The sequence below is a fragment of the Actinoplanes sp. NPDC026619 genome, assembly GCF_040638295.1.
Classification (GTDB): Bacteria; Actinomycetota; Actinomycetes; order Mycobacteriales; family Micromonosporaceae; genus Actinoplanes.
Genome location: NZ_JBEZYA010000012.1, coordinates 57,340 through 115,010, shown reverse-complemented (window position 1 = coordinate 115,010; position 57,671 = coordinate 57,340). Strand labels below are relative to the sequence as shown.

The 57,671-nt window shown below is 70.5% G+C and carries 50 protein-coding genes (1 of these 50 running past the window's edge); 27 read left to right on the top strand and 23 right to left on the bottom strand.

Going from position 1 to position 57,671, the window contains the following annotated elements:
• The 6 genes from AB0E90_RS25515 to AB0E90_RS25490 all read right to left on the bottom strand — a co-directional run.
• Positions 1-473: the 5' portion of an ABC transporter permease gene (locus tag AB0E90_RS25515; protein WP_360410465.1), read on the bottom strand. It extends 571 nt beyond the left edge of the window; 473 of the gene's 1,044 nt are visible here — the first part of the coding sequence; the start codon lies at positions 471-473; the stop codon falls past the left edge of the window.
• 17 nt (positions 474-490) lie between these two features.
• The gene (locus AB0E90_RS25510) at positions 491-1,483 is read right to left on the bottom strand and encodes a sugar ABC transporter substrate-binding protein (protein WP_360410462.1); all 993 of its coding nucleotides are present in this window, start codon (positions 1,481-1,483) and stop codon (positions 491-493) included.
• 153 nt (positions 1,484-1,636) lie between these two features.
• A complete protein-coding gene (locus AB0E90_RS25505) occupies positions 1,637-2,551 on the bottom strand; it encodes a 2-dehydropantoate 2-reductase (RefSeq protein WP_360410459.1) in 915 nt (304 codons plus the stop codon).
• Positions 2,552-2,556: 5 nt separating this feature from the next.
• Entirely contained in the window at positions 2,557-3,558 is a 1,002-nt protein-coding gene (locus AB0E90_RS25500) for a heme-binding protein (RefSeq protein ID WP_360410456.1), read from the bottom strand.
• A complete protein-coding gene (locus AB0E90_RS25495) occupies positions 3,558-4,343 on the bottom strand; it encodes an SDR family oxidoreductase (protein ID WP_360410454.1) in 786 nt (261 codons plus the stop codon). The genes AB0E90_RS25500 and AB0E90_RS25495 overlap by 1 nt, the downstream gene beginning before the upstream one ends.
• A gap of 10 nt (positions 4,344-4,353) precedes the next feature.
• On the bottom strand, positions 4,354-5,103 hold the full coding sequence (locus tag AB0E90_RS25490) for an SDR family NAD(P)-dependent oxidoreductase (protein ID WP_360410451.1): 750 nt from the start codon (positions 5,101-5,103) through the stop codon (positions 4,354-4,356).
• 130 nt (positions 5,104-5,233) lie between these two features.
• Here AB0E90_RS25490 and AB0E90_RS25485 point away from each other — a divergent pair, with 130 nt between their 5' ends.
• The 4 genes from AB0E90_RS25485 (at position 5,234) to AB0E90_RS25470 (ending at position 9,490) form a co-directional block, all read left to right on the top strand.
• Positions 5,234-6,022, top strand: a complete 789-nt coding sequence (locus AB0E90_RS25485; protein WP_360410448.1) for an IclR family transcriptional regulator — start codon at positions 5,234-5,236, stop codon at positions 6,020-6,022.
• Positions 6,023-6,176: 154 nt separating this feature from the next.
• Positions 6,177-7,754, top strand: coding sequence for an ABC-F family ATP-binding cassette domain-containing protein (locus AB0E90_RS25480; RefSeq protein WP_360410445.1), 1,578 nt, complete (start codon positions 6,177-6,179; stop codon positions 7,752-7,754).
• 357 nt (positions 7,755-8,111) lie between these two features.
• Complete coding sequence (locus AB0E90_RS25475; RefSeq protein WP_360410442.1) at positions 8,112-9,215, top strand: hypothetical protein; 1,104 nt, start codon at positions 8,112-8,114, stop codon at positions 9,213-9,215.
• Positions 9,212-9,490, top strand: coding sequence for a hypothetical protein (locus AB0E90_RS25470; RefSeq protein WP_360410439.1), 279 nt, complete (start codon positions 9,212-9,214; stop codon positions 9,488-9,490). The genes AB0E90_RS25475 and AB0E90_RS25470 overlap by 4 nt, the downstream gene beginning before the upstream one ends.
• Before the next feature lie 8 nt (positions 9,491-9,498).
• On the opposite strand, the gene AB0E90_RS25465 is transcribed toward AB0E90_RS25470, so the two are convergent.
• Together AB0E90_RS25465 and AB0E90_RS25460 are read right to left on the bottom strand one after the other, a co-directional pair.
• Positions 9,499-9,984: an N-acetyltransferase family protein gene (locus AB0E90_RS25465; protein WP_360410436.1), complete on the bottom strand. Its 486-nt coding sequence runs from the start codon at positions 9,982-9,984 to the stop codon at positions 9,499-9,501.
• A gap of 4 nt (positions 9,985-9,988) precedes the next feature.
• Entirely contained in the window at positions 9,989-10,678 is a 690-nt protein-coding gene (locus AB0E90_RS25460; RefSeq protein ID WP_360410433.1) for an SDR family oxidoreductase, read from the bottom strand.
• A 141-nt stretch (positions 10,679-10,819) separates the two neighbouring features.
• Here AB0E90_RS25460 and AB0E90_RS25455 point away from each other — a divergent pair, with 141 nt between their 5' ends.
• Both AB0E90_RS25455 and AB0E90_RS25450 read left to right on the top strand, forming a co-directional pair.
• Entirely contained in the window at positions 10,820-12,295 is a 1,476-nt protein-coding gene (locus tag AB0E90_RS25455) for a GGDEF domain-containing protein (protein WP_360410430.1), read from the top strand.
• Positions 12,296-12,373: 78 nt separating this feature from the next.
• Positions 12,374-13,852 (top strand): GGDEF domain-containing protein, encoded by a 1,479-nt coding sequence (locus AB0E90_RS25450; protein ID WP_360410427.1) that lies wholly within the window; start codon positions 12,374-12,376, stop codon positions 13,850-13,852.
• Between the two features lie 3 nt (positions 13,853-13,855).
• Here the strand turns inward: AB0E90_RS25450 and egtD are convergent, their stop codons facing one another.
• Genes egtD through egtA form a run of 4 tightly spaced genes read right to left on the bottom strand, consistent with a single transcriptional unit; the run spans position 13,856 to position 18,097 of the window.
• A complete protein-coding gene (gene egtD / locus AB0E90_RS25445; protein ID WP_360410424.1) occupies positions 13,856-14,827 on the bottom strand; it encodes an L-histidine N(alpha)-methyltransferase in 972 nt (323 codons plus the stop codon).
• The gene (gene egtC / locus AB0E90_RS25440; RefSeq protein ID WP_360410421.1) at positions 14,824-15,567 is read right to left on the bottom strand and encodes an ergothioneine biosynthesis protein EgtC; all 744 of its coding nucleotides are present in this window, start codon (positions 15,565-15,567) and stop codon (positions 14,824-14,826) included. The genes egtD and egtC overlap by 4 nt, the downstream gene beginning before the upstream one ends.
• A complete protein-coding gene (gene egtB, locus AB0E90_RS25435; RefSeq protein WP_360410418.1) occupies positions 15,567-16,865 on the bottom strand; it encodes an ergothioneine biosynthesis protein EgtB in 1,299 nt (432 codons plus the stop codon). Before egtB ends, egtC begins: the two co-directional genes overlap by 1 nt.
• A complete protein-coding gene (gene egtA / locus AB0E90_RS25430) occupies positions 16,862-18,097 on the bottom strand; it encodes an ergothioneine biosynthesis glutamate--cysteine ligase EgtA (protein ID WP_360410415.1) in 1,236 nt (411 codons plus the stop codon). The genes egtB and egtA overlap by 4 nt, the downstream gene beginning before the upstream one ends.
• A gap of 380 nt (positions 18,098-18,477) precedes the next feature.
• Between egtA and AB0E90_RS25425 the strand changes: the two genes are divergently transcribed.
• From AB0E90_RS25425 to AB0E90_RS25395, 7 genes are all read left to right on the top strand, one after another.
• Complete coding sequence (locus AB0E90_RS25425; protein ID WP_360410412.1) at positions 18,478-20,754, top strand: glycosyltransferase; 2,277 nt, start codon at positions 18,478-18,480, stop codon at positions 20,752-20,754.
• A 5-nt stretch (positions 20,755-20,759) separates the two neighbouring features.
• The gene (locus AB0E90_RS25420) at positions 20,760-21,602 is read left to right on the top strand and encodes a hypothetical protein (RefSeq protein ID WP_360410409.1); all 843 of its coding nucleotides are present in this window, start codon (positions 20,760-20,762) and stop codon (positions 21,600-21,602) included.
• A complete protein-coding gene (locus tag AB0E90_RS25415) occupies positions 21,595-23,166 on the top strand; it encodes a hypothetical protein (RefSeq protein ID WP_360410406.1) in 1,572 nt (523 codons plus the stop codon). Before AB0E90_RS25420 ends, AB0E90_RS25415 begins: the two co-directional genes overlap by 8 nt.
• Positions 23,167-23,276: 110 nt before the next feature.
• Positions 23,277-24,536 carry a histidinol-phosphate transaminase gene (locus tag AB0E90_RS25410; RefSeq protein ID WP_360410403.1) on the top strand — a complete coding sequence of 420 codons (1,260 nt, stop codon included), beginning with the start codon at positions 23,277-23,279 and terminating at the stop codon, positions 24,534-24,536.
• A gap of 127 nt (positions 24,537-24,663) precedes the next feature.
• Positions 24,664-25,260: a VTT domain-containing protein gene (locus AB0E90_RS25405; protein WP_360410400.1), complete on the top strand. Its 597-nt coding sequence runs from the start codon at positions 24,664-24,666 to the stop codon at positions 25,258-25,260.
• Positions 25,261-25,333: 73 nt separating this feature from the next.
• Positions 25,334-26,878: an alkaline phosphatase D family protein gene (locus tag AB0E90_RS25400; protein ID WP_360410397.1), complete on the top strand. Its 1,545-nt coding sequence runs from the start codon at positions 25,334-25,336 to the stop codon at positions 26,876-26,878.
• 12 nt (positions 26,879-26,890) lie between these two features.
• On the top strand, positions 26,891-28,045 hold the full coding sequence (locus AB0E90_RS25395; protein ID WP_360410394.1) for a 4-hydroxybenzoate 3-monooxygenase: 1,155 nt from the start codon (positions 26,891-26,893) through the stop codon (positions 28,043-28,045).
• Between the two features lie 172 nt (positions 28,046-28,217).
• Here the strand turns inward: AB0E90_RS25395 and AB0E90_RS25390 are convergent, their stop codons facing one another.
• Genes AB0E90_RS25390 through AB0E90_RS25380 form a run of 3 tightly spaced genes read right to left on the bottom strand, consistent with a single transcriptional unit; the run spans position 28,218 to position 30,893 of the window.
• Positions 28,218-28,514: a MoaD/ThiS family protein gene (locus AB0E90_RS25390; protein ID WP_360410391.1), complete on the bottom strand. Its 297-nt coding sequence runs from the start codon at positions 28,512-28,514 to the stop codon at positions 28,218-28,220.
• Positions 28,511-29,626, bottom strand: coding sequence for an exo-alpha-sialidase (locus AB0E90_RS25385; RefSeq protein ID WP_360410388.1), 1,116 nt, complete (start codon positions 29,624-29,626; stop codon positions 28,511-28,513). The genes AB0E90_RS25390 and AB0E90_RS25385 overlap by 4 nt, the downstream gene beginning before the upstream one ends.
• 25 nt (positions 29,627-29,651) lie before the next feature.
• Positions 29,652-30,893, bottom strand: a complete 1,242-nt coding sequence (locus AB0E90_RS25380; protein WP_360410385.1) for a GAF domain-containing sensor histidine kinase — start codon at positions 30,891-30,893, stop codon at positions 29,652-29,654.
• Positions 30,894-30,931: 38 nt separating this feature from the next.
• On the opposite strand from AB0E90_RS25380, the gene AB0E90_RS25375 reads away from it, so the two are divergent.
• The 4 genes from AB0E90_RS25375 to AB0E90_RS25360 all read left to right on the top strand — a co-directional run bounded on the left by AB0E90_RS25375 (position 30,932) and on the right by AB0E90_RS25360 (position 35,464).
• The gene (locus AB0E90_RS25375; RefSeq protein ID WP_360410382.1) at positions 30,932-31,582 is read left to right on the top strand and encodes an NAD(P)H-dependent oxidoreductase; all 651 of its coding nucleotides are present in this window, start codon (positions 30,932-30,934) and stop codon (positions 31,580-31,582) included.
• A gap of 71 nt (positions 31,583-31,653) precedes the next feature.
• Positions 31,654-33,330, top strand: coding sequence for a putative Ig domain-containing protein (locus AB0E90_RS25370; protein ID WP_360410379.1), 1,677 nt, complete (start codon positions 31,654-31,656; stop codon positions 33,328-33,330).
• Positions 33,327-33,944: a prepilin-type N-terminal cleavage/methylation domain-containing protein gene (locus AB0E90_RS25365; protein ID WP_360410376.1), complete on the top strand. Its 618-nt coding sequence runs from the start codon at positions 33,327-33,329 to the stop codon at positions 33,942-33,944. Before AB0E90_RS25370 ends, AB0E90_RS25365 begins: the two co-directional genes overlap by 4 nt.
• The gene (locus tag AB0E90_RS25360) at positions 33,941-35,464 is read left to right on the top strand and encodes a ricin-type beta-trefoil lectin domain protein (RefSeq protein WP_360410373.1); all 1,524 of its coding nucleotides are present in this window, start codon (positions 33,941-33,943) and stop codon (positions 35,462-35,464) included. Before AB0E90_RS25365 ends, AB0E90_RS25360 begins: the two co-directional genes overlap by 4 nt.
• Here AB0E90_RS25360 and AB0E90_RS25355 read toward each other — a convergent pair.
• On the bottom strand, positions 35,451-37,340 hold the full coding sequence (locus AB0E90_RS25355) for a GGDEF domain-containing protein (protein WP_360410370.1): 1,890 nt from the start codon (positions 37,338-37,340) through the stop codon (positions 35,451-35,453). The two genes, AB0E90_RS25360 and AB0E90_RS25355, sit on opposite strands and share 14 nt — an antisense overlap.
• On the opposite strand from AB0E90_RS25355, the gene AB0E90_RS25350 reads away from it, so the two are divergent.
• Positions 37,334-37,945 (top strand): class I SAM-dependent methyltransferase, encoded by a 612-nt coding sequence (locus tag AB0E90_RS25350; protein ID WP_360410367.1) that lies wholly within the window; start codon positions 37,334-37,336, stop codon positions 37,943-37,945. The two genes, AB0E90_RS25355 and AB0E90_RS25350, sit on opposite strands and share 7 nt — an antisense overlap.
• On the opposite strand, the gene AB0E90_RS25345 is transcribed toward AB0E90_RS25350, so the two are convergent.
• Positions 37,891-38,856, bottom strand: a complete 966-nt coding sequence (locus AB0E90_RS25345; RefSeq protein WP_360410364.1) for a helix-turn-helix domain-containing protein — start codon at positions 38,854-38,856, stop codon at positions 37,891-37,893. The two genes, AB0E90_RS25350 and AB0E90_RS25345, sit on opposite strands and share 55 nt — an antisense overlap.
• Positions 38,857-39,050: 194 nt before the next feature.
• On the opposite strand from AB0E90_RS25345, the gene AB0E90_RS25340 reads away from it, so the two are divergent.
• From AB0E90_RS25340 to AB0E90_RS25330, 3 genes are all read left to right on the top strand, one after another.
• Positions 39,051-39,953: a sugar ABC transporter substrate-binding protein gene (locus AB0E90_RS25340; protein ID WP_360410361.1), complete on the top strand. Its 903-nt coding sequence runs from the start codon at positions 39,051-39,053 to the stop codon at positions 39,951-39,953.
• 66 nt (positions 39,954-40,019) lie between these two features.
• Complete coding sequence (locus tag AB0E90_RS25335; protein WP_360410358.1) at positions 40,020-42,185, top strand: bifunctional diguanylate cyclase/phosphodiesterase; 2,166 nt, start codon at positions 40,020-40,022, stop codon at positions 42,183-42,185.
• 18 nt (positions 42,186-42,203) lie between these two features.
• Positions 42,204-45,422, top strand: a complete 3,219-nt coding sequence (locus tag AB0E90_RS25330) for a hypothetical protein (protein WP_360410355.1) — start codon at positions 42,204-42,206, stop codon at positions 45,420-45,422.
• Between the two features lie 18 nt (positions 45,423-45,440).
• On the opposite strand, the gene AB0E90_RS25325 is transcribed toward AB0E90_RS25330, so the two are convergent.
• Positions 45,441-46,160, bottom strand: a complete 720-nt coding sequence (locus AB0E90_RS25325) for a helix-turn-helix domain-containing protein (RefSeq protein WP_360410352.1) — start codon at positions 46,158-46,160, stop codon at positions 45,441-45,443.
• A gap of 26 nt (positions 46,161-46,186) precedes the next feature.
• Here AB0E90_RS25325 and AB0E90_RS25320 point away from each other — a divergent pair, with 26 nt between their 5' ends.
• Entirely contained in the window at positions 46,187-47,032 is an 846-nt protein-coding gene (locus AB0E90_RS25320; RefSeq protein WP_360410350.1) for an alpha/beta hydrolase, read from the top strand.
• Between the two features lie 43 nt (positions 47,033-47,075).
• On the opposite strand, the gene AB0E90_RS25315 is transcribed toward AB0E90_RS25320, so the two are convergent.
• Together AB0E90_RS25315 and AB0E90_RS25310 are read right to left on the bottom strand one after the other, a co-directional pair.
• On the bottom strand, positions 47,076-47,888 hold the full coding sequence (locus AB0E90_RS25315) for a rhamnogalacturonan acetylesterase (protein WP_360410347.1): 813 nt from the start codon (positions 47,886-47,888) through the stop codon (positions 47,076-47,078).
• A 78-nt stretch (positions 47,889-47,966) separates the two neighbouring features.
• The gene (locus tag AB0E90_RS25310; protein WP_360410344.1) at positions 47,967-48,377 is read right to left on the bottom strand and encodes an ester cyclase; all 411 of its coding nucleotides are present in this window, start codon (positions 48,375-48,377) and stop codon (positions 47,967-47,969) included.
• Positions 48,378-48,480: 103 nt separating this feature from the next.
• On the opposite strand from AB0E90_RS25310, the gene AB0E90_RS25305 reads away from it, so the two are divergent.
• Entirely contained in the window at positions 48,481-50,760 is a 2,280-nt protein-coding gene (locus AB0E90_RS25305; RefSeq protein WP_360410341.1) for a hypothetical protein, read from the top strand.
• 23 nt (positions 50,761-50,783) lie between these two features.
• Here AB0E90_RS25305 and AB0E90_RS25300 read toward each other — a convergent pair whose 3' ends face one another.
• Together AB0E90_RS25300 and AB0E90_RS25295 are read right to left on the bottom strand one after the other, a co-directional pair.
• Positions 50,784-51,281, bottom strand: a complete 498-nt coding sequence (locus AB0E90_RS25300) for a DUF305 domain-containing protein (RefSeq protein ID WP_360410339.1) — start codon at positions 51,279-51,281, stop codon at positions 50,784-50,786.
• Positions 51,282-51,377: 96 nt separating this feature from the next.
• Positions 51,378-52,193, bottom strand: a complete 816-nt coding sequence (locus AB0E90_RS25295; RefSeq protein WP_360410336.1) for a hypothetical protein — start codon at positions 52,191-52,193, stop codon at positions 51,378-51,380.
• A gap of 411 nt (positions 52,194-52,604) precedes the next feature.
• Here AB0E90_RS25295 and AB0E90_RS25290 point away from each other — a divergent pair, with 411 nt between their 5' ends.
• The 4 genes from AB0E90_RS25290 to AB0E90_RS25275 are packed head-to-tail and all read left to right on the top strand — an operon-like array spanning position 52,605 to position 57,319.
• Positions 52,605-54,359 carry a translation initiation factor III gene (locus AB0E90_RS25290; protein ID WP_360410333.1) on the top strand — a complete coding sequence of 585 codons (1,755 nt, stop codon included), beginning with the start codon at positions 52,605-52,607 and terminating at the stop codon, positions 54,357-54,359.
• On the top strand, positions 54,356-55,834 hold the full coding sequence (locus tag AB0E90_RS25285) for an NADH-ubiquinone oxidoreductase-F iron-sulfur binding region domain-containing protein (RefSeq protein WP_360410330.1): 1,479 nt from the start codon (positions 54,356-54,358) through the stop codon (positions 55,832-55,834). The genes AB0E90_RS25290 and AB0E90_RS25285 overlap by 4 nt, the downstream gene beginning before the upstream one ends.
• A complete protein-coding gene (locus AB0E90_RS25280) occupies positions 55,831-56,397 on the top strand; it encodes a redoxin domain-containing protein (protein WP_360410327.1) in 567 nt (188 codons plus the stop codon). The genes AB0E90_RS25285 and AB0E90_RS25280 overlap by 4 nt, the downstream gene beginning before the upstream one ends.
• Position 56,398: 1 nt before the next feature.
• Positions 56,399-57,319, top strand: a complete 921-nt coding sequence (locus AB0E90_RS25275; protein ID WP_360410324.1) for a cytochrome c biogenesis CcdA family protein — start codon at positions 56,399-56,401, stop codon at positions 57,317-57,319.
• Here the strand turns inward: AB0E90_RS25275 and AB0E90_RS25270 are convergent.
• Positions 57,294-57,539 carry a PspC domain-containing protein gene (locus AB0E90_RS25270; RefSeq protein ID WP_360410321.1) on the bottom strand — a complete coding sequence of 82 codons (246 nt, stop codon included), beginning with the start codon at positions 57,537-57,539 and terminating at the stop codon, positions 57,294-57,296. The genes AB0E90_RS25275 and AB0E90_RS25270 overlap by 26 nt on opposite strands.
• Positions 57,540-57,671 lie beyond the last annotated feature (132 nt).

The window sequence follows — 57,671 nt, the reverse complement described above, 5'->3', positions numbered from 1 at the left end:
CCGCCGGCGATGCCCGCCGCCGCCCCGCTCATCACCGACAGGGTGCCGATGGTGACGATGATCGGGTTGAAACCGCGCAGCGAGATCAGGCCGTTGATCATCCCGACGACGCCGCCGAGGACGAGCGCGACGAAGATCGCCGGCCCGGTCGGCGTGCCGTGGGTGATCAGCCAGCCGCAGACGCAGCCGGCCAGCGCCGCGGTGCCCGGGATCGAGAGGTCCAGGGCGCCGCAGATGATGCCGACGGCGATGCCGGCCGCGAAGATCGCGGTGAGGGCGGCGGCGTTGGCGATCAGCAGCCCGTTGTCGATGCTGGCGAAGTACGGGCTGGCCCAGATGCTGAACGCGATCAGCAGCAGCGCCCAGAGGACGAAGATGCCCCGGTCCCGGACGAAGATCAGCCAGCGGATGAGCGCCGGGTCCTTGTCCTTGTCGGTGCTGACTGCGGTGGCGGCGGCGATGGTCACGGTCATCCTTTCCGCTCCTCTGGCTAGCTGCCGGCCGTGAAGGTCTTCAGCGGAACGACCAGGATCTCGCCGTTCGCCTTCGGGTCGGCCTGCATCTTGACCAGCGTGTCGAACGACTGGGCCATGTCCTGCTGGAGCTGCAGCGCGACGGCCGCGTAGATCTTGCCGTCGGTCACGTCCTTGAGCACCTCGTCGTTGCCGCCGAAGTCGGTGACGCAGTTGAGCTTCTTGCCGGCCGAGCTGAACGCCCCGAGCGCGCCGAGGCCGCCCTCGTCGTTGGCCGCCATGACCGCCGTGATGTCGGGGTGGCCCTGCAGCGCGTTGCCGATGTCGGTCTGCGCCGAGGCCCGGTCCTTCGCGATCAGCGTCTGCACGATGGTGGCGTTCGGAGCGGCGGCCTTGAGCGCCGCGGCGGCCGCGGTGTCGAAGGCCTCCTTGCCGGCCGTGCCCTCCTGGCTGCCCAGGTAGAGGACCTTGCCGGTGCCGCCGGACTTCTCGGTCATGCACTTGCCGAGCTGCTCGCCGAGGGCCTTGCCGCTGGCCTCGTAGTCGATGTAGTCGAACGTGATGCCGGGCTGCGCCCCGCTGAACCCGTACTCGTCGGGCTTGCCGTTGACCAGCAGCGGCACTCCCTTCGACTGGGCCGTCTTGATCAGCTCGGACATCGACTTGGGGGCGATCGAGAGGATCCAGGCTGCGCCCGCGCGGCCGGAGCTGATCACCTCGTTGAGCTGCTGGGTCTGCTTGGTGGCGTCGAAGTTGGGGTCCTGGACGACGACCTCCCAGCCCTTCGAGCTGGCGTAACCCTTCACGCCCTCGGACAGGCTCTTCAGCGCCGGCGGAGCGAGCGAGAGCGGCGAGAAGACCAGCGTCTTGGGCAGCGCCTTGGTGCTTCCCGAATCGGTGCTGGTGGCCGTGGAGTCACTCGCGTGGCTGCAGGCCGCGGCGAGGAGCAGAGGGGTCGTGGCAAGGGCGACGGCCAAGGCGCGAAGAGGGCGCCGGCGGAAAGCAGTCATGGAACGAACTCCTCTTATCAAGAGAAGACACGAATTAGAGAGGGAGTGGGCGCTTTGTCAGCCGCCGCTTTCACATCATGAAAGCCGATTTCTGAATTACTTGAGAACATAGGGGACCGGTGCAGCTGATGTCCATGGCTTGACCGGACCATTTCAAACTTGTGTCGGCCAGGACCTCTGCAGGCCGTTCACCAGGGCGACCATGGTGTCGTGGGCCGGGGTCGGCACGCCCACGCGGCGGCCTTCGGCGGCGATGCCGCCGTTCAGCACGCCGATCTCGGTCGGCCGTCTGACCAGCACGTCCTGCAACATCGAGGGCTTGTGGGAGTACGCCTCCCGAATGGCCTCCTCGACCGAGTCACGCGGATCGCGGGTGAGCGTGATCCCGGCCCGGGCGCAGACCGCGAGCGCCTCGTCGATCAGCCTCCCGACCTCGGTGCGCAGGCCGGGATCGGTGCAGACCTGGCCCACGGTGAGGCCGGTGAGCGCGGAAAGTGGGCTGGTAGCCGCGTTGAACACGACTTTCGTCCACTGAGGGCCGCGTGCGTCGGCGACCGCGTGCGTGGTGAGGCCGCCCTCGTTCAGCAGCCGGGCCAGCAGCTCGATCTCGTCGGAGCGCGCCGGGCTCGGCTCGAACGGGCCGATCCACGAGTCGCCGGGCGCGTCGTAACGAACCACCCCGGGCGCCGGAACCGCGCCCGCGGTGACGATCGTGCCGCGCATGACCCGGGGGACGTGCTCGGCGACGATCTCCTCGTTGCCGACCCCGTTCTGCACGCTGACCACGCCGGCGTCCTTGAGCGCGTGCGCGGCCGCCGCCACGGCCGCGCTGGTGTGCAGCGCTTTCGTGGCCACGATGCCGAGGTCGCAGCGCGGCAGATCGGCCGCGTCGGTGATCGCGTCGACCGGGGCCACGAAATCCGCGAGCCCGGTGACCCGGAGGCCGCCGGCCCGGATCGCCGCCATGTGCTCCGGCCAGGGATCGACGGCCCAGACCTCCACGCCGTCCGCCCGGCTGAGGTGCGCGGCGTAGAGGCTGCCGATGGCGCCGCAGCCCAGCACCGCCACGCGGATCACGGCGTCGGGGCCGGCGTCGGGGCGCCGGCCATCAGGATGTCGCGGGCCAGGGCGGCGCAGCGGGCCGGCTGGGCGCCGCCGATGCCGAGGCCGGCCACGACCTGGCCGTCCACCTCGATCGGCAGGCCGCCCGGCGCGGCCAGCAGCGGCGCCGGGTGCAGGGCGGCCAGCTGATCGGAGGGGTACCACGAGGCCAGGTGCTCGCTGGGCAGCCCGAAACGGGCGGCCGTGCTCGCGGTGGCCAGGGCCACCTCGACGCCGCCGGCCACCGCGCCGTCCATCCGGTCCTGCTGGATCGGGTCGCCGCCGCGGTCCACCACCGCGACACTGATGTTCATGCCCTGGAGGGCGGCCTCGGCCAGCACCCGGTCGACCAGGTCGAGCGCCCAGTCGAGCTCGTGCTGGTCGGCGGCCGGATTCGCCGGCTTCATGCCGAGGCTGTCGGCCGGATCGACGGTCAGATCACCGAACCGCGTCTTCCACCGGGCCGCGTCGTCACCGTGCTGGCCGACATAGGGCGTGCCCATGGCGTACGCAATAAGAAGGTCTTCGGGGTTGGCGGGTTTGCCCTCGGCGCTGACCACCTCGGGCGCCACCCCGGCCGGCAGGAACGGGCTGACCGTGGCGCCGGAGGCCGAGATGCCGCCGATGACTTCTTTTCCCGGACCGAGGATCGGCAGGCCGCCGGCGCCCGGGAAGAGCGCCTCCGGCGACGCCGTCACGAACCCGGCCGAGATCGGGGCGGGCAGCGTGGTCATCCGCTGCAGGTGCTCCGAGCTGGGGATCTGCTGGGTCGCCGAGATCCACGCCTTGGAGCGGGCGCGAGCCATGCCGCCGGGACCGCCGTGATCGAGGCGGGACGCCGTGACCAGCGCGCCGCTCGCGCCGACCACGGCGATCGCACCGCGCAGGCCCAGCTGTTCGGCCTTGTCCACCGCCCGCCGCACCAGCGCACGGGCCTCCGCCAGGCTGACGTCGGCGGGGTGGACCGCGCCCATCAGGCGCCGACCATGTTGTACCCGCCGTCGGCGACCATGTATCCGCCGGTCATGTGGAACGCGTCGTCGCTGGCCAGGAACAGCGCGGTGCCGGCCAGCTCGGTCGGGCCGGGGATGCGGCCCATCGGGGTCATCTTGCGCAGCTGGTCGCCGCGGCCCTCCTGCCAGTCCTTGCGGCCGAGGGTCGCGTCGGTCTCGATGAAGCCGGGGGCGAACACGTTGACCCGGACGGCCGGGGCGAAGGCGTGCGCGTACGACTTGGTGAGGCCGAGCAGGCCGTATTTCGCCGCGGCGTACTGCGGAGCGCGGGCGCTGCCGCGGACGATGACGGTCGAGCCGATGTTGACGATGGCTCCGTGTCCCTGGTCCAGCATGCGCGCGCCGAATTCGTGAACACAGGCCATCGTGCCCTTGATGTCGACGGCCAGGACGTGGTCGACGGACTCCTCGGTGATGTCGCGCCACGACATCTGCTCGCGGGCCACGTCGCCGACGTTGTTGATCAGCACGTCGACCCCGCCGAGCTGGGTGAACGCGTCCTCGGCGAGCCGGGCGACGTCGGACCAGACGGCGATGTCGGCCTGCAACAGCACCGGCTCGGAGCCGGCCTCGCGGACCCGCTCGGCGGTCTCCTCGGCGCCGGCCTTGGACGAGCGGTAGTGCACGCCGACCGTGCGGGCGCCCTCCTGGGCGGCGCGCAGGGCGATCGCGGCGCCGAAACCGGTGCCGGCGCCGGTGACGACGACGGAGCGGCCCTCGAAGCGGCGGGGGATGTAAACGGACATTTGTAACTCCTTAAACGAGGACTCGGCCGCCGTCGACATAGAGGACCTGGCCGGTGATGAAACCGGCCCGGTCGGAGGCAAGGAAGGTCACCGCGTCGGCGACCTCCTCGGGCACCCCGAGGCGCTGGGCCGGGACGAGCGCCTCCAGGGCCTCGCGGTTGCCATCCTTGTCGAGGTGGTCCTTGGTCAGGTCGGTTTCGATGTAGCCGGGCGCGACCGCGTTGACCGTGACACCGTGCTCGGCCCACTCCCGGGCCATCACCCGGATGAGCTGGTTGAGCCCGCCCTTGGTGGCCGCGTACGGCGCGTGCTTGGCGTGCGCCAGCAAACCGGACACCGACGACACGAACACCATCCGGCCGTAGCCGGCGCCCACCATCAACCGCCCGACGTGCTGGCCCAGCCAGTACGCCGTGGAGAGGTTGAGCTCGAGCAACTGCTGCCAGTCGGCGTCGGTGAGATCGAGAACCGGCCGCCGGACGTTGCGCCCGACCGCGTGCAGGAACACCTCGGGCACGCCGATCCGGGCCGCGGCCTCGTCGACGACGTCCCGGCACGCCTGCGGATCACGCAGGTCGCACTTGATCGTCTCGATCCGGCCCTCGGACTGCCGGGCCACGGCCTCGAGGTTCTGCTCGCTGACGTCGGCGACGGCAACCCGCGCGCCCTGGGCCGCGAGGCTGAGCGCGCTGGCGCCGCCCAGGCCACCCGCGCCGATCACGAGGGCCGGCCGACCGGTGAGCGCTAACCAGTCACGCATGGTGCCACCTCTGTCATTCTCGCATTATGAAAGCGACTATCCAGTACCGTAGACGCTGCCCCCAGGGCTGTAAATAGGCTCGTAACACGGGGCCGTAGGCTGACCGTCGACAGGAGACAAGGGGGGTTCGATGGCGCGAACAGCGGCGGAGGCAAAGCCCGAGTACCGGGTGGAAGCGCTGGCCAAAGGACTCCGTCTGCTCAACCTCTTCACCGAGCAGCGGCCCACCTGGCGGGTCACCGACCTGGCCGAGGCGGCCGGCCTGCCGATGCCTACCGCTTACCGGGTGGTGCAGACGCTGACCGCCGAGGGCTACCTCGACCACCTGCCCAACGGCGATTACCGCCCCGGCGTCCGGGTGCTCACCCTCGGCACCGCCGCGCTGCGCAGCCTCGACCTGGTCGAGCTGGCCACCCCGCGACTGCAGCGGCTGGCCGCCGAGACCGGCGAGACGGTCAACCTGGCCGTGCTCACCGGCGACCGGGTGCTCTATCTGATCCGCCTGCGCAACTCCGACCTGGTCACCGCGAACATCCAGGTCGGCTCGACGCTGCCGGCCGTGCACACGTCGATCGGCAAGCTGCTGCTCGCCTACCTCTCCCCGGAGTCGCTGCGCGAGCACGTCACCTCGGCGTCGTTCCCCAGCCAGCACGGGCCCAACGCGAAGGTGTCGCTCGACGAGCTGGCCGAGGAGCTGGGCCGCATCCGCGAGCAGGGCTGGGCGGTGCAGGACGAGGAGCTGGCGTACGGGTTGCGCTCGGTCGCCGGGCCGATCACCGGCCCGGACGGAAGCGTCGTGGCCGGGGTCAACCTGGCCGTGCAGGCCCGCGACTGGTCCGCCCAGCGCATCGTGCGCGAGCTGCGCCCGACCATCCTGTCCGCGTGCGTGGAGATCTCCCAGCTGATCTCCGGGCGGTAATTAAAGCGCTCTTCGCACGGCGAGAGTGCTAGCGTTCATGGCACCTTGGCCTGAGGAGGACCGGTGCTTTCGGGAGACGACGACATCTCCGGGTGATCCCGGCGCTGTCCCATCACGTCCCCGTGCCCGTTCTCCTGCCAGAGGTCTCTCACTCGTGTCCATCGTGTGCACCCATCTGTCCTTTTCCTGGCCCGACGACTCTCCCGTCTTCGCGGACCTCTCCTTCGCCGTGCCGGCCGGCCGCACCGGCCTGGTCGCCGCCAACGGCGCCGGCAAGAGCACCCTGCTCCAACTGATCGCCGGCCTGCTGCGGCCCACCGCGGGAGCGGTCACGGTCGACGGCGCGCTCGGCTACCTCCCGCAGGACCTGCCGCTGGCCGGCGAACCCACGGTCGCCGAGATCCTCGGTGTCGCCGACCGGCTCGCCGCGCTGCACGCCATCGAGTCCGGCGACGCCGCCGAGGAGCATTTCACCGTCATCGGCGCCGATTGGGACGTCGAGGAACGCAGCCGCGCCCTGCTCGACCGGCTCGGCCTCGGCGACGTGGCGCTCGACCGGCGGCTCGGCACCCTCAGCGGCGGCCAGACCGTCTCCCTCGGGCTCGCCGCCCAGCTCGTCGACGAACCGGCCGTGCTGCTGCTCGACGAGCCCACCAACAACCTCGACCGGGCTGCCCGCTCCCGGCTGCACGCGGTCCTCGACGACTTCACCGGCTGCCTGCTGATCGTCAGCCACGACCGGGAACTGCTCGACCGGATGGACCGCATCGCCGGCCTCGACCGCGGGTCGCTGACCCTGTTCGGCGGCAACTACTCGGCGTACGACCAGGCCGCGCGCATCGAGCGGGAGGCCGCCGAGCGCACCGTGCGGTCGGCCGAGGCCGAGGTCAAGCGGGAGAAACGGGAGCTCCAGCAGGCCCGCGAGCGATCTGCCCGGCGCGCCTCCACCGCCAAACGCAACCTCGACAGCGCCGGCCTGCCCAAGCTGTTCGCCGGCAACATGAAGAACAGCGCCGAGGCGTCGGCCGGCCGGGCCGGGCAGATGCACGCCGGCCGGATGGCGGGCGCGCAGTCCCGCCTCGACGAGGCCGAACGGCAGATCCGCGACGACGACCGGATCGTCATCGACCTGCCCGACACCGCGGTCCCGGCCGGCCGCACCCTGTTCGAGGGCGACGGGCTGCGCGTCCGCGACGTCTTCCGCGACCTCGACCTGACCATCCGCGGGCCCGAGCGGATCGCGCTGACCGGCCCGAACGGCTCCGGCAAGACCACCCTGCTGCGCCTGATCGCCGGCTTCGCCGAACCGGACGAAGGGCAGATCCGACGCACCGACGGCCGGATCGCCTACCTCTCCCAGCGCCTCGACCTGCTCGACGAGGACCGGTCGGTCGCCGAGAACCTGGCCACGTTCGCGCCCGGCCTGCCCGACCGCGACCGGATGAACCGGCTGGCCCGCTTCCTGTTCCGCGGCGACCAGGCCCACCTGCCGGTGCGGGTGCTCTCCGGCGGCGAACGGCTGCGGGCCACCCTGGCCTGCGTGCTGTGCGCCGAGCCGGCCCCGCAGCTGCTGCTGCTCGACGAGCCGACCAACAACCTCGACCTGATCAGCGTGGCCCAGCTGGCTAGCGCGCTGAGTGGCTACCAGGGCGCCTTCGTTGTGGTCAGCCACGACGAACGTTTTCTGACGGAAGTCGCCGTCGGTCGGCGCGTGGTGCTGAAAGGGCGGTAGGGGGCTGGCCGAACGACGGCTGGTGTCGGTGCCGTCACCGGAGGTCCAATCCACCTACTCCAAGTGAACGGATACGTGGGAGGGCGTCATCGTCACTCGTCTTCTCATCTCGGCCGCGCTCTGCCCGTTCGCGGTGGCGGTGCTCTGGCACCTGTTGATCCGCGGAAGCGCTCGATGGAACGAACATCAGGACCCGTTCGCCGGCTATGACGAACCTGCCTACCGGCCGACCACAGCCAGCGCGGAACGCCACCTGCCCGTCGGCGACGACTCGCTCTCGGGTTCACACAAGCTATGAACGCCGTCGCTGGAGGCGGCCCGAAATTGATCTATAAAGTGCGGTGACCCCGACGAGTAATGATCGATCTGGCTGAGTACGGTCGCCGGGTGCCTTTGCCGATCTCGAAGAAGAAACTCAACCAATTGGGCGCGCGAATCGCGGCCGGGGATTCCCCGGCGGGGGCGGATCTCGTCCAGCTCAAGGAAGTTTTGCGTGCGTATCAAGCGATCCTGGACACGGTCGAGGAACAGCTGACCCAAATTGATCTTCGCGCGACGACCAGGGTCAAGACGCGGTCGGTGCTCATCGAGAAGCTACGTCGCGAGGGCGGCATGGAATTGGCCCGGGTCCAGGATCTGGCCGGTGCCCGCATTGTCGTCGATGGCGACTGGGCCGAGCAGGACGCGGTCGTCGCGCGCGTGGCGTCTCATTTCGACGGCTGGACGGGCAAGCAGCCCAGGGTTGTCGACCGCCGGTTGCGGCCGAGCCATGGTTACCGCGCGGTTCACGTGATCGTCTTTCCGGACGGTGTTCCCGTCGAGATCCAGGTCCGGACCGAGGTGCAGAACAACTGGGCCCAGATCGTTGAGCGTCTCGCTGACCGGTGGGGTCGCGGTCTGCGATACGGCGAGGATCCGCAGGATGCCGGTCTACCTGCCGAGGGTGTCGCCTTCCGCGATGGCGGTCCAGTTTCCCGGGCCGAGGTCATTAGAGACCTTCGCGAGGTGTCCGATGAAATTTCGCTACTCGAAGTGGCGGAACGCGAGATGGTCGGATATTGGACAATTTCGTCAGTCAGCCTAGAGAAGAGAATCGAACAGTCCCTGCAGCGCGAAGTGGGCGATCTTGATGTGGATGCGACCCTGTTCTACCTGCGTCTCCGAGCTTCATTCAAAAAGCTGATCAACACCGCGATGTCGCCTGGTACCTCGCCGCTGTTGCGATTCCGGAGCAGCGGTGTGCGACGCGTAAAGCGATACGTTGGTCGATTCATCCGCCGGACGGTGCCCAACGTGAAATCCCCGGACGCGGACTTCGTTCGTGTGAAACTTCGCGGCGTGGACACGATCGTTGTTGAAGTGGCGGAGGAACTTCGGTCGCGATTGAAAGTTCGCCAGGCTACCCTCCGGGATACGCTGCAAAGGCTGGCCGAGTACGTGGAGCAGGGAGGAATCCGGTGAAGCACTACCTTGTGGTGTTCAATCGCCGCGCGGGCTCCATCGTCCGGTTCGTCGAATACTCGGTGGCTGATGACGCCCTGACCGCTCGGTTCGACGCGGAGGACGAGTTCGCGGCCGACGCGGACATTGAGGTCGTGGTCCTCGGTGCATCGTCGGAAGAGATGCTGCACAGAACACATGGCCGGTACTTCAAGCGCACCAAGGAGCTTGCGGTGGACGCGCTCAGCGCATTTCGTGAGTTCGAAGCGGCCTCACGCGCCCGCGCCGCGCTCTGAACAAGCTGTTAGCCGACGACCGGGCTGCGCCGCTCGATCAAGGTGACGTCGCGCCAGACGCCGTGATGGCGGCCGACCCGCTGCCGGGTGCCGACCGTGCGGAAGCCGCAGGCGGCGTGTAACGCGAGGCTCGCGGCGTTCTCGGGGAAGACGCCGGACTGGATCGTCCAGACGCCGGCCGCCTCGGTGGCGGCGATCAGCGCCTCCAACAGGGCGCGGCCCACCCCGCGGCCGGCGGCGGACGGGTGCACGTAAACGGAGTGCTCGACCACGCCGGCATAGACCGCCCGGTCGGACACCCGGGCGCAGGCCACCCAGCCCTGCACCTCGCCGGCCTCGCCGATCGCCACGAAACGCAGGCCGGGCAGCCGGGTCTCGGTGAAGCGCGCCCACTCGGGCGGCTCGGTCTCGAAGGTGGCGTTCCCGGTGGCGATGCCGAGCCGGTAGATCGCCAGGACAGCGGCGGCATGCTCGTCGGTCAGTGCGCTGATCACCCGTCTAGGGTGCCAGGGCGTCGGATACCGACTTGGCCCCGCCGTGCGAGGCGGCACCGCCGTCGACCGGGATCTCGGCGCCGGTCACGTAGGAGGCGGCGTCGCTGAGCAGGAAGGCGACCACGGCGGCCACCTCCTCGGGGGTGCCGGCCCGGCCCAGTGGGGTCTCGGCGATGCTGGCGGCCCGGAAGACCGGCGAGGCGGACGCCGTCATCGGGGTGTCGATGAAACCGGGATGCACGATGTTGACCCGGATGCCCTGCGGGCCCAGCGCCAGGCAGGCGGCATGCGTCAAACCCCACAAAGACCACTTGCTTGCCGTGTACGCGACCGGATAGTGCCCCTGCATCGCGGCCAGGGAGCCGACGTTGACGATCGACGAACCCGGTCCCATCAGCGGGGACAGGGCCTGGATGCCGAGCAGCGGGCCCAGCACGTTGACGGCCTGGACGCGTTCGAAGTCGGCCGGGGTGACCTCGCCCAGGCGGGCTCGCCACGTCGCGCCGGCCGAGTTGACCAGGCCGTGCACGGGCGCGCCGGCCAGCGAGGACGCCAGATCCGTCCACGCCTTCTCACCCCGTACGTCAAAATCGGGAAGATCCAGCGCAACCACCTCGTCGCCGGACGCCCGCAGGGCGGCGGCCACCGCGGCGCCGATTCCGGACGCCGCGCCCGTCACCACGACTCGCCGCATGACCCTCACTGTGCCGCCCGAGGTGGGTATCGCGGAAGGCGCGGTCGCTGATGCCGGGCATTCGCCGCGGTTATGACCTCATGCCGGGTGCGGAACGGCCGATCTGAGCCGGGAGCGGACTCACCGCGCGGGAGGGAAATCATGAGGCAGCCACGGGTGGCGCAGCTCTGGCGTATCGCCACCGTGCTGATGTACGCCGGCGCGGCCGTCGCCGTCGGTTCTCTGCTCGCCGACCGTGCGCCGCTGGGGGAGAAGCCGCCGTGGCAGATGCTCGCGGCGTCGCCGGTGTTCGAGCTGATCGGGATCGGCATGGCCGTGCGGGCGTGGCGGCATCCGGGACTCGACCGGCGCAGTCGGCGGGCCTGGGGGATCATCGCGATCGCGTACGCGCTGCTGCTGATCTCCGAGCCGATGCGTGCGCTCTTCCCGGCCGGGGGGCACTTCCCGACGCCGAGCGACTCGGTGCGGCTGCTGTTCGCGCCGGTGCTGCTCGCCGGCCTGCTCATGCTGCCGCTGCGGACCCGCGGCCGGCGGGCCCGGCGCAAGATGTGGCTGGACACCACGGTCGTGATGATCGCCAGCGCCATGCTGCTCTGGTTCGTCGAGGTCGACGCCAAGACGGCGGGCATCGCGCGGGACACACTGATCGCGTCGCTCGCCTACCCGGTGCTCGACCTCGTCATGATCTTCGGCGGCATCGTGCTGCTGTTACGCGGGGCGGCGGCCTCGGTGCGCCGGCCGGCCATCATGATCATCGTCGCCATGGTGATGCTGGCGGTGGGCGACGCCTACCTGGGCTACAAGCAGAGCCACTTCGGTGACGTCCCGCGGGACCGCTGGCAGTTCGCGTGCTGGCTCACCGGTCACTTCCTGCTCGCCATGGCCGCCTTCACCCAGGTGCGGGAGGCCGGCGAGCACCGCCTGCGGATCGAGGACCCGACCGCCCGGGCCGCGGCCCGGCTGCCCTATCTGGCGATGGGTCTGGGCTACGCGCTGTTGCTGGTCGCGGTGCGCGACTACCCGCTGCGCACGGTCGGCCTGGTGCTCGGCGCGGTGGCGATGACCGCGGTGGTCGTCGCCCGGCAGGTCATCGCGCTGCGCGAGAACCACGAGCTGGCGACGACCGACACGCTCACCGGGCTGGTCAACCGGCGGCAACTGTACGAGCGGCTGCGGCTCGCCGTGGCCCGGGCGCGCGGGCGCAGCACGGTCGCCGCGGTGCTGATCGACATGAACGGCTTCAAGCAGGTCAACGACACCATGGGGCACGAGGCCGGCGACCAGTTGCTGAAGGCATTCGGCGAGCTGCTGCGGGCCAACGTGCTCGGCAGCGACGTGGTCGGCCGGCTCGGTGGTGACGAGTTCGCGATCGTGCTGCACGACATCACGTCGGTGGACAACGCGATCGCGGTCGTCGACCGCATCATCGGCGCGATGCAGGAGCCGGTGGATGTCGGCGAGGCGGCGGTGCAGCCGCAGGCCAGCTTCGGCATCGCGCTCGCCCTCCCGGGCGAGGACGACGCGGACGCCCTGCTGCGCCGGGCCGACCTGGCGATGTACCAGGCCAAGGAGAACCGCACGACGGGGTACGCCGTGTACGCCGCCGCAAAGGTCTGACCTGTTCGACGTGACGTATGCCCTCATGCCCCGGGTGAGGTGGCCGATGGGGTAGCGGTAGCGAGAGGGAGGGACCGAATGACTCGGATGTGGCGCTGGGGTGCCGTCCTGCTGTATGCGAGCTTCGCGCTCTGCCTCGGCAGCATGGCCGCCGGCCTCAACGCCCCGCCCCCGGCGGCGCCGTGGCAGATCAGCGTCTTCAACACCCTCTACGGGATCGCCGGCATCGTCATGGCGGTCTGGGCCTGGCGGCACCGGGCGCTCGACCAGCGCAGCCGGCGGGCCTGGGGCATCATCGCCGTCTCATACCTGATCCTGCTGCTCTCCGGCATCGTCCGCGGCGTCCTCCCGGCCGGCGCCTTCCCGACGCCCGGCGACACGCTGCGGCTGCTGTTCGCCCCGGTCCTGCTGGCCGGGCTGCTCACCCTGCCGCTGCGCACCCGTGGCAAGCGGGCCCGGCACAAGATGTGGCTCGACACCACGCTGGTCATGATCGGCTGCGGCATGCTGCTGTGGTACTTCGAGGCCGGCGACAACGTCGACAAGGCCGGGCACATTTCCGGCAACGCTCTCGCGGCCGCGATCGCCTACCCGGCGTTCGACCTGGTCATGATCTTCGGGGCGACCGTGCTGCTGCTGCGCGGGGCCGCGGCCTCGGTGCGCCGGCCGGCCGTCCTGATCACCCTGGCGATGCTGGCCCTGGTCGTCGGCGACGCCTACTTCGGCTACGTGCAGACCCGGCTCGACCAGGTGGCGCCCTCCGACAACTGGCAGTACGCCTGCTGGATCACCGGGCCGTTCCTGCTCGCGATGGCCGCCTACGAGCAGGTTCGCGAGGCCGCCAACCACGACCTGCGCATCGAGGACCCGACCGCGCGGACCGCCGCCCGGCTGCCCTACTTCGCGATGGGCCTCGGCTATGCGCTGCTGGTCTTCGCGGTGCGCAACGAGCCGATGCGCACCGTCGGGCTCGTCCTCGGCGCCGTCGCGATGACCTCCGTCGTGGTCGCCCGGCAGGTCGTGGCGCTGCGCGAGAACCATGAGCTGGCCACCACCGACACGCTGACCGGCCTGGTCAACCGGCGGCAGCTCTATTCCCGGCTGCGGATCGCCCTGGCCCGGGCCCGGGGCCGCGGCACGGTCGCCGCGGTGCTGATCGACATGAACGGCTTCAAGCAGGTCAACGACACCATGGGCCACGAGGCCGGCGACCAGTTGCTGGTCGCTTTCGGTCAGGTGCTGCGGGCCAACGTGTTCGGCACCGACGTGGTCAGCCGGCTCGGCGGTGACGAGTTCGCGATCGTGCTGCACGACATCGCCTCCGTCGACAACGCGATCGCCGTCGTCAACCGCATCATCGGCGCCATGCAGGAGCCGGTCGAGATCGGCGAGGTCGCGGTGCAGCCGCAGGCCAGCTTCGGCATCGCCCTCGCCCTCTCGGGCGAGGACGACGCGGACGCCCTGCTGCACCGGGCCGACCTCGCGATGTACCAGGCCAAGGAGAACCGCACGACGGGGTACGCCGTGTACGCCGCCGCCGAGGTGCCGGCCGCTTGAGGCCTATGCCGTCGGCAGCGCGCGGGCCAGCGAGACCCCGAACAGCGCGTCCCGGTCGGTCCACCAGTGGTCGAGGGCGAAGCCCGCCTCCGCCAGCTCCTGCTCGATGCCCTCCCGGCGGAACTTCGCGGACACCTCGGTGCGGATCTCCTCGCCCGCCTCGAGTTCGATCACCAGGTCGACGCCGGGGATGGTGACCCGCATCGGCCAGCGGGCCCGCAGCCGCATCTCGACCCACTCGTGTTCCGGGTCCCACAGCGCCACGTGGGCGAAACCGTCCAGGTCGAAGTCGGCGCCGAGGCTGGTGTTCAGCACGCGCAGCACGTTGCGGTTGAACTCGGCGGTCACGCCCTCGGCGTCGTCGTAGGCGGGCACCACGATCTGCGGGCTCTTCACCAGGTCGGTGCCGAGCAGCAGGTGCTCGCCGGGTTCCAGCACCGACCGCACGTCGCTCAGGAACGCGGCCCGCTCGGCCGGCACCAGGTTGCCGATGGTCCCGCCGAGGAAGGCGATCAGCCGGTCGCCGCCGCCGGGCAGGTGTTTCAGGTGGCGGGTCAGGTCGCCGACGATGTTGTGCACCCGCAGGCCGGGGTAGTCGGCGCTGATCCGGGCGGCGGCCGCCGCCAGCGCGGTGGGGGAGACGTCCATCGGGACGAAGGTCTGCAGCGTGCCGGCCGTGGTGAGGGCGTCCAGCAGCAGGCGGGTCTTGGTCGAATAGCCGGAGCCGAGCTCCAGAAGCGTCCGGGCCCGGGTGTGCCGGGCGATCTCGGCCGCCCGGTCGGTGAGGATCTGCCGTTCGGTGCGGGTCGGGTAATACTCCGGCAGCTCGGTGATCTGCTCGAAGAGCTCGCTGCCCCGGGCGTCGTAGAACCACTTCGGCGACAGCCACTTCGGGTCGGCGGTGAGGCCGGCCAGGACGTCGGCCTTCAGCGTGCGGGTCAGGTCGTCGGCGTCGAGATGGACTTCGAGGGTCATCGTTCTCCCAGCGGCGTCGTGGTGAGGTCGGTGGCCGTGGCGACGAGCAGGGTGCGGTCGGGGACCGGTCGCCAGGCGGGGTGGGCGTCGAGTGGCTCGGAGGCGACGAGCACCGCGCCGGCGTCCGTGCGGACGGACAGGGAATGGCCGGCGGTGGTGGCCACCAGGGTCACGCCGTCGGTGAGCAGCAGGTTGAGGCGGGAGCCCGGCGCGGTCGCCTCGACCTCGGCGAGGACCGAGGAGACGGCCGAGGCGGGCGGCTGCCCGGCGCGCAGCCGGTCGTGCACGAGCGCCCACAGGAAGGCGGCGTCGGTCGGCGCGGACAGGGTGAGCAGGTCTTCCGGCGGCAGCGCGGCGGCGAGCTTGGCCACCGAGGAGGGCCAGCCGCGGACGACCCCGTTGTGGCTGAACAGCCAGGGTCCGTCGCCGAACGGGGCCGCCGCGGTCTCCACCACCGGCATGCCGGCCGTGGCGCTGCGCACCGCCGCCAGCACCGCCCCGGAGCTGACCGAGGCGGCGAGGCCGGGCAGGGTGGTGTCGCTCCAGATCGGCGTGTGCTTGCGATAGCGGACGACCTGATCGCCCAGGTGGAAGCCGACCCCGAAGCCGTCGGCGTTGATGGTGCCGCCGCCGCGCATGTCACGCGGCGCCCACGACTGGTGGACGAGCGAGTGCGGCGGGTCGGTCAGCCAGCGGGACAGCGGCACGGGTGGTCCGAGGTAGGCCAGATGGCGGCACATCACGCGTCCCGTGCGCAGCGGAAACCGCTGAAGATCTGCCGCCGGATCGGGTAGTCCCAGTTGCGGAACGTGCCGCGGACGGCGGCCTGGTCGGTGCCGAACGAGCCACCCCGCAGCACCTTGTAATCCGGGCCGAAGAAGACTTCCGAATACTCCCGGTAGGGGAACGGGGCGAACCCGGGGTAACCGTGGAAGTCGGTGGACACCCACTCCCAGACGTCGCCGATGAGCTGATGCACGCCGAGCGGCGACGCCCCGGCCGGATAGGCGCCCACCGGCGCCGGCTGCAGATGGCGCTGCCCGAGGTTGGCGTGCTCGGCCGTCGGTGTCTCGTCGCCCCACGGGTAGCGCCGTGACCGCCCGGTCGCCGGGTCCCACCGGGCGGCCTTCTCCCACTCGGCCTCGGTGGGCAGCCGGCGCCCGGCCCACGCGGCATAGGCGGCCGCCTCGTACCAGCAGACGTGCACGACCGGCTCGTCGGGAACTATCGGACTCGTGCGACCGAACCGCGTGTGGGCCCAGCCGGCGCCGTCACGCACCCAGTGCTGCGGCGCGAACAGCCCCGCCGCTTGCCGATGGTCCCACCCGGCCGGCGTCCACCAGCGCGGGTCGTCGTAGCCGCCGGCATCGATGAAGGCCGCGTAGGCGCCGTTCGTCACCGGCGCCCGGTCGATGTAGAACGCCTGCACGTCGACGCGGTGGGCGGGCCGCTCGTTGTCGAGCGCCCACGCCTCGGTGCTGGTGCCCATGTCGAACTGGCCGCCGGGAATCAGCACCTCGCCGCCGACCCGGGCCGCGGCGGCCGGCGGGGGCGGCGCGGCCAGCACCGGCACCCCGGTGCGCAGTTGATGGGTGGCCAGCATGGTCTCGTCGTGCTGCTGCTCGTGCTGCACGATCATGCCGAACGCGAAGGCCCGCTCGACCAGCCGAGCCCCCTCGAGCGGGGCGTGGTCGAGCACGTCGAGCACCTTGTCGCGGACGGTCGCCACGTATTTCCGGGCCTCGCCCGGCTCGAGCAGCGGCAGTTGCGGCCGGTCGCGGCGGGCGTGCTTGAACGCGTCGTACAGCTCGTCGATGTCGCGGCGCACCGGCTCGCGGCCGCCCACGTCGCGAACCAGCCAGAGCTCCTCCTGGTTGCCGACGTGCGCGAGGTCCCAGACCAGCGGCGACATCAGTGGCGAGTGCTGCCGGATCAGGTCGCCGTCGTCGACGGTCTCGGTCAGCAGGGTGGTGCGGTCGCGGGCCCGGCCCAGCTCGGTGGCGACCAGGTCACGCAAACGGTTGGTCTCGATGGTCACGACAGCTCCTCGGCGGACACGTCCAGTCGCCGCTGGACGGTCTCGATGACATGGGTGCGGACGGCGGCGGGCAGACCGGTGCGGTCGAGGCGGCGGGCGGCCAGGTCGGTGAGGGACTCGGCGGCGCGCCGCAGCGCGCGGTCGGCCAGGCCCGAGCGGTACGCCGGATGCCAGCGCCCGGCCACCGGCGCGGCCAGTTCCAGTGCCGCCTCGGTGGTGTGCCGGTCGCCGAGCAGGGTGGCCAGGACGGCGGCCGGCGCGATCCAGTCGCCGCCGGGCTGGCAGTCGAGGTAACGCACCTCGAGGTAGCCGCGCGGCCGCACCGGGGGGAACAGCAGGCTCAGGTGGTAGTCGACGTCGGCGACGGTGGGCGGCTCGGGCAGCGCGCCGGCCAGCCAGTCGCGCAGGGTGGCGCCGGGCGGTGGGTCCCAGCCGCCGCCGCCGCGCCGCACGCACAGCAGGGGAGCGGTCAGGGCATATCGCACCCAGCCGGCCGCCGGGTCGCTCGGCGGCCCGACCGGCGGGTGGGTGAGCCGCGGGTCCATGCCCCACCACGCCGCCATCCGGGCCGACGCGAGACCGGTGTCCCTCCCCGCGAACCGCCGGGAGTTGGCGAACAGGGCGACCATCGGCGGCCCGAGCGCCTGCACCGTGCGCCACCGGGTGGGCAGCTCGTCGGCGGGGCCGGCGTCGAGGCAGATCTGCAGGCCGGCGGTGCTGCACATCATCGTGCGACCGTGCCGGCCGCGGGCGTCGAAGGCGCGCTCCATAGCCGTATAGCGCGGGGTGTGCAGCAGCCGGCGGGGCGATCGGTAGGGATCGATGCCGTGCTTGCCGAGAACGAGGCCGGCGTCGTCGAGCAGTGCGGTGAGGTGCTCGAGGTCGGTGCTGACGGCGGTGTGCAACGCGCTGAGCGTGGTGGCCGGCGCCGAGGAGATCTCCAGCTGCCCGCCCGGTTCGAGGGTGATCTCGCCGCCGGCGGGGAGGGGGTCGGGCCGCAGCCCGGAGGTGAGAACGGCCGGGGCGTGCCGGCCGAGGGCCTGCCGCACGGTTGCCGGGTCGAGCGGCGCATGGGGTGCGGCCGCGTGGTGCAGGGTCCATTCCAGTTCGGCTCCGACCAACTGCGGGGGGCCGGTCTTGAAGCAGATGGCGCGGATGCGCGCCTCCACTTCCTCCTGTGTGCGCAGCTTGCGGCTGGTGGCCGCACCCGCGTCGTGGTCGAGCGTCGTCATCTGACCGACTCCCGTCGTAACGAAAAGTAGGCACTTGATTACCTGGGTTGCCGAGACTACGGCGGGGGTACGACAAACTCCGGAACACCGCCTGTCCTGAACGGTCGTTAGAAGAGCCCTTCCTGCGCTTTTGCCCGAGAAAGTGACGTGTATCACTGCCGGGTGCGAGGGTCAGGCAAGGCCGCTACCGTCCGTTACGACTTCACCGTCCGGTGGGGGGTAATTCCCTCGTCCGGGGCATTCATCTACGCCCGGCCGGGCCAATGTCGCCGAGCCCTGCACCCGCTAGGATCTGGTTCTATGTTGTGTCGCCGTCTTCGACCCCAACCGACCCGAACCATGCGGCCGACCCGAGCCATTCGTGAAGACGTGCGCGAGAAGTGCTGACCCCGCGGCTGAGCATCGTCGTCCCGTTCTACAACGTCGAGCGTTACATCGCGGATTGCCTGGAGTCGCTCGAGCGGCAGACCTTCACCGATTACGAGGTGCTCCTCGTCGATGACGGGTCGAAGGACGAAAGCGTCGAGGTGGCTCGCGAGTTCTGTGCCCGCGATCGCCGTTTCCGCTTGATCACGCAGGAAAACCAGGGTCTCGGCCCGGCTCGCAACACCGGTGTCAAGGACGCCCAGGGCGATTATCTGACCTTCGTGGACAGTGACGACCTGGTGCCGCCACACGCGTACGAGATCATGGTCCGCTCGCTGGACGAGACCGCCTCGCAGATCGCGGCGGGCAACGCCCGCCGGTTCAACAACACCTCCGGCGTCCGCCAGTCGTTCGTGCACCAGAAGCCGTTCGCGAAGGACAAACCGGTCACCGACGTCTACGAGCACCCCACTCTCGCGACCGACCGGATGGTGTGGAACAAGGTCTATCGCCGCACCTTCTGGGACCAGTTCAAATACGAATTCCCGGCGATTCGGTACGAGGACTATCCGATCACGCTGCGTGCCTACCTCGATGCGATCACCGTCGACTGCCTGCACGCCCCGGTCTATTACTGGCGCGAGCGCGAGTCCGGCGAGTCGATCACCCAGCTGAAGTTCCAGTACGGCAACCTGGCCGACCGGGTGACCTCGGCCGAGATGGTGCTCGACCTGCTCAAACGGGCCCCCGAGCTGCGCGACCGGGTGCAGAAGCACCTGGTCCAGATCGACCTGGCCACCATCGTGCAGGCGTTCGCCAGCGCCGACGACGACGAGCTCGACGGCCTGATCGCGCTCGGCCGCCGGCTCAGCTCGCGCTTCGACCCCCGGGTCGTCACCGAGGTGCCGACGCTCCAGCGCCTGGAATACGAGGCGCTGCAGGCGGGCGACGCCAAGTTGCTGCGCCGGCTGGCCCGCTTCCGGGCCGAGGGCCACGGCCTGGTGCCCGCCCGCCGGCACCCGGCGCTGCCGTGGCGGTACGAAAGCCAATACCCGGGTCTGCGCGACTCGAAGCTGCCGGCCGCCATCTACCGGTTGCCGAACGACGAGCTCGACGTGCGCGCCCTGACCACCGAACTGGAGTGGACCGACGACGAGCTCGTCATCCACGGCACCACCGAGATCACCCACCTGGCCACCGAGCCGGGCGCAACGGTGCGGATGTCGCTGGTCTGCGGCCGCCGCTCGCAGCGTCTGCCGGTCACCCTCACCGAGGCGGTGTCGGCGACCGGGGAAGCGGTCGTCGGCTTCGCGGCCCGGGTGCCCCGCTCGATGCTCGCCGGGCTACCGAAGTGGGCGTCCACGGCCTGGGTCTCGGTGGAGATGCGCAGCGGCCTGGTGCGCCGCAAGGGCGAGCTCAAGCCCGGCCCGATGCAGTTCTCCGACGGCGCCTGGGTCGCCGGTCGCTGGATCCAGCCGGTCCGGGGCACCGCCGGCCGGCTCAGCCTGCAGGTCCGCAACGGCTCGGCCGAGTTGACCGGGGCCGCGGTCGATGGAGACGCGCTGGTGCTGACCGGCCGCATCCCGTCCCGGATGGCCGAGCCGACGCTGCGGCTGACCCGCTCGGCCGGCGACATCCAGGTGCCGCTGCAGCGCAGCCCGGGCGCCAAATCCCGGATCCCGAAGCAGCGCGGCCGGGAGGCGATGGACGATTTCGAGGCCCGCGTCGCGTTCGACGACCTGATCGACACGGTCAACCCGGACGACCCGTTCCTCGGCCGGACGATCCTGGTGCCGCGCATCCACGACGGCGAGGACAAGATGTTGCTCGTGGTCACCGGGGTCAATCACGGGCTGATGACGCCGCGTGGCAACCGGGTGATCAGCCTGACCCGTTCGCCGGGGCAATACCTGAACGTGGTGGAGAGCCCGGCCCGGGTCACCGCCGACCGGATCGAGGTCGACGGCAACCGCGTGATCGTTTCCGGTCCGCGGTGGGACAACGTGTCGTACGACCACGTCACCTGGCGCCGGTTCCTGCCGAACTCCGACGACGGCATCGACAGCACGGTCACCGTGACGGTCGACGACGAGCGCTGGAGCGCCGAAGCCGACGTGTCCGAGATGGACGGCGGCGACGAGGCGTACAACTGGACCCTGTTCGCCGACCGCCCGCACGCCTCCCCGTACGCCGTGCAGACCGACTCGTTCCTGCTGACCAGCCTGCCCCTCAAGGTCGGCGCGTTCACCCTGCTCGGCCGCTCCGGCATCCTGCATCTGGAAACGGACTGATCCACATGCATCACCACAACTGGTACTACGGCCAGCAGCACATCCTGGCCCGCTACTGCGGCCTGCCCGACGACTTCCCGCCGCGCATCCCCGGCTACCTCCAGCACGGCTGGAACGTGGGCTGCGGCTGGAACCCGGTGCACGAGTTCTTCGACGGCGCGTGGCGGTTCGTGTGGAGCGACGCGCCCCGCCGCCGCGGCCACTCGCTGGGCCGCCGCGCCTACGCGGTGACCGGCGCCCCGATGCTCTACCTGATGGACCTCGAGCCCGACCTCGGCCGGGTGCCGGAGCCGGAGCGCAAGGGCACCCTCTGGTTCCTGTTCCACGGCTGGGACGCGCCGGGCATCGGCGCCAAGATCCACGGCGATCACCAGCGGCTGATCGACGAGATCAAGGAAACCGAGACCGAGCCGGTCACGATCAGCCTCTATTACACCGAGTTCGACCGTCCCGAGGTCCGCAAGGTGTACGAGGACGCCGGCTTCGAGGTGATCTGCTTCGGCAAGCGCGGCTGGAACTACGAGGGCACCGACCGGAAGTTCCTGTACAAGCAGCTCAAGGCGTTCCGTCAGTTCAAGCGGGTGGCCAGCAACCGGCTCGCGACCGCGATCTTCTACGGCGTGGCCGCGGGCTGCGTGCCGGCCGTCTACGGTGACGCGATGGAGCTCGAGGGCGACAACCCGCTGTTCGGCGGGCAGACCCGCATCGCCCGGCTCTGGCCGGACATGCTGGGCAAGGACATCGACCTGGCCACGGCCCGGGCCATCACCGACGACGAACTCGGCAAGCAGTTCGTCATGCCCCCCGCCGAGATGCGCATGCTCTTCGATTGGAACCAGCGTGACTGACGTTCAGATCGTCCGTGGCGAGCTCCAGCCCTGGACGGACACCAACCCGACCGGTGGCGCGACCCTGCTCGCCCTGCTCGGCGACCTGCTGCCGCTCCGATCGCAGCGCACGCTGGTGGCCGGCCCGCACAGCGTCGAGGTGATCGAGCTGGCCGCGGCCCGCAGCGAGTCGGTGTCGGTGCTGGTCCGCTCGGTGACCGACGCGCAGGAGCTGCATGCCGCGGTCAAGGACAACGTCACCGTCATCACCGGGGCGCTGGACGGCCTGGCGCTCAGCGAGCCGGAGCCGTTCGACGTGATCATCGCCGCCGACGGCCTCGACCGGGTGCTGGGCGCCGACTCGCCCGCGCTGAACTGGCCGCAGCGGGCCGCCGAGCTGTGGAAGCTGGCCGGCCCGGAGACCCTCGCCGTGGTCGGGGTGGAAAATGAGTTCGCGCTGACCGGCCTCTACGACCGGCGCCCGCTCGACGAGCGGCACGGCGACGACGAGTGGCGCCCGCTGCACGACGACCCCGACCGGCCCACCTCGCCGGCCCAGGTCATGGCGGCGCTGGGCGCGGAGCGGCTCTACGCGACCTTCGACCACACGCTGCTCGACACCGAGGCGGCCGCCACCACCCGGCCCGGCCGGCCCGGCGCGCGCCTGGCCATCGGCGGGCTCACCGCGGCGGGCGCGCACCAACCGCTGCTCGCCCCGCTCGGTGACGGCGCCGACGCGGCAGCCCGTGCCGGTCTGCTGGCCGCGGTCGCGCCCGGCTGGCTCGCGATCCGCGGGACGGGCGGCGGCGCCACCCACACGGCGTACGCTCCGGCCGGCAGCGGCGTGCTGATCGCCGACCTCGACGGCGACGAGTGGACCGTCAGCGCCGACGGCGGCGGCAAGCGGCTGCCGGACACCGAGTCGGTCGAGACGCTGCTGTTCCGCCTGGCCGCCGCGGAGGACGTGCCGGCCTTCCGGGCGTTCGCGGCCCGGCTCGGCGCGTGGGCCAACGACGAGGGCGTCATCCTGCTCGACGATCTTTTCCCGGACGGTGAAACTGACGGCTTCGTCCGGGGCTTCACCACGGTGAAGAGCACCGCCGGCACCTCGGAGCTGCTCGCCGCCGCCTATCAGCGCCTGCGCGACCGGCTGCTGACCGGCCACCGCCGGCACCCGTGGCCGCCGTGGACGACCGAGTCCGACGACCTGGTCACCACCTGGCTGAGCATGTCCGGTGTCCAGGCCACGCCCGAGCTCCTCAAGCGCGGCCGGGAGATCGCCGACCAGGTCGCCGAGCCCGGCACGAGCGAGCCCGACCTGCGCACCATCCTGGCCGACGCCGAGGAGGCCAAGGTCCGCGCGGTCGAGCTGGCCGGCAAGGTCTTCGGCCTGGAACGCACCCTGCGCTTCCGCGACCAGAGCCTGCGCACCCGTGAGAAGCAGATCCGCACGGTCCGCGACGACCTGCGCGGCCTGCGCCGCTCGCCGGTGATCCGGCTGCACGAGCTCACCAGCAAGATGGCCAAGATCCGCAACCCGCGGAAGTTCGCGGGCGCCCTGAAGCGGCGGATCCGCAAGAGCTGACCTGCGGTTTCCGGCGCGGGTCAAATGCCCGTGCCGGAAACCTGAACGAAACGCGCCCTCGCTCCGTATCGATAAGCGGTAACGCCCCCGGCGGAGGGAGAACGGTCGCGATGGCAGGGAACGGTATCGATACCTCGATCTTGAACAAGGGGGCCCATAGTGCCTCTTATTTCGATCTCGCTCGAAGTGCGGGCGAGGGCGTCGAGATCGTCGACTTCTGTATCCCCTGCAACCCGTACTTCCCGACCCCGGAGATGTTCGACGAGCTCTCCCGGGAACTGAAGAACATCCTCAAGTACTACCCGTCGGACTCGATGGGCATCACCAAGAAGCTCTCCAGCGTGCTGGGCCTGCACCCGCAGACGGTCGCGATGGCGAACGGCTCCACCGAGCTGATCACCTGGATCGACCACCTGCTGATCAAGGAAAGCATCGCGATCCCCATCCCCACCTTCGGGCGCTGGACCGACCAGCCCCTCGAGACCGGCAAGCGGGTCGACATGTTCCCGCTGCAGGAGCGCGAGGGCTTCCGGCTCAACCTCGACGACTACGTGCGGTTCATCCGCGAGCGTAAGTCCCGGGTCGCGGTGATCTGCAACGTCAACAACCCGGACGGCAACTACATCCCCCGGCGCGACGTCATCCGGTTCATGGACATGCTCGGAGACCTTGACCTCGTCGTGGTCGACGAGTCGTTCATCGATTTCTCCGACGCCGAGCAGTATCCGTCGGTCGGCCCCGACGCGGTGATCCGGCCGAACACGGTCGTGCTCAAGAGCCTCGGCAAGAACTTCGGCCTGCACGGCATCCGGTTCGGCTACATGCTCGCCAATCCGGCCATCGCCGGCAAGATCGCCAAGGCGCTGCCGAAGTGGAACCTCAACTCGCTCGCCGAGAAGGTCGTCTTCATGATTCAAGATCACGAGGATGAGTACGAGGACAGCCTGCGCCTGCTCAGCCGGGACCGCCGCCAGATGGCGGGGGAGCTGTCCCGGATTCCCGGTCTGACGGTGTTCCCGTCCCAGGGCAACTTCTTCCTGGTCAAGCTGCCCACCGAGTGGTCCGGCGTGGCGATGCGCGACTTCCTGGTCGCCAACCACGGCGTCTACACCCGCGAATGCGGCAACAAGCTCGGTATGACCAGCCAGTTCATGCGCCTGGTGGTGCGGCCGCCGCGCGATGTCGACCGGCTGATCGACGGGATGATGGATTACGGCCGGCAGTTCATGGGCCGCTCCCGGTTCGAGGAAGAGCCGGTCGACAACCGGCGCGGCGGCTGGAACAACCAGATGGACGACGTGCCGGACAACCTGATCCAGTACCCGAGCCGGCGGACCGAGTACACCGCTCGGCGGGCCGCGAACGGTTGAGACGAGAACGGAGGGCGCCCTGGCGGGGGTGCCCTCCGTGTACCTCTGGTACATCCTGACATACGAACCTTGACGAATACTGTCGGCTGTTCGATCGCCGTACACATTGATCCCGCAATCTGACGGCATGCCGCACTACCTCGACGCCGTGGCCGCAAGCCCGTGGATCCTGGCCGTCGTTCTCGTCGTGGCCGGCCTGGACGCGTTGCTGCCGTTCATGCCGAGCGAATCCACCGTCGTGGCCTGCGGCGTCGCCGCCGCCAGCACCGGCCGGCCGCACCTGGCGCTACTGGTCCTGGCCGCTGCGGCCGGCGGTTTCGCCGGCGACGCGGCGTCGTTCCGGATCGGACGGCGCAGCACCGCATCGGTGGCCGCGCGGCTCACCCACCGCCGGGCCAAAGCCGTGCACACCTGGGTGCGGCGCCTGCTGCACAGCCGCGGCGGTCTGGTCGTGGTCTTCGCCCGCTACCTGCCCGGCGGCCGTTCCGCCACCGCGGTCGCGGCTGGCCTGGTCGGCTATCCGAGCGTGCGTTTCCACTGGTACACCGCGGCCGGCGTGCTCCTCTGGTCGATCCAGGCGGCCCTGATCGGTTACCTCGGCGGCACGGTCTTCGCCGACCGCCCGATCCTCGGCTTCCTCCTGGCCGGCGGCCTCGCCCTGCTGGTCACCGGCGCCGCCGTCCTGTTCCGGACAGTGGGCCGCGATCGCGTCCGGACACCTTGACCGCCATGTATGTGTCATGTGTGCTTCGCCGGTAGGTCGGCGCCACGCCACCACCGGCCGGGAAGGTCCATTCATGCCGTCCAGACGCCACATTCTCACCGGTGCCGCCGTCGCCGCCGGTGCCGCCGCCCTCCCGGCCACTGCCGCGTACGCCGCGCCCGCCGACCTGTTCCCACTCGGCGTGGCCAGTGGTGATCCGCTCCCGGACGGCGTGATCCTGTGGACCCGGCTGCTCGCCGACGGAAAGCTGCCGAACCGCCGCCTCGACGTCGAATGGCAGGTCGCCGACGACGAGCGGTTCCGCCGCATCGTGCGATCGGGCCGGGTCGCCGCCCGCCCCGAGCTGGCCCACTCGGTGCATGTGGACGTCCGGGGCCTGCAGCCGGGGCGGGAGTATTTCTACCGCTTCCGCGCGCTCGGCCGGATCAGCCCGGTGGGCCGGACGAAGACCACGGCCAGGGATACCAACCGGCTGCGCTTCGGCATCGTCAACTGCCAGGACTTCCAGAACGGCTACTGGCCCGCCTACTGGGGGCTCGCGGCCGAGGACCTCGACGTGGTGCTGCACCTGGGCGACTACATCTACGAGTACGACCCGAGCAGCCGCTTCGCCGACCGCAACCACACCACCCCGCAGACGCCCGGCCTCGACCAGCTCGTCACGCTCGACGACTACCGGGCCCGGCACGCGCAGTACAAGACCGATCCGGCGCTGCAGGCCGCGCACGCCGCGTTCCCCTGGATCGTCACCTGGGACGACCACGAGACCGAGAACAACTACGCCTCGCTGATCGACGAGATCGACGACACCGGCGCGTCCCACCAGGACGCTCAGCAGTTCGCCCGGCAGCGCGCCGCCGCCTACCAGGCCTACTACGAGCACATGCCGATCCGTGCCGACCTGCGACCGGGGAGCGCCGACCTGCGCATCTTCCGCCGCTTCGACTTCGGCCGGCTGTTGCGGCTCAACGTGCTCGACACCCGGCAGTACCGCACCGACCAGCCCGGCGGCTTCCCCGGCGACTTCGGCCTCGCGACTGCGGGCGCCGCCAACACCGCCGGCACGCTGACCGGCGTGGACCAGGAGCGCTGGCTGCTCGGTGGCCTCGACCACTCGCCGGCCCGGTGGAACGTCATCGCCCAGCAGGTGATGATGAGCCCCATCCAGTTCCCCAACCCGACCGGCGGGGTGCCGCCGATCATCGCCAACCTGGACCAGTGGGACGGTTACGCGCCGCAGCGCACCCGTCTGCTCAGCCACCTCGCGGCGGCCCGCGTCGCCAACCCGGTGGTGCTGGCCGGCGACATCCACTCCACCTGGTTCAGCGAGCTCCTCCTGAACGATCAGCCGGTGGCGGTCGAGTTCACCGCCACGTCGGTCAGCTCGGACTTCCCGATCGCGTTCGACGTCCCGCTCAAGGCGCTCAACCCGACGCTGAACCCGCACGTGCGCTACTTCGACGGCTCCCGCCGCGGCTATCTGCGCTGCGTGGTCAACCGGTCGGCCTGGCACACCGACGTGCGCACGGTGGAGACGATCGACGTCCGCGAGTCGCCGGTGACCACCACGGCGTCCTATGTGGTGGAAGCGGGGACGTCGAGGCTGGTGACCGCGTAATAGGTTGGGACCGTGCCCGAGACCACGGACGTCGTGATCATCGGGGCCGGCCCGGCCGGCCTCACCCTCGCCAACCTGTTGCAGCGCAACGAAATATCCTGCGTCGTCCTGGAGGCGCGCGACCGCTCCTATGTGGAGGAGCGGCAGCGCGCCGGCGTCCTCGACCACTACGGCGGCGAGATCTTCGCCGCCGCCGGGCTGGCCGACGCGGTCATCGCCGGAGCACCGCGAGAAAAATTCCTGGAGCTGCGGTACGCGGGTGAGCCGCACTTCTTCGACGGCCCCGCGCACGCCGGCGGCCGGGCCGGTGTGATCGTCCCGCAGCAGTTGCTGGTCCGCCGCCTGCTGGGCACGTTCGTCGACGGCGGCGGCGACCTGCGCTTCGCCGCCGCAGGTGTGGCGCTGCACGACGTGACGTCAAAGCCGCGGGTCACCTACGCCGGCGGCGAGATCCAGGCGGCCTACGTGGCCGGTTGCGACGGTTTCCACGGCGTGAGCCGGCACAGCATCCCCTCCACCGACTACACCTTCGACCACGGCATCGGGTGGTACACCGTGCTGGCCGACGCCCCGCCGCCACGCCACGCGCTGATGGGCATCAGCGAGCACGGTTTCGCCGCGCAGTTCGGCCGCGGCCCGACGGCGAGCCGCTTCTACCTGGAATACCGGCCCGGCGCCGAGGACCCGCGCGACTGGCCGGACGATTACGCCTGGCAGCAGTTGCGGTTGCGGCTCGGCGACCCCGCCCTGCCGGGCGGCACGATCACCGACAAGGAGATCGTCGAGATGCGCAGCTTCGTCACGGAGCCGATGGCGTACGGCAATCTGTTCCTCGCCGGGGACGCCGCCCACATCATCACGCCGATGGGCGCGAAGGGCATGAATCTCGCCGTGGCCGACGCCGATTTCCTGGCCAAGGCGCTGATCCGCGCCCTGCGCGGCGCAGACGAGGCCGCGTTGCGCTCCTATTCCGACACCTGTCTCCGCCGCACCTGGGACTACCAGGAGTTTTCCCGCTGGTTCACCGAGATGGTCCACGACGCGGGCGCCCGGTCCGACCCGTTCCGCCGCCGCCTGGCCAAGGCCCGCTTCGACCGCCTCTTCCGCAACGAGGCCGCCGCCGCGTACTTCGCCGACATGATGGCCGGCACCGCGTCAGTCGAGTAGGTCGGCGCTGTAGTTCACGTAACCCTCGACGCGCACCTGCGTGTAACCGGCCGCCTTCGCCGACCGGATCCCGGCGTCCGACCCGGTGGTGAAGTTGTCGCCGCGCGCGCTGTTCCAGTACGAGTAGAGCGGCCTCGTGCCGGGTTGCCGCGCCCGGCCGCGAGTGGAAGACCTAACCGCCGGCCATTGCGCCCACCACGAGAAAAGGCTCGTCGCCGGAGACGACCCGGTCGGGCAGCGGGTTGTCGGGGGAGTCGTTGGACAGGTCCTCCTCGCAGGCGAAGAAGCGGACCAGCGGGCGTCGCCGGCCGGTGCCGCGGTCGCGCATCGTGCCGGTGAGCATGGGGAACTGCTGCTCGATCGCGTCCAGCACCACGCGCTGGGTCACCGGGGCGTCGACCTCGACGTGGACCTCGCCGGTGACCTTGGCCAGGTTGCGCAGGTGGGGTGGGAGCACCACGCGGATCATGGCAGCACCTGCACTTCCACCGACAGCACCGTGGGCAGGTCGCGGACGATCGCCTGCCAGCTGTTGCCGCCGTCGGGGGAGCAGTAGACCTGGCCGCCGGTGGTGCCGAAGTAGATGCCGCAGTCGTCGAGGGTGTCCACGGCCATCGCGTCCCGCAGCACGTTGACGTAGCAGTTCTCCTGGGGGAGGCCGTTGGTCAGCGGCTCCCACTCGCCGCCGCCGGTGGTGCTGCGGTAGACCCGCAGCTTGGCGTCCGGCACGTAGTGCTCGGAGTCGCTGGTGATCGGCACGACGTACACCGTTTCGGGCTCGTGGGCGTGCACGGCGATCGGGAAGCCGAAGTCGGTGGGCAGGTCGCCGCTGATCTCGCGCCAGTTGCCGCCGGCGTCGTCGGTGCGCATCACGTCCCAGTGCTTCTGCATGAACAGCACGTCGGGGCGGGACGGGTGCATGGCGAGGCGGTGCACGCAGTGGCCGACCTCGGCGTCCTCGTCGGGGATGCCGCCGGAGCGAAGGCCTTTGTTGATCGGTTCCCAGGTCCGGCCGCCGTCAAGAGTGCGGAAGGCGCCGGCCGCGGAGATGGCCACGAACATCCGGTCGGGCGAGGTCGGGTCCAGGATGATCGTGTGCAGGCACATGCCGCCGGCGCCGGGTTGCCAGGCGGGGCCGGTCCGGTGGTTGCGCAGCGCGGTCAGTTCGGTCCAGCTCTGGCCACCGTCGGCGGAGCGGTAGAGAGCGGCGTCCTCGGCGCCCGCATAGACCGTGTCGGGGTCGGTGGGGGACGGCTCGAGGTGCCAGATCCGCTTGAATTCCCAGGGGCGGGGCGTCCCGTCGTACCAGAGGTGTTCGCCGACCTCACCCGCGTACGCGAAGTCGTTGCCGACCGGATTCCACGACTTGCCGCCGTCGTCGGAGCGCTGGATCACCTGGCCGAACCAGCCGGAGGACTGGGACGCCCACAGGCGGTCGGGGTCGGCCGCCGAGCCGGCCACATGGTAGATCTCCCACCCGCCGAAGTGCGGGCCGCTCACTTTCCAGTCCTTGCGCGCGCCGTCCGCCGTCAGCGTGAACGCGCCTTTGCGTGTGCCTACCAGGAGCCGGACCTCAGTCATGGCCCTTATCTTGCCCCGATCGGGCTCAGCCGGACGTCGCCCCGGGGAGGGAGATCCGGGCCCGGGTGCCGTGGCCGGCGCCGGCTGACTCGAGGGCCAGCCGGCCGCCGTGGGCGTTGACGATGCGCCAGGCGATCGCCAGGCCCAGGCCCATGCCGGGCACGGCCTGTTCCTGGGCGTGCCGGCCGCGGTAGAAGCGCTCGAAGACGTACGGCAGTTCCTCGGCCGGGATGCCGGCGCCCTCGTCGTGGACCTCGATCTTGGCGCCGTTGACGAGGACGCTGACCTCTTTGGCGCCGGGGGAGAAGGCCACCGCGTTGCGGACGACGTGTTCGAGGGCCTGGCTGAGGGCGGCGGCCTCGCCGACGACGTACGCCGGATTCTCGCCGCCGGTGAGCGTGACCTTGACGCCGCGCTCGGCCGCGAGGGGTTCGCAGGCGCCGACCGCGGCCCGGGCCGCGGCCGCCAGATCGACCAGCCCGTCGGCCCGCGCCGGCGCGTTGTCCGGGCGGGTGCCGGCGAGCAGGTGGTCGACCATCCGGACCAGGCGGTCGCCGTTGCGCCGGATCGGCTCGATCATCCGCTGGAAGGGAGCGAGGTCCTCCTCCTCGGCGAGCAGCTCCAGGTAGCCCTGCATGGTGGTGACCGGGGTGCGCAGCTCGTGCGACACGGTGGCCACCAGGTCCTGCTCGCGGCGGAGCAGGCGGGCCATCTCGGCGTCGAGGGTGCTCAGCCGGCTCTGGTCGCGGATCGCGTCCAGGTGCCCGGCGGCCTGCCCGGCCAGGTCGCCGAGCAGCGCGATCTGGCGGTTGCCGATGGTGCGTGGCCGGCGGTCGAGCACGCACACCGCGCCGAGCACGAAGCCGTCCGCGTCGACCAGCGGGACCCCGGCGTAGAAGCGGATGTGCGGCGCGCCGGTGACGTTCGAGTATTGCCGGAATCGGTCGTCCTCGCGCGCGTCCGGGACGATCAGCGGGCGCGGGTCCTCAGTCATCCGGGCACAGAAGGAGATGGCGCGGGGTGTCTGTTTGCCGTCCATGCCGGTGTTGCCGGCGAACCATTGCCGATCCCGGTCGACCAGGGTGACGATGGCCATCGGCGTGTCGAAGATCCGGGCGGCGAGCCGGGTCAGATCGTCCAGCACGATGGGGCGCACGGCATCCAGCAGGCCATAGCTGTACAGCGCGGCCAAACGGTCGTGCTCTTCGGCTGGGCTCAACGTGGTGTCCTGTCGGTCGGTGATGTAGCTGTAGGTCGGCAGCGGCAACCGCTTCCTGAGCGGTTCCCCGCGTAAGGTCCACGGCTATGACGCGCATCCTGCTGATCTCCGGCAACCCGCGGGCCGACTCGCTGCACACGGCGGCTCTGCGAACGGCAGCCCGGTTCGCGCCGGCGGAGATCAGCGCGCCGCTCTACGACGGCCTGGCCGATCTTCCGGCGTTCGTCCCGGGCGAGTACCGCACGCCCGACCCGGTGGCGTTCCTTCGTCTGCAGGTCGCGGCGGCCGACGCCGTGGTGTTCTGTACCCCGGAATTCGCCGGTTATCTCCCTGGCAGCCTGAAGAACCTGCTGGACTGGCTGGTGGACGGCGGCGACCTGAGCGGCCGCCCGGCGGCCTGGCTGTCGGTGGCCACCCCGGGGCAGGACGACGGCGCCCGGGAGCAGTTGGAGACGGTCCTCGCCCACGCGAACGCGAAGCTGCTGCAGCCGGCGTGCATGCGCATCCCGCTGAGGTCGGCCGCACTGCACGAGGTCGACGGCATACTCACCGATCCGAGCCTGCACCAGGCGCTGCTGGACATGCTCGACGTGGTGGCCCGCGCCCTGGCCGGGCCGAGGCCGAAGGCCAAACCGTCCTGGGACGGTGTCTCCAGCATGTTCCCGGTGGTGCAGCGCAACGACGCATCCGCCCCGTTCCGGTCCTGGCGGGCGGAGATCTGGCGTCCCAGCGACTGAGCACCGAATCCTAATGTCGCTCTCTTCACGGCCGATCTGACGCATAGCGGTTCAGAACGCTGGGAGAGCGTGTGGGCACGGAACAGGACCCGGGCACCGGTGACAGAGGCTTCACCCTCGTCGAGATGATCGTCGCGCTGGCGATTTTGAGTGTCACCATGCTCGCGAGCGCTCCGTTCTTCGTGCGAAGCCTGACCAATGTCAACAAGCAACGCGCCAAGCAGGCCGCGATCCAACTCTCCGATACGGCGATGGAGCAGGTGCGTGGGCTGAAGGGCAGCGCCCTGCTGAGCGGCCGCAGCATCATCGCCACCCAGGCGCAGTTCGACGCCGCTCCCACCGTCGCCCAGCCATACCTGAAGACGATGCAGGTGGCCGCCGATCCGATGATCACGGACGCCACCTCGACGGTGGGGGCGGACGCCTCGATCTCCACGTCGGCCCAGCAGGTCACGGTCGAGGGAACCACCTACACGCAGAACATCTACGTCGGTGAGTGCGAGGTCTACCTGACCGGCACCACCGAGTGCGTCTATCCGAAGGGCGCGGCAGCCCCGGCCGACTCCACTCAGATCCTGCAGTTCTTCCGGGTCGTGGTGCTCGAGACCTGGTCGGACCCGACCTGTGCGGCCGGCTTGTGCTCCTACCTCTCCACGACGCTGGTGTCCCGGGCGTCCGAGCCGACCTTCGACTTCAACCGCCCGGCGCCGCAGGTCATCGAGAACTCTCCGACCTGGTACGTCGGCGACACCGTCTCCTACCAGCTGAAGGCCCGGGGTGGTCAGCTCCCGAACACCTGGACGATCGCCCAGCTCCCGGCCGGTCTGTCGCTGGCCTCGTCCGGGATCATCTCCGGTGTCCCGACCACCGTGGGCGTCACGTCGACCACCGCTACGGTCACCGACCACGCGAATCGCACCAACACCGGTCCGGTGACGATGACCGTCGTCCAGCCGCCGGCGCCCACCGTTCCCACCAGCGTCATCAGCCGCGTCGGCGACGTGTACAGCCTGTCGCTGTCGGCCACCGGCGGGGTGGCGCCCTACACCGCGTGGGACGTGGCCGGCCTTCCGCCCGGCCTGACCTTCGACTCCGCGACCGACGCCATCAGCGGCAGCCCGACGACCGCCGGAACCTACCCCGTCACGGTCACCGTCACCGACGCCAATCTGAAGACCGGCAAGGCCACCTACACCCACACCGTTTATCCCGGGCTGACCCTGACCGGTCTGTCCGACCAGACGATCGACCTGAAGTCGAGCGTCGGCCTCACCGCGGTCGCGGCGGGTGGTGACGGCAACTACAGCTACACCGCCACCGGGCTGCCGACCGGTACGTCGATCAACAAGAACACCGGTGTGATCAACAGCAAGGCCTCCTCGTCGGGCCGGTTCCTGCCCACGATCACCGTCACCGACGGCAGCGGTGGCGCCGCCAGCCGGCAGATCGTGGTCATCGTGACGACGAGTGACTCGCTGGTCTTCACCGCGCCCCCGCTGACCGCACCCGACCAGAGCACCGTCAAAGGCAGCGCCGCGTCGCTGACGCTCGCCACGAACGGAACGCTGCTGGGCCTTTCGCCCGTGCTGACCATTTCCGGGCTCCCGCCGGGCCTGACCCTCAACGCCCTGACCAAGGTCATCTCGGGGACGCCGACGACCGCCGGCACCTACGTGGTGACGGCGACGGCGGCCACCGTCGCGCCGCCGAGCAGCAGCATTCTCACCTTCGTCTGGAAGATCACATGAGGGGCGACGTGGAGACGGGCGACGAGGGCTTCTCGCTGATCGAGGTCATCGTCTCGATGTCCGTCATGGCGGTGGTCATGGTGATGGTCACGGGGGCGATCACCGAGGTCTACTCCGATGTCACTCGGACCGACGGCCTCAGCAGCGCACGGGACCAGATCGGCAACAGCTTCCGGCGGCTCGACAAGGAGCTCCGTTACGCCACCTGGGTCTCCACGCCGGGGCAGGTGGGCGGCGCCTGGTACCTGGAGTACGCCACTCCCAACAACTGCCAGCAGCTCGTCTTCAAGGCCGGAGTGCTGACCCGTGCCGTCTGGACGCTGCCCGGCACGACTCCGGGCACGGCGACGACGATCGCCACCGATCTTGCGCAGACCGGTTCGATCGCGCCGTTCACGGTCTACGCGCCCGGCGACCAGCCGTACGCCTCGGCCAGCCCGAACGTCAGTGGCGTCGGCAGTGGCTACGAGCCCGAGCACAACCAGATCCGGCTCCGGTTCACCGGCGCGGTCGCCAAGACCACCCTTCCCCTGGATGTGCTGTTCACCGCGCAGAACACCAACCGCAACACGTCGGCACTCAACGATTGCAGCAAGGGAAGGCCGTCCGCATGAGGCTCCCCGTCCTCCGCGCACCCTCACTCCGCCGGGACGAGGGGTCGATGCCGCTGGCCATGCTGGTCGTCACCGTCGTGCTGGCTCTCTCCGCGACGCTCGTCCCGATCGTGATTCGCCAGATCAAGAACACCGTCAACTACGACCAGCGGGCCGCCGCCCTCGACGCGGCTCAGGCCGGCCTGGACGTGATGATGGCCCGGGTCCGTGCCGCCTCCGACGCCGTGCAGAACGGCTACCTGGAGAACCTTCCGCCGTGCACGATGACCGGCACCACCGGTGCGGCGGGCGGTGGCATCACGTCGACGTACACGGTCTCGGTGACCTACCGCGACCGGGACGGCAACGCCATCACCAGTTGCGCTGTCTACGACGTGCCCACCACCGCGATCGTTCAGTCGGCCGGCACCAACGGCGTGGTGACCCGGACGCTGACCGCGACCTACGTCTTCTCCACCAGCAACACCAACATCCCGGGCGGCCGGATCAAGATCGCCAGCAGCACCCTGGGCGACCAGTGCCTGGACGCCGGCGCGGCGGCGAGCCCGGCCGCCGGGACCGCTGTTCTCGTGCAGACCTGCAACGGCAGCAGCCAGCAGCAGTTCGGCTACACGCCGGACCTCTACCTGAAGCTGATCTCCTCGGAGACGTCCACCGCGTCGCTGGGCATGTGCCTGTTCGCGAACTCGACCCGGGTGAGCGGCACCACGCCGATCGTCTTCCAGGCCTGCCCGACCATCCGGACCACGACCTTCCAATGGGCGTTGGACGGCAGCAGCGTCTTCCATGCCACCACCTCGGCCAGCAAGTCCGACGGCAGCTACTGCATGAACATCAAGACCCCCGGATCGGCCGCCGACCATACGGTGCTCCTCGCCGGCTGCTCCGCCTCGTCCGTCAAGAACGTGTGGTACTCCGCTCCCGGCGTCGGCGCCGGCATGGCCGGTGACTCCACCAACCAGTTGGTCAACTACAAGCAGTTCAGCCGCTGCCTGGACGTGACGAGCAAGAGCACGAGCGCGACGTACATGATCGCCTGGTTCTGCAAGCAGGACCCGGGCGCCCTCGTCGACTTCAACCAGCAGTGGGTCCATCCGGTGCCGGTGCTGCCGGCCATCTCCAAATCCGGCCCGATCATCGTCAACAACGCCAGCTCCAACAGCAACGCCAACAACAGCAGCATCTTGTACGACTATTGCCTGAAGTCGCCGGGCGTCGTCACCACGACGTCGTGGGTGACGGTGGTCGCCTGCAAGGACGTCGCTACCCAGGCCCAGGAGACCCTGACCTGGACCGCCTACCACGACACCGGTGACTACGGCACCAGTTACCGGATCATGGACTACAAGGGTTACTGCCTGCAGCCCACCGAGCAGGGCAGCGGTGTCGCCAACGACTTCCACTCCGACGGCACCAGCAAGGTCAAGGTGGCCATCTGCTCCACGGCCGACATCCAGAAGTGGAACGCGCCGGCGAACATCGACCAGCCGACGCCGCTGGTCAACCTCACCGAGCAGTAGGGCGCCGACCGGCCGACTTGGCCCGGTACATCGCCGCGTCCGCCTCGCGCAGCAGCAGGTCGGGGTCGGCCTCGCCGTCACCGGACAGCGCCACGCCGAGGCTGCAGCCGACGTCGACGCGCTGCCCGTCGATGAAGAACGGCGCCTGGATCGCATCCGTCACGCTGTCGCGGACCGTCTTGTGCGCGTCCGGCGAGTGCAGCCCGTCGAGCAGGACGACGAACTCGTCGCCGCCGAGCCGGGCCACCGTGTCGGACTGGCGCACCAGCCCGGTCAGCCGCTGGGCGACCTCGATCAGCAACTGGTCGCCGGCGGCGTGCCCGAGCGTGTCGTTGACCGCCTTGAAGCCGTCCAGGTCGAGCAGCAGGATCGCGAACCGGTAGCCCGCCTGCCGGGCGGCCCGCTTGCCGGCCCGCGCCATCCGGTCCTCCAGCAGCACCCGGTTGGGCAGCCCGGTCAGGTGGTCGTGCAGGGCGGCGTTGCGCAGGCTCTCCTCCTTGTCGCGGAGGGCGGCCATGGTCACCTCGTAGTCGAGGGCGGCGGCCAGCAGCGCCCCCGAGTGGTTCATCATCTCGCGGCCGGGCGGGGTGGTCGACTGGATCCGCCCGACCGCGGCCAGCACGCCCCAGTCGGCGTTGCGGCTGCGCACCGGCACCAGGAACACCACGTCGCCGGCCGGGCCGTCGGTGTGGCCGAACAGCTCGGGCGGCGGGAAGTCGACGGCCGCGACGTCGTGGCCGATCGGGCAGCCGGAGCGGAACTCGCCGACCACTCCGAGCCGGTCGCCGGTCCACAGGCCGAGGACGCCGGCCACGGCCGGGGTCAGGCCCAGCCAGCCGAGCGCGCGCGGGTTGCTCCCGTGCGTGCCGAGCAGCTCGATGCCCAGCTCGTACTGGATGTTGAGGGTGCTCTGCAGGTATTGCACCTGGGCGAACAGGTTGCGGGCCTGCGGCTCGGAGACCGGCAGGCCGTGCCCCGAGCAGCCGCAGGAGTCACGCCGGACGAAGAACGTGGAGACGTACCGGATCTGCGGCTCCGAGGAACCCGACAGATCGCTCAGCAGCTGGTAGACGACCTCGCCGACCCGAGCGAGCGGCTGCCGGACGGTGGACAGACTGGGCCGCAGGTAGGAAGCGTCGGCGATGTCGTCGAACCCGACCACCGCCGGCAGCTCACAGCCGGCCGCGGTCATCCGGTCGATCAGCCCGATCGCGTTGCGGTCGGTGCCCAGCACCACGGCGGTCGCCGGCAAACCGCCCTTGATCAGCTCCTCCGCGACCGCCTCGCCGCCGCTCTCGTGGTTGTCGCCGGAGTCGAACAGCAGGGAGGCGTCGAGGCCGTGGGCCGCCATCGCCTCCCGGTAGCCCTCGTAGCGTTCCCGCACGTCGAAGTGGGCGAGGTAGCCGGCGAAGGCGATCCGCTCGTGACCGTGCTCCTCGATCAGGTGGGCGACCGCCTCGCGGACGCCGCTGCGGTTGTCGGCGAGCACCGCCGAGCACCCGCTCCCGGTCTCGTCCTGGGCGACGAAGACGACCGGCAGCCCGGCCTGCACCGCCTCGGCCGCGTAGTCCGTGTCGACGGCGCCGGGCAGCACCACCAGGCCGGCGAGGTGGCTCCAGGCGATCGGCCGGCGGAAGTCGGGCACGCCGCTGCGGTCGGCACTGTGCGCGCCCGGATCGAGGGTCTGGATCGCCATGATCCGGTCGTCGCCGAGCACCGCGGCCGCGTTGACACCCTCGATGATGGCTCCGTAGTAGTCACCCCCGACGAAGGGCGACAGGATCCCGAAGGTACGGCTCACCACGCCATGATCTCTCGAATCACCGGTGTCGTGGGTCACATCCCAGTCGTCGGGCAGAATGTCTGACCGTGACACGAGCAGAGGGTGACGCGCAGCCGCCGGAGTCGACCGTTTCGATCGACTATTTCACCGGGTTGTACCTCGCCAAGGAGGATCCCTGGGATCTCGCCATCAAGTGGCATGACCAGCGCAAATACGCCGTGACGGTGGCGAGCCTGCCGCGCGAGCGCTACCGCCGGTGTTACGAGCCGGGCGCTTCGGTGGGCCTGCTGACCCGGCTCCTCGCCGCGCGCTGCGACGAGGTCCTCGCGGTCGACAGCGTGCCGGAAGCGGTGCGGACCGCGGCCGACAACCTGCGCGACCTGCCGCACGTCCGGGTCGAGGTGGCCTCGCTGCCGGCCGAGCTGCCGGCCGGCACGTTCGACCTGATCGTGGTGGGCGACCTCTTCTACTACCTGTCGGCGGACGACTTCGCCGCGCTGGTCGAGGGGCTGCTGGCTCGCCTCGAACCCGGTGGCGATCTGGTGTCGGTCCATTTCCGCGACCGGGAGAACCCGGGCAACTACGACGGCTTCAACGTCCATGCGGAGCTGTCTCGCCGGGCCGGCCTCAAGAAAACAGTGCATCACGAGGACGAATGGTTCGTGCTCGACATCTTCCGGGCGAACGACGAACGGTAGCGGTGCGGGCTCGTCCCGACGATCCGCTTGAAACGGTCGCGGAACGCGGTCGGCGAACCGAACCCGACCGCGCCGCCGATCCGGTCCACCGACTGCGCCGTCGTCTCGAGCAGGTGCTGGGCGCGGCGGATCCGGGCCCGGTGCAGCCACTGCAGCGGAGTCGTGCCGGTGTGCTCGCGGAACCGCCGGTTGAGCGTGCGGGCGCTCATCCGGGCGTGCGCCGCGATCTGGTCGAGGGTGAGGTCGCGGCCGGCATTTTCCTCCATCCAGCGCAGCAGCGGCTCCATCGCCGAGCCGCGCGGCACCGGCGGCTGCTCGGGCACGATGAACTGGGCCTGCCCGCCCTCGCGTTCGAGCGGCATGACCGACAGCCGGGCGGCGTCGGCGGCCACCGCCGAGCCGTGGTCCCGGCGGATCAGATGCAGGCACAGATCGAGCCCGGCGGCCGCGCCCGCCGAGGTCAGCAGCTGTCCGTTGTCCACGTAGAGCACGGCCGGATCGAGCTGAACCGCGGGGAACATCTCGGCGAACAGGCCGGCCCCGGCCCAGTGGGTGGTGGCGCGCTTGCCGTCGAGCAGCCCGGTCGCGGCCAGGACGAAGGCGCCGGCACAGATGGTGGCGATCCGGGCGCCGCGAGCCGCGGCGTCGTGAAGAGAAGCGACAACCTCCGCGGGTACGCCGGGGGACGAGCACCCGGGCAGCATGATCGTGTCCGCGTCACCGAGTGCCTCGAGCCCGTGATCCACCCGGATGGTGAACGCCCCGGCGCTGATCTCGGCGGTCGGCGCACACACCCGTACGTCATAGGGAGCGGAACCGTCGCCCAGCCGCACCCGGCTGAAAACTTCGATCGGCGTAGCCAGATCGAAGGGAATGACCCCGTCCAGCGCGAGCACGACAACCCGATGCATGCCGCGGAGCCTACTGGCAAGAAACCGTTGACCTGTCCCATTCCGGCCATGCATGCGAATCGTGCAACCTGAGCGTGCACGCCACGCGGTGCAGGCGCTGACACAGAGTTGTTACGTTCGTCCGCGCTTGTGATCACCTTCACGAAGGGCTCTCCGCCGTGCGGCAACGTGCAACCCGGGCCGCAGGCGCGGCGATGGTGATCATCCTTGGCGTCGGCGGATGCAGCGATAATCCGGCCGCCGCGAAGGCGTCGGTCACGCTGGGTTTCGTCAACGGCGCCACCACCGAGTTCCACACCTGCCTGCAGAAGGCGGTGGAGAGCGAGGCCGGCCGCCGCGGGGTCAAGGTGATCAGCGTCAACTCCCAGCAGAACCCGAAGACCGAGCTGGCCAACATCGAGAGCCTGATCGCCCAGCACGTGGACGCGGTGATCGTGCAGACCGTCGATTCCGGCGCGCTCAAGGCCGACATCGCCAAGGCCCGGGCGGCGCAGATCCCGATCTTCCTGACCTCGGTGGTGCCGGCCGACACCAGCGCGATCCTCGGCGCCGTCGCGGTCGACCTCAACCAGGTCGGCCTGCTCGACGCGGGCTGGGTCAGCAACGACGCGGTCGGCGGCCCGGCGACCGCCGGGATCATCGCGGGCGCCCCCGGCGCCGCCTCCGACCTGCTGGTCAAGGGCTTCACCGACAACCTGCCGAAGAACGTCAAGGTGGTGGACAGCAAGCCGGGCATGTTCAACCGGGGCAAGGCCACCGCCGTCGCGTCCGCCATGATCAAAGAACATCCCGAGCTCGGGTACGCCTTCGTCGCCAACGAGGACATGGCGGTCGGCGCCGCCCAGGCGTTCGCGGCGGCCGGCAAGAGCGTCAAGATCGTCACGGTGAACGGAACCGACACCGGGCTGGCCGGCATCGAGGACGGCCGGTTCGCCGCGACCGTCGCCAATCCGGCCTCGCGGCTCGGCGAGCAGGCTGTGGAGAACACGATCAGCCTGCTCGGCGGCGAACCGGTGCACAAGGTCGACTACATCGAGATCAGCCTGATCACCAGGGTGGAGCTGAGCCTGGCCCCGCACTACTGCGTGGTCGACTGAACGTGACCAGGGCCGCACTAAAGTCAGACATCGGCCCGCCGATAGGCCTACGTGCATCGGGAACGGGTGTGGCTCTGGTGGGTCGCGGCAGGTGTGGCGGTCATCGCCGGCATCAGCCTCATCCCGGCCGGCAGCGTCGCCCGGGACCTCGCGGGCAACGCCGTCGGGCTGGCGACCGTGCTCGCCATCTTCGCCGCCGTGCGCCTGCATCGTCCGCAACGCCCGGCCATGTGGTACTGGCTCGCCGCCGGTGGCGCCATGTCGGTGCTCGGCAACCTGGTCAACGAATACTACGACCTGGTCCGGCACATCGAGCCGTACCCGTCCCTGGCCGACGCCTTCTACCTCGCCGAGTACCCGATGTTCCTGGTCGGCATGCTGCTGCTGGTGCGCCGGCGCCGCCGCCTCGGCTTCGACGGCCTGCTCGACGCCGCGATCGTCACGACCGGCCTCGGTCTCGTGTTCTGGATCTTCGTGCTGCACCCGACCGTCGCCGACGGTTCGGCCTCGCTGCTGGAACGCTGGATCAGCACCGCCTACCCGGCCGCTGACGTGCTGCTGCTCGCCGTGCTCGCCCGCCTGTTCACCGACACGGCCGGCGGCACCCCGGCGACCCGCCTGCTGACGCTGGCCGCACTGCTGCTGTTCGCCGGCGACGTCGCGCTATCGGTGGCGACGCTGCACGGCGCCGACCACGGGGCCCTGATCAACCTCCTCTTCCTGCCGTCGTACCTCAGCTGGGGCGCGGCCGCGCTGCATCCGTCCGCCGCCGATGCGGCCCCGGTCCGCGAGTCCCGCCGCCACCACGCCCGGGTGGGCCTGTTCGCGGTCTGCTCGATGGCCGCGCCCGCGCTGCTGTTCGTACCCGGCATCGGCGCGGACAGCTCCGGCCGCCGGGCCGTCGCGATCGGCGCGATGGCGCTGTTCGTGCTGGTGCTCGCGCGTCTGGCCACGATCATGAAGCAGGCGCGTAACCAGTCCGCCGAGCTGTCCCGCCTCGCCATGTCCGACGACCTGACCGGCCTGCCCAACCGCCGCCGCCTCGAACAGGGGATCGGCGACGCGCGCCACCCGCAGGTGGCGCTGCTCGGCCTGGACGCCTTCAAGAACGTCAACGACGAGCTCGGCCGCCCCGCCGCCGACCGGGTCCTGATCGAGCTGGCCGCCCGCCTGGCCGAGGCCGCCCCGCCCGGCGCGCTGGTCGCCCGCACCGGCGGCGACGAGTTCGCCGTCCTGCTCAGCGACGCGAACGCCGACGATCTGCGCGCGGTGGCCGAGGACGTGCTGCGCACCCTGCGCCGCCCGGCCGGCAACCTGCTCATCGGGGTCAGCGCCGGCCTGGCCGGTGGCGCCGGGGTCGACCCGGTCGAACTGCTGCGCGAGGCCGAGACCGCGATGCACGCGGCCAAGCGCACCGGCGAGATCCGGCGCTGGACACCGGCCCTCGACGAGCGTTCCCTGGAACACGCCCGCCTCGGCGCCGAGCTGCGCACCGCCCTCGACGAGGGCCAGTTCCGCGTCGTCTACCAGCCGATCGTCGAGCTGCCCACCGAGCGCATCCTCGCGGTCGAGGCCCTGGTCCGCTGGGACCACCCGGTCCGCGGCCCGGTCAGCCCGGTCGAGTTCATCCCGGTCGCCGAGCAGAACGGCCTGATCATCGAGCTGGGCGCCTGGATCCTGCGAACCGCCTGCCACCGGCTGGCCTCGTGGCGCCTCTGCCACGGCGCCGCCGCCCCGGACCGGATCAGCGTCAATGTCTCGGCCAAGCAGCTCGCCCGCCCCGGTTTCGCCGCGAGCGTGGCCGCGGTGCTGGCCGAGACCGGCCTGTCCACCGGCTCGCTCACCGTCGAGGTCACCGAGACGGCCGTCTTCGAGGGCGGCGCCGCGGTCACCGCCCTGCACGAGCTGCGCGCCCTCGGCGTGCACATCGCCCTCGACGACTTCGGCACCGGCCATTCGTCGCTCGGCCTGTTGCAGACGGTCCCGGTCACCACCATCAAGGTCGACAAGTCGTTCGTCGACGACATCACCGGCGAGGGCCGCCCGCGCGTCATCGCCGAGGCCCTGATCAAGCTGTGTGACGGCCTCGGCCTGCGTGCCGTCGCCGAGGGCGTGGAGACCGCCGAGCAGGCCGCCGTGCTGTCCGCCCTCGGCTACCGCTACCTGCAGGGTTACTACTACGGCCGGCCGGTTGCCGAACCGGACTTCCAGGGCGTCGCCGCAGTGGCGTAGGTCCGCCATCATGGGCGGATGCCCAAGGGACTGTCCTATCTCGACGCGGTGAAGATCCTGGGCGGTCCGGGCCCGCTGGCCAAGACGGTCGACAACCTGCTGGGCGGCCTGCTGAGCGTGGCGACGGCCGGCGGCAGCGAAGCTGCCTTGAGCTTCTTCGACGCCAAGGCGGAAATGGTCCGGCTGGGCGCGCTGGTGACCACCAAAATCGCCGATATCGTACGCGGGACAGGGCGCTACAACCGCAGCGAACGGTTGCTGGCTGCCTCCGGCGTCCTGGTGGTCGCGGCCCTGTTCGAAGCCCTGGACGACGGTATCCGGGCCGTCGGACTCGACCCGGCCGAATTCACCGTCGACGAGCAGCTTCTCCTGATCCGCGCCACCGAGGGCGACCACCTGCTCGACCGCCTGGTCAGCAGCCCGATCCCGTTGCCGTCGCCGGTGAAGTCCTACGCCGACCTGCTGGACGAGATCGGCGAGTGGTGCGGGGTGCGCAGCGCCGAGCTCGCCTACCACCTGCCCGGCCTGGCCTTCTGGGACGACGCCGACGAGACCGCCCGCCGGCGCGCCGCCGAGATGGTCGGCCGCCTCGGCGAGCTGGCGGTGGCCCGCTACGACGAGCTGCACCGGCGGCTGGCGGCGGAGATCCCGGAGTTCGCGATCTGGTCGGGCAGCCTGGAGGCGCGCGCCACCGCCCAGAGTCTGCGCCGCCTGGAGAGTCTCCTGGTCCGGGCGTCGGCCGGGCGCGACCCGGGCCGCCACCGCGCCGCGCTGTCGCGGGCCTACCAGGACCGCCTCAACCGTCCCGTCCTCGCCGGCGACGCCGGCGACCTGACCCTGCCGGACCTCGGCGACGCCTACCTGGACCCGCTGTTCAAGGTGAAGGTGTCCGCCCCCGGCGCCCGGCCCGCCGACGAGACCTGGTGGGAGCGCGCCACGGTCCGCGACGACTTCCACGACTTCCTCGCCGTCCACCTGACCACCACGGCCGCCGCCGAGAACCCGCTGCTGCTCCTCGGCCAGCCCGGCGCCGGCAAGTCGTCGCTGACCCACATCCTCGCCGCCCGGCTCCCGGCGAACGACTATCTCGTCGCCCGCGTGCCGCTGCGCGAGGTCCCGGCCGAGGCAGAGATCCAGGACCAGATCGAGCTGGCCGTCCGGGCCGCCGTCGGCGAGACCGTGGCCTGGGCCGAGATGGCCGAGGACGCCGGACGCCCGCTGGCGGTGGTGCTGCTCGACGGCTTCGACGAGCTGCTCCAGACGACCGGCGTGCACCAGTCCGACTACCTGCAGCGCGTCGCCGCGTTCCAGGAGCGCGAGCTCGCCCAGGGCCGGCCGGTCGCGGTGATCGTGACCAGCCGGGTGGTGGTGGCGGACAAGGCCCGGATCCCGCTGGGCAGCCTGATCGTGCGGCTCGAGCCGTTCACCGGCCGGCAGATCGAGCGGTGGCTCCAGGTGTGGAACCGGGCCAACCCGTCGGCCGAGCCGCTGCTCACGCCGGCGCTGACCCGCCTGCCCGACCTGGCCGGCCAGCCGTTGCTGCTGCTGATGCTCGCGCTCTACCACGCCAGCGGAAGCCGGCTGTCCGAGGACTTCGACACCGCCCAGCTCTACGAACGGCTGCTGAGCGAGTTCGCCGCCCGCGAGGTGCGCCGCGTGCACGCCGGGCGGCCGGAGTCGGCGATGCCGGAGCTGATCGAGGCCGAGCTGCTGCGACTGTCCGTGGTGGCGTTCGCGATGTTCCACCGCAACCGGCTCTGGGTGACCGAACGCGAGCTCGACGACGACCTGGCCGGCTTGGGCACGGCCCCGGCCCCGGCCCGGCCGGGCGGCGCCGACGGCTTCCGCACCTCGCTGACGGCCGGCCAGGAGATGATCGGCCGGTTCTTCTTCATCCAGCGGGCGCAGGCGATCCGCGACGACCGGACCCTGCAGACGTACGAGTTCCTGCACGCCACGTTCGGCGAATACCTGGTCGCCCGCCTCACCGTGCAGGCCCTGCGGGACACCACGGCTCGCGAGGGCGCGGCCACCCTGCCGCTGCGGTTCGGCCGCGAGCCGGAGTCCGACCTGGTGCAGGACCTCCTCGGCTACACCCCGCTGACCGCCCGCAACACCGTGCTGCTGTTCGTCCGTTCGCTGCTGGACGGACCGGACCGCGACGACATCCGGGATTTCCTGGTGCGCCGCACCCGCCAGGCGGTGACGAGGCCGCAGTACACGCCGGGCCGCTACCGCCCGGTCGACAAACGCGTAGACCACTGGATGGCGACGTACTCGCTGAACCTGGTGTTCCTGACCCTGGCCTGCGGCGGCGAACTGCGGGCCACCGACCTGTTCACCGAGGCCGCTGACCCGGCCGACTGGCTGCGCGGCAGCGCCCTGCAGTGGCGCGCGGCGTTACCGGGCGGCATGTGGCTGGACGCGCTGGAGTCGATCACCGCCCGCCGCGAGATGCGCGACCGCCGCCGCGACATCGTCCTCACCCTCGGCGCGGCCGGGTCCCTGCCGACCGTGGACCCGGCCTGGTCCAACCGCCTGTACCGGATCGACCGGGACGGCGGGAGCGGCTTCTTCGCGAACTTCGACTGGTACCCGGCGATGACCTCGATGCACCTGAGCAACAACCTGAGCGATGACACCCTGCTGCAGGCGATGGAACCGATGCTGACCTCGTTCCCGCACCTGGCGGGTTACCACGTCGTGCACGAATCGGGCCGGACCGAATCGGTCGCGCACAGCCTGATGCGGGTGTGGATGGCGGCCGGCTTCGCCCCCGCCGACCTGACCGACGCCTATCGGAACGCCGTCGACGTCCTGCTCCGATGCGACACCCTGGACGACTCCTGGCGCGTCGCCCGGATGCTTCTCCGCAGCCTGCGCAATGACGCCGCCCGGCTCGATCCCGATTTCGTCCTGACGATGGTCAAGTTGATCAGTGCCGGCCCGGAGACCAACGACGCCGTTCTCGCTGACGCCATCCACACGCTCCTTGCCCGCGAGCTGGCGGACGCCGGTCCCGCCCGGCGCGAGGCCCTGTACGCGATCTTCACCGACCTGGTGGAGCGTCTCGGAGATCTCGGACGCCTGCGCCAGGTCATGGACTCACTCGAGGAATCCGGCGATCTCGCCGCCGTGCTGGCGGCCGTCCGCGACGCCCTGGGCCCGGCCGCCGCCCGCTCGCTGGCCAACGAGGTCCGCGAGTCCCACCCGCATCTGGCACATCAGCTCCGCTGACCCCGGCGATCCACGGACTCAGCACAGCGCTTCGGAAAGCAGGCGGACCGCGGCGATCAGGCCGGCGCGCGGCGCGTCCCGCCACTGTGGGGTGACCGGGGCGAGACCGGTCGACAGTGGGTAGCGCTCGGCCAGGTCGGGGATCAGCACCCAGGTCGCCTCGGCGCGGTCGGCCCACGCGGCGGCGCCGTCGCGATCCATCCGGGCGTAGGCGGCGGCCGTCTCGGCGCAGGAGCGGACCGCCGCGTAGAGCATCGTGACCGCCGGCGCCCGTCGCTGCTCGGGGACGGCCCATCGGCCGAGGACGCCGAGCAGGCGTTCCATCCAGTCCTGCTCGTTCGGGCCCTGGCCGGACTGCGCCCACGACCGCTCGGTGAGCCACGGGTGGGCCAGGTGCAGGTCGAACAGGGCGAGGGCCCACGCGGTGAGGTCGCCGGCCGCGCTCGTCGCCGGGTCGGCCCACCGCGGCAGCGCGCTCACGTGGTCCTGCATCAGGGCCAGGAGCTGCTCCTTCGTCCCGACGTAGGGGTAGAGCGCCATCGCGGTCCGGCCGAACCGGGCGGCGACCGCCCGGGTGGAGACGGCGGCCAGGCCATCCGTGTCGGCGATGCCGGCGGCCGCGTCGAGGATCTCGTCGAGACTCAGTTGCTGCCGGGGGCCACGCCGCGGGGTCGGCAGGGTGGTGCCGCGGTGCCGCCACAGCCGGCGTACGTGCTCGGTCGCGCTCTGGTTCGACATAGTCCTTACACCGTATAGTGTTTTGCATGCCTACCGCACGACTGCACGACGACGCTCCGATCGAGGTGACCGTGCTCGGCGACGGCCCGGCCGTGCTGCTGCCGGTCCGCACCCGGGTGATCGAGGGCCAGGAGGCCGAGCAGATGCTGGCCTGGGGCGCCGATCCGGCCCTGGGTCATCGCCTGGTGACCGGCCTGGCGGCGGCCGGGTTCCGGGTGATCGCCGCCGACTACGAGGGTCACCTGGCCGAGCACCCGAAACCTCGTACGCTCAATGCCTCGACCCTGGCCACCGACCTGCTGGCCATCGCCGACGCCGGCGGTGCCGAAGGCGGTTTTGCCTATTACGGCTATTCGTGGCTGGCGCTGGCCGGCCTGCAGCTGTCGGTGCGCACCGACCGGCTCACCGCGCTGGCCATGGGCGGCTTCCCACCGCTGGGCGGGCCCTACGCGGCGATGCTCGAGGTGACCCGGGCGACCTACCGGGCGGCGGTGGCGAACGCCGAAAATCCGCCCGCGCCGTCCGCCGCGCCCGAGCCGGGCGACTGGGACAGCGCCGACCTGACCCTGAGCCCCGACCAGACCAGGCAATACCTTTCGCTGTACGAGTCGCTGCAGTCCTTCGACGACGCCGCGGCCGAGCTGCCGCCCATTCCCCGGCTGGCGTTCGCCGGCGAGAGGGACACCATCGTCTACGGCCCGAAGTGGGGCAACGCGGTCGTCGACCTGGCCGGCCCGCTGACCACCCGCCGGGCCGAGCTGGCCGCTCGCGGCTGGCGGGTCGAGGTCGTCCCGGCCGCCGACCACATGAGCGCCATGCAGGCCGCCGTAGTCCTGCCACTGCTGACCGGCTGGCTGGCCGCCGAGCTCTGACGCAGCTCTCGGCGGGCCGGCTCAGCTCTCTCGGCGGGCCGGCTCAGCTTTCGGCGGGTCGCGTCGCCGGCCAGGTCAGCACGTCGTCCGGGATGGTGGCGTCGTGCAGGGCGCGCAGGTCGCGGCCCGGGATGTCGCAGCCGGCGTCGACCACCAGGCGGGCCACCTCGATCGCCCCGTGCGCCTGGAAGTGCGTGTTGTCGGCGACGCCGTCCGGATAGTTCGGCGACTCGCCGGCGTCGAGCCACAGGAAATAGTCCTTGGTGGCGTCCGGGCCGAGCGCGCTCCACAGCGCGAAGGACAGCGCGGTCAGGTCGATCAGCGGGGTGCGGGTGGCCTCGGCGAGGGCGCGCATCGAGTCCGGGTATTCGCCGTGCGACAGGTAGGGGCTGCCGTCGGTGTGGAAGCGCCGCCGCTCCACCGGCGTGACCAGCACCGGGTGCGCCTTCTTGGCGCGCGCGCCGTCGAGGTAGAGCCGCAGATAGTCCTGGAAGGTGGTCCACGGCTCGGTGTAGCGGGCCGGGTCCTCGGTCTTCTCGTCGTTGTGCCCGAACGAGACCAGCAGCACGTCACCCGGCTTGATCGCGGCCAGGATGAGATCGAGCCGCCCCAGGTCGTAGAAGCTCTTCGAGCTGGCCCCGGAGAGCGCGGCGTTCTGCACGGCGATGTCGCGGTGCAGGAAGGCCGGCAGCGCCTGCCCCCACCCGGCCCGGGGCACATCGGCGGTGGCATAGGTGGCGGCGGTGGAATCCCCGGCGACGAAAACGGTGCGGCGCGCGGGGCGGCCGCCGGCTTGGGCCGGCTTCATCCCGTACGCCGAGGCCACCGCCCCGCCGACAGCGGCCCGCAGAAGCATTCTCCGATCCAGCGACATGCCGCCATCTAATCAACGAAGGTCGATGCAGGCAAGCGCTTTCCTGAGGAAATTCGCGGGTCACGCCTCTGGTGCGTGGACCCGGCCGCCTAGTTGCTGGGCGACCTCGAGGTCGTTGCCTTCGAACCAGGTTTCGGCGATCTTGCCGTCGCTGAAGCGGAAGATGATGATGCCGGTCTCCTCGACGTCCTGTCCGCGGGCGGGCAGATCGAGGTAGCCGCCGCGGTAGGTCGACCGCACGACGTAGCGGACCACGACCCGGTCGCCGCCGTCGATGACGTCCTCCAGCGAGGGCTGCTGCCCCGCGAAGGCGTTCGGGTACCACCGCAACCAGTCGAGGAAAGTGTCTCGATCCCCGGCCCCGCCCGGTCCATGGCAGACGAAGTCGTCGGTAGCGATCTCCGCGAAAAGCCCCACATCGCCCATTCGGCACATCTCAAACCATGCCCGCGCGATCTCTCCCGAACGCATGCATGAAGTTCTATTCCTAACCGACGCCGACCGCAACTCTCCGCGCACAACGCACCCGCCGCCCTTGGTTGTTCACCCGGCGCCGCGGACTCATCATGGTTGCGTGCTTGCTCCGCGCAGACCGCAGGTTGCCAAACGGTTGAGGATCCTCGCAAAGCTCTCCTCGGTAGGTGGCTTCGCCGTTCTGGCCGGATTCCTGGCCAGGGAGGGTCTCGACGACGCGGACAAGTGGATGAGTGTCATCGGCGGGATGGCCGGAGTGGCCGGACTCCTTTTGGCCGCCGCCACCCGGGAGAGGGCGCCGGCCGGCGTTGCCTCGCCGCGCCCGCCGTCGCACGTGGCGGGACTACTCCTGAAGTTGCGCGAAGACGGCACGCTGCCGCTCGTACAGGACGTCACGGGACCCGATCTGGGCGTCAAGGCTGCCATTTCCCTCGATGCCTCGACACCGAATCGACTGCCGCAATATGTGCCCCGCTTCGGGGACGGCGACCTGGACTGGGCCATCGCTGATGGTGGGATGGTGCTGATTCACGGACGAGCGGCCTCCGGGAAGACGCGAACCGCGTTCGAGGCCGTAGGCCGCCTCCGGCCGGGACACCAGATCCTGATTCCGGCGCACCCCAAGGCCCTCCGCGAACTCCTGGAAATCGGCTTCGAAGTACGCGACTGCGTGATCTGGCTGGACGACGTGGAACGCTTCTTGGTCCCCGACGGCCTCGACGAATCCCTGGTGGCGCTGTTGTGCCCGCCGGGCCGGAGCGATGTGACGATTGTCGCCACGATCCGCGATCAGGAGTTGTCCCGCCTCAATCGCCTTGCCGCCAGCCGGCAGCAGCGCGACGACGTGGATGGATCGAGCGTCGTCAAGTTCGCCGATTCCGGTCAGCGGCTGATCGCCTCGGTGGCGGGCCGTCGAAGAATATTCATCGACCAGTATCTGAGTCACGAGATCGAACAGGCTGCCGCCTCCCAGGCCGGAGGCGACGACGCCCGCATCGCCGCCGCGCTGCGGTCCCCCTTCGGCTTTGCCGAATATCTCGCCGCCGGCCCGGCCATGATGACGTACTGGACGACGGGGGACGGGCCGCTGTACGACGTTGGACAAGCCGTCGTCAACGTTGCGGTTGACTGCCGGCGGGCCGGATTCACCAAGCCTGTCGACGAAGAACTGCTGGTCGCACTGTACCGCGGGTACATGTCGGCCGCCCGCAGGAACCGGGCCGATCTCCCGTCCTTCCCCGATGGCGTGGCATGGGCGTGCGAGCCTGTGCTGGGAGCGAGTTCGTGCCTCATTCCGCACGCCGCCGGCGGCTACTCCGCCTCCGATTATCTCCTCGACCGGACGCAGGCCGGCGAGGGCCCGCTGGGCGGACTGGCAGTCCCCGCCGAAGTCTGGCAGGCGGTGATCGCCGTCGGCGACGGACACGACGCGGACTCCATTGGAGTCACCGCCCAGGAATCGGGTCTGGCCGGCATCGCCGAGTCGGCTTTCCGGAAAGGATTCGATGGGGGAGATGCAGCCGCGGCCTACAGCCTCGCCGCGATATTTTTCAGGACGGAGCGTCAGGACGAGGCCGAACCGATTCTCCGCTGGCTGATTCACGAGGTGGGTGAGGAAGGTGCGGCCGCCGGCCTGGGCAAGATCCTTTTTGGTCAAGGGCGGGTCGAGGAGGCGGAACATTACCTTCGCATCGCGATGGATCACGGCGATGCGATGGGGACGATCGATTTTTCGCGTCTCCTGCGTGGTCGCGATCAGGTTGACGAGGCGGATCGACTGCTCGGTTCCCTGGCTCTCGCCGGCAACACGAAGGCGGCTCGCGAGCTGGCTGCGACACTGGCCGAGAGGGGTCGCTCAGCGGAAGCCGAACAGTTCCTCCGGCAAGTGGAGTCCTCGCTGCTTCCATCGGCCGAGGCGGGCGATCGGGGCGCCATTCTGGAGCTGGCCGATCTGGCCGCAAAACACGGCAAATCAGGTGATATAGAGCACCGTCTGCGCCCGCTGGCCGACGGTGGGGACAACGCCGCGGCGGCACGGCTCGGCCGCCATCTCTCGCAGTGCGGACGTTATTCCGAGGCGGAACCCTACCTGCGACGCGCTGCCGACGGCGGTGACCCTCCGTCAGTGCTCAGGCTGGTCGCCGTTCTGGTTCGCCTCGAGAGACCGGACGAAGGGGAGCGCTATATGCGCCGGGTTGCTGACGGCGCAGATGGCGACTATGCGGCTGCGGCTCTTGGCCGATGGTTGGTGCGCGATCGGCGCGACGACGAAGCGGAGCCGTACCTGCGGACGGCGGCCGCCGCCGGGGACGCGGAAGCGAGCGCCGAACTCGAGGCGCTGCTTGCCCGGAGGGTTCCTGAGGAACCCGCCGACCGGTGACGGAGTTCCCCGGCCGATGGCGGTCAGTCGCGGTAGGTGCTGAGCTGGGCGATCTCGCCGGTGCGGGATTCGATGATCTGCTTGGCGAAGGCCAAGGCGGTCAGGTTGGCGCCGTTGGCCTGTTCCTGCTGGGCCAGCTCGACCGCCTTCTCCTGGTGGCTGATCAGCGCCTGGACCGGGTCGCCGGCGGGCGGGGCGGGTGCGGCCGACGGTGGCGGCGCGACACCCCAGGTCGTCAGCCAGCCGGTCATCCGGACCGCCTCGTCCTGCTGGGTCACGATGATGGCCTCGGCCAGGGTTCGGGCCTGGGGATTCTCCGCGGCCGCGGCGGAGGCGAGCGCGATGCCCTGCTGGTGGTGCGGGATCAGCGCGCGCACGAACGCCACATCGGCGTCGTTGTGCCGCGGGCCCGCGCCCAGCGCGTCGGCGGTGGCGGGAGCCGGGCTCGGCGAACTCGATTGCTGGGTGCCGCAGCCGGCCAGGAGCAATGTCGCAACGAGGGCGATCGATACGCGACGCATGGGGTGAAGGTAGCGGGCGCCGGGCCGATCAGTAAACACTCTTAACCAAAAAGAAGGCGGCCGCGACGCCCTCGGTGGGGGCCGCGGCCGCTTCGGTTACTGCCTTCGTCGGGGCATCGAGTAGAAGCCGGTCGGCAGGGTCTGCGTCTCCGTCTGCCAGGCCGGGGGGTCGGTCTTGCGGTTGCGGGAGCGGATGCGCAGCAGCAGAGCCACGCCCAGGAACACCAGCACGGCGCCGATGATCAGGCCGGGGCCCAGCACGCTGGGGGTTCCCGACGCCGGCTTGAGCGCGGCCGCCGACGTCGTGTCGGCGGGGGCCGGGGTGGCCGCGTTGTCGTTCACCTGCTCGTCCGGGTCCGTCGCGGTCTTGCTGGGCGTCGGGGCCGGGCTGGTGGCGGTCGGCTTCGCGGCCACCGGGCTGAGCACCCGGCTGTTCAGCGAGGCCGTTGCCAGTTCGCGGCCGGTGGCGTCCAGGGCTCGCGCCTCGAACGTGACCTGGCCGTTGTCGGGGCCGGTGAAGGCGATGTCCCAGCGGCCGCTGACCGTCTGGTCGCGGCAGAGCTGACCCGGGTCCAGCTGGGTGTCGGTGATCCGGGCCTCGTCGGCGGTCAGCTGGGCTCGCACCCGGAACGACTGGCCGTCCTCGATGCGGTTGACCCGGACCTGGTCCAGGCTGATGCCGTCGGTTCGCACGGTGAGCGACCACCGCACCTTTACACAACGTCGCTGCTGCCGCTCCGTCGAGGCGATCGCGGTGAGCGTCGACGCATCTTTTCCGATGGTGAACGTGGCCGGCGACTGGCCGATGTCCACCGCGAAACCCTGCACGGCCGCCGAGGCGGGGGACGTCCAGGCCAATGACGCGGCGACCAGGGCCAGCGCGGTGACTACCCGTGCTGCCAGGTGTCGCATGATGATCATCTCCTTAGAGCACGGTCTGGTGGAACCGTCTGCTCACTCTGTGGTTCGCACCGGGGCCGCGAAAGGTTCAGCCGGTGCGCCGGGTCACTCTCCGGCGGACCTTATTTTTGGCTTATCCGGAAGTTACTTGCCGGTATCCGTGCAGCTCAGCTGGCCTGCGAGCAGGGGCTCTGGAAAGTTGCCGACAAATTCGGGTCCACTCGTTCATCCGAACCAGCGCCGCACACGTAGATGGGGGAGGGCAACGACCAGGGGATGGGTCGCTGCCCGGCAAGTCACCAGCACGGGGCGCCCCCCACGGGTGCTCTCGTCCCGCCGCCCAACGGGACGTGAACCGCTGCGGAGAACGAGGAGTCAATGGCCCGGACAGGAAACAACCAGCGATCCGCCAATCGTGTGGCCGTGGATGTCGGAGCTACCGGTACGAAGTCGGCGTCCAAAGGTTCGGTCGCACTGCTCGGAGCGAGCGTTCTCGCCGCGCTCTGGGCCGTCGCGATGATGACGCCGGTCGGCCGTGTCGTTTACGTCTACGTCTTCATGTATCTCGAGTTTTACGCGGGTGTGCTCGTCCTGGTGTCGATCTCGATCACCATCATGGTCGGGCTCGTCTCCACGGACCGATTGGTGCTGTCGATCCGGCAGCGGGTCTTCCTCCAGTCGATCCACCGCACCACCGGCGTGCTGGCGGTCGTCTCTCTGGTCTTCCACCTCTGGACAAAGGTAGCCGAGGGGCACATCCGCGCGATCGACGTGGTGATCCCGGGTGTCGCGGCCGGCAAGACCCTCTACATCTTCTTCGGCCAGCTCTCGGCGTACATCCTGATCCTGGTCATCTGGACCGGCGTTGCCCGCGCCCGGTTCATCGGCCGGGGCAAGCCCTGGATGTGGCGCGCGATCCACTCGATCCCGTACCTGATGTGGCCGATCGCCCTGATGCACGGCCTCGGCGCCGGTCGCGCCGCCAAGACCTGGGTCACCGTCAGTTACGTCATCTGCGTGCTGCTGGTGCTCATCGGCCTGGCCGTGCGCCTCTCGGTCAGCCTGAACCGCCGTAAGGACTTCGCCTCGCCCGCCGGGGTCGGCGCCTCCAACACGGTCAGCCAGATGGTGGCCACCTCCGCGCCGGCCGTGAAGGAGCCGCGCCGCGGCCGTGGCCGGGCCCCCGAGCCGGAGCCCACCCCGGCCGCCGTGGTCGACACGTTCCGGCCGGCCTCGCCGGTGATGGCGCAGACCGCGCCGCCGGTGATGGACCTGCCACCGCAGGAGGCCGAGCGTGGCCGCCGCTTCGCGGACGAGGACCTGGTCGCCCCGGCGCCCCGGCAGCGCCGCCCGATGGCCGACGAGATCGACTACGAGGAGCCACGCGCCCGCGTCTTCCCCGACGAGGAGCGGATGCGCCGCTCGGAGATGGACGACACGTCCACCCGGATGCGCCGTCCAGAGATGTCCCGGCCGGAGATGGATGACACCTCGACCCGGATGCGCCGCCCCGAGATGGACGACACGTCCACCCGCATGCGCCGCCCGGAGATGGACGACACCTCCACTCGCATGCGCCGCGTCGAGATGGACGACACCTCGACCCGGATGCGCCGCGTCGAGATGGACGACACGTCCACCCGGATGCGGCGGATCGAGGCGGACGAGCCGCCGCCGCGTGGCCGCCGCTATGCCGACGACGACGAGGACTTCGCTCCGCGATCCCGCCGCCGGCCGATGGAGGAGCCGGAGTACGACAACGCGCCGCCGGCCCCACGTGGCCGCCGCCGGGCCGAGTCCGACTTCGAGGACGCGCCGCGACAGCGCTCCCGCTACGACGAGGAGCCGCCCGCGCGCCGCAGCAGCCGGTACGAGCCGCGCTACAGCGACTACGGCCCGGAAGGCCAGGAGGCGCCCCGGGACCGGCGCGATGACCGGGGCGCTGACCTTGACCGCGCCGACTCAGGACGACACAGCCGCAGTGGGTTCGTCGACATGGCGGACGGCGACGAGACGCCGACGCTGGTCGACATGGCATCACGCCGAGCCCGCCGGGCAGAGCAGGAAACCGGTAACGACCGGGCGGGCCGGGGGGCCCGTCGCAACGGGCGCGGCCGGTTGAACGACGACGTCGCTGACGACCAGTACTGGTCGCAGCTGCGAGGGGAAGCGAATTGAGCACCACCGCCCAGGTTCCGCCGGTCACCTCGATCGGCGTTCCGCGGATCACCGCGGGCTTCGACGAGTACGGCCGACTCGATCTCCTGGCTCACCAGGAGGTCCACGGCGGGTTCGCCGCGTTGTCGTCGGGCGAGCTGATCGGCCTGGCCGACCGGATCGAGCTGCGCGGACGTGGCGGCGCGGGTTTCCCGTTCGCCCGCAAGGTCCGCGCCGTGCTCGACTCGTGCCGGCGGCAGGATCTGCCACCGGTGATCGTGGTCAACGGCACCGAGGGCGAGCCGCCGTCCTGGAAGGACAAGGCGATCCTCACCCGGGCGCCGCACCTGATCCTGGACGGCGCCGCACTGGCCGCCGCGGCGCTGGACGCCGAGGAGATCGTCATCGGCATCGCCGACGACGGCATCGGCCAGAGTTCCATCACCGCGGCCCTGGCCGAGCGGCGGATGCCCTGCCCGACCCGGATCGTCACGGTGCCGCACCGGTTCATCTCCGGTGAGGGCGGCGCGCTGGTCCGCGGCATCAACGGCGAGGCGCACATCCCGCCCGGCCGCAAGGTGCGCTCCAGCGACAACGGCGTGATGGGCCTGCCCACCCTGCTGTCCAACGCGGAGACGTTCTCCCAGCTGGCGATCGCCGCCCGGCTCGGGCCGTGGGAGTACAACGCGGTCGGCATCAACGAGGAGCCGGGCACGGTCATGCTGACCGTGGGCGGTTCGTCCAGCAGCCCGGCCGTGGTCGAGGCGCCCAGCGGCACCCCGCTGATGGACGTGCTGGACATGTGCGGCGCCGACATCGGCCCCGGCCTGCTGGTCGGCGGCTACCACGGCAAGTGGATCACCGCCGAGGCCGCGAAGACCGTGACGATCTCCCGTAAGGGGTTCGCCAAGGTCGGCGGCACGCTCGGCGCCGGCATGCTGATCCCGATCGGCTCGAAGACCTGCCCGCTCGGCGAGGTCTCCCAGGTCGTGCAATACCTCGCCGGTGAGTCGGCAGGCCAGTGCGGCCCGTGCCGGCTCGGCCTGCCCGACCTGGCCCGCGCGGTCACCCTGGTGTCACTGGGCGGCAACGCGGTCGACAACGTGCGCCAGGCGGCCGGTGTGGTGAAGGGCCGCGGCGCGTGCAGCCACCCGGACGGCACGTCCCGGTTCGCGCTGTCCGCGCTCGAGGTGTTCGCCAAGGACGTCGACGCGCACACCAACGGCGAGGGCTGCGGCAAGTCGGTCAAGGGCATCCTGCCGTTGCCGTACACGGCCGAGACCGGCGCCCGGAAGCTCGCGCTGGACTGGTCCCGCTGCGACGGCCACGGGCTGTGCTCGGCGGTCGCGCCGGAGATCATCCGGCTCGACTCGAACGGCTTCCCGGCGTTCCCCCAGACGCCGCTGCCGCCGTGGCTGGAGAGCGGCGCCCGCAAGGCCGTCAACGTCTGCCCGGCGCTGGCCCTGCGGCTCGACGACGCGAAGGCATCCCATTGAGAAAGCTGCTCGTGCTGCTGCTCGTGGCCGGTTTCGCCGCGGGGTGCTCGGTGCCGGTGGAGAAACCGGCCGCCGGCGTGCCGATCTCGCCGGCGCCGCTGTCCGGTTCCGAGGCTCCCGCCTCGGGTGAAGCGGGAGCGGCCGCGGCCCCGGCGACCGTGCCGGCGACGCTGCGGTTCACCGGCAAGACCCTGGACGGCGCGGCCTTCGACGCGGCCACCCTGGCCGGCAAGCCGGCGATCCTCTGGTTCTGGGCGCCCTGGTGCGCGACCTGCGCGAGCGAGGCGCAGAGCATCGGCGACCTGGCCGACGAATATCAGGGCCGGATCGGCATCCTCGGCATCGCCGGGCTCGGCGAGAACAAGGCGATGCACGAGTTCGTCTCGGACTTCTCGCTGGCCAAGGTGCCGCACCTGGACGACCGGGCCGGCAAGATCTGGAAGAAATTCAAGATCACCCAGCAGAGTTGGTACGTCTTCCTCGATCGCAACGGCACGGTCGTCAAGGTCGGCTACCTCGACGACCTGCAGCTCACCGCCGAGGTGAAGACGCTGGTGGCCTGACGTGTGGCTCGCGCTCGCCGCCGGCATGCTCGGAGCGGTCAACCCCTGCGGTTTCGCACTGCTCCCGGCGTACCTCTCGGTATTGCTCGTCAGTGACCCGGCGTCGCCGGGTAGGGCGGTCATGCGTGCGCTGCGTTGCACACTCGCGCTCACGCTGGGGTACGTCGTGGTGTTCGGCGCCTTCGGCCTCGCGCTGACCCCGATCGCCGGCGAGCTCCAGCCGAGGCTCCCGTGGCTGACGGTCGTCCTCGGCCTCGTGCTGGCCGGGCTGGGCGTCTGGCTCACGCTGGGACGTTCGCTTCCGAGCTGGGGGGTACGCGCCCCCGTGCTCACCGGCTCGACGTGGTCGATGGTGGTCTTCGGGATGGTCTATGCGATCGCCTCGCTCGGCTGCGCGATCGGGCCGTTCCTGGCCCTCGTCGCGACCAGCCTGCGGGCGTCGACGCTGGTCTCCGGTCTGGGGCTCTTCGTCGCCTACGCCGCCGGGATGGGCCTCGTCGTCGGGGTGACCGCGGTCGCGGTGGCGCTGATGCGCTCCTCGCTGATCACCCGGGCCCGGCGGCTGCTCGGCGTGGTGCCCCGCATCGGCGGGGCGATCCTCGTGGTCAGCGGCCTCTACGTGGCCTACTACGGATGGTACGAACTGCGGCTCACCCGCGATCTGCGGCTGGCGGGCAGCGATCCGGTGGTGGCGTTCGCCTCCGGCCTGCAACAGCGGCTCGCCGGCTGGATCTCCGACGTCGGCGCCGTACCCCTCGTTGTCGTCCTTGTGCTGTTGCTGCTCTTTGCCGTTGTGCGGAAGCGGGGCCGGGCGCTGCCGCCGGACGGTCCGAGTGGGGTACGGACCGAGCCGGCGGCAGCCGGGCCCACATCACCGCTGCGTGCTGAGCCTGCGCTCAGACGGCGGGCGGGAACGCGGTGACGTAGGCGGGCTTCTCGGCCGGCATCAGGATCCACAGGATCGGGTAGATCAGGATCTGGCTGCCGGGGATGGCGAGCAGGACAACGACGAAGAGCAGGCGGGCCAGCCACGGGTCGAGACCGAAACGCTTGGCCAGACCGGCGACGACACCACCGATCATGCGTCCTTCGGTCGGACGGACCAGGCCCTGGCGGCTCATCGAGTCGTGCACCGAGTTCATGGGTCTCTCGCTTTCCTTCAGCGGTTCTTGCGGGTGACTCAAGAGTGGCCTGCGGGGGTGCCGAGTCGCATCGGGGAAGTGCCCTGAGGCGTCCCTGAACCTTGACCCGTACTTCGGTTGCCGGAACCATCG

Coding starts and splice junctions, on each gene's coding strand:
- AB0E90_RS25510 (WP_360410462.1), bottom strand. CDS start 1,483: ATGACTGCTTTCCGCCGGCGCCCTCTTCGCGCCTTGGCCGTCGCCCTT.
- AB0E90_RS25500 (WP_360410456.1), bottom strand. CDS start 3,558: ATGGGCGCGGTCCACCCCGCCGACGTCAGCCTGGCGGAGGCCCGTGCG.
- AB0E90_RS25495 (WP_360410454.1), bottom strand. CDS start 4,343: ATGTCCGTTTACATCCCCCGCCGCTTCGAGGGCCGCTCCGTCGTCGTC.
- AB0E90_RS25490 (WP_360410451.1), bottom strand. CDS start 5,103: ATGCGTGACTGGTTAGCGCTCACCGGTCGGCCGGCCCTCGTGATCGGC.
- AB0E90_RS25485 (WP_360410448.1), top strand. CDS start 5,234: ATGGCGCGAACAGCGGCGGAGGCAAAGCCCGAGTACCGGGTGGAAGCG.
- AB0E90_RS25475 (WP_360410442.1), top strand. CDS start 8,112: ATGATCGATCTGGCTGAGTACGGTCGCCGGGTGCCTTTGCCGATCTCG.
- AB0E90_RS25460 (WP_360410433.1), bottom strand. CDS start 10,678: ATGCGGCGAGTCGTGGTGACGGGCGCGGCGTCCGGAATCGGCGCCGCG.
- AB0E90_RS25455 (WP_360410430.1), top strand. CDS start 10,820: ATGAGGCAGCCACGGGTGGCGCAGCTCTGGCGTATCGCCACCGTGCTG.
- AB0E90_RS25450 (WP_360410427.1), top strand. CDS start 12,374: ATGACTCGGATGTGGCGCTGGGGTGCCGTCCTGCTGTATGCGAGCTTC.
- egtD (WP_360410424.1), bottom strand. CDS start 14,827: ATGACCCTCGAAGTCCATCTCGACGCCGACGACCTGACCCGCACGCTG.
- egtC (WP_360410421.1), bottom strand. CDS start 15,567: ATGTGCCGCCATCTGGCCTACCTCGGACCACCCGTGCCGCTGTCCCGC.
- egtA (WP_360410415.1), bottom strand. CDS start 18,097: ATGACGACGCTCGACCACGACGCGGGTGCGGCCACCAGCCGCAAGCTG.
- AB0E90_RS25420 (WP_360410409.1), top strand. CDS start 20,760: ATGCATCACCACAACTGGTACTACGGCCAGCAGCACATCCTGGCCCGC.
- AB0E90_RS25410 (WP_360410403.1), top strand. CDS start 23,277: ATGGCAGGGAACGGTATCGATACCTCGATCTTGAACAAGGGGGCCCAT.
- AB0E90_RS25405 (WP_360410400.1), top strand. CDS start 24,664: ATGCCGCACTACCTCGACGCCGTGGCCGCAAGCCCGTGGATCCTGGCC.
- AB0E90_RS25400 (WP_360410397.1), top strand. CDS start 25,334: ATGCCGTCCAGACGCCACATTCTCACCGGTGCCGCCGTCGCCGCCGGT.
- AB0E90_RS25390 (WP_360410391.1), bottom strand. CDS start 28,514: ATGATCCGCGTGGTGCTCCCACCCCACCTGCGCAACCTGGCCAAGGTC.
- AB0E90_RS25385 (WP_360410388.1), bottom strand. CDS start 29,626: ATGACTGAGGTCCGGCTCCTGGTAGGCACACGCAAAGGCGCGTTCACG.
- AB0E90_RS25375 (WP_360410382.1), top strand. CDS start 30,932: ATGACGCGCATCCTGCTGATCTCCGGCAACCCGCGGGCCGACTCGCTG.
- AB0E90_RS25365 (WP_360410376.1), top strand. CDS start 33,327: ATGAGGGGCGACGTGGAGACGGGCGACGAGGGCTTCTCGCTGATCGAG.
- AB0E90_RS25360 (WP_360410373.1), top strand. CDS start 33,941: ATGAGGCTCCCCGTCCTCCGCGCACCCTCACTCCGCCGGGACGAGGGG.
- AB0E90_RS25345 (WP_360410364.1), bottom strand. CDS start 38,856: ATGCATCGGGTTGTCGTGCTCGCGCTGGACGGGGTCATTCCCTTCGAT.
- AB0E90_RS25340 (WP_360410361.1), top strand. CDS start 39,051: ATGGTGATCATCCTTGGCGTCGGCGGATGCAGCGATAATCCGGCCGCC.
- AB0E90_RS25330 (WP_360410355.1), top strand. CDS start 42,204: ATGCCCAAGGGACTGTCCTATCTCGACGCGGTGAAGATCCTGGGCGGT.
- AB0E90_RS25325 (WP_360410352.1), bottom strand. CDS start 46,160: ATGTCGAACCAGAGCGCGACCGAGCACGTACGCCGGCTGTGGCGGCAC.
- AB0E90_RS25320 (WP_360410350.1), top strand. CDS start 46,187: ATGCCTACCGCACGACTGCACGACGACGCTCCGATCGAGGTGACCGTG.
- AB0E90_RS25315 (WP_360410347.1), bottom strand. CDS start 47,888: ATGCTTCTGCGGGCCGCTGTCGGCGGGGCGGTGGCCTCGGCGTACGGG.
- AB0E90_RS25310 (WP_360410344.1), bottom strand. CDS start 48,377: ATGCGTTCGGGAGAGATCGCGCGGGCATGGTTTGAGATGTGCCGAATG.
- AB0E90_RS25300 (WP_360410339.1), bottom strand. CDS start 51,281: ATGCGTCGCGTATCGATCGCCCTCGTTGCGACATTGCTCCTGGCCGGC.
- AB0E90_RS25295 (WP_360410336.1), bottom strand. CDS start 52,193: ATGCGACACCTGGCAGCACGGGTAGTCACCGCGCTGGCCCTGGTCGCC.
- AB0E90_RS25270 (WP_360410321.1), bottom strand. CDS start 57,539: ATGAACTCGGTGCACGACTCGATGAGCCGCCAGGGCCTGGTCCGTCCG.